Origin of the sequence: Ruminococcus sp. YRD2003, assembly GCA_900109435.1 — a bacterium.
GTDB classification, from domain to species: domain Bacteria; phylum Bacillota; class Clostridia; order Oscillospirales; family Ruminococcaceae; genus Ruminococcus; species Ruminococcus flavefaciens_G.
The window spans coordinates 53,095-110,765 of record FNZT01000009.1; the positions used below are offsets into that span (position 1 = coordinate 53,095).

The window sequence follows — 57,671 nt, forward strand, 5'->3', positions numbered from 1 at the left end:
TGTACGGAGCGCTGCTCCTTCTCCGCGTGCCATACCGTTATGGCGTCGAGATGCTGTATGCAGCGGGGAGCCCCCGCGGGCGGCAGGACACTGTTCCTCTTCCCGATTCCGAATTTAAAGACGCGTGTGCGTAAAAAGAAAGAAAAATCAGCATTATTATCATTACCTATGGAGAACAAAAGATGAAAAGGAAACACAAAGGAAGGAAAATCTACAAGACCAAAGAAAAAAATTACTACGGCAAAAGCCCTGTCGGCAAGGCGCTCTCAGCTGCTCTGACCGTGCTGCTCATCGGCGGTATCGGCTTCATCGGCTACAGCGTCGCCGAGCCTATCATCAACTACACTCAGCACAGGGGCGACAAACCCGTTCAGGAGACTACTGCCTCCGATACGACGGGGGAGGACTCTACCGAGGATGCTTCCTCCGCTGAGGGTGAGATAAAGGCTCCCGAGAAGTTTCAGGCGGCAGGTCTCGTGCCGTCGGATATGGTGAGCGCCGCTGCTTTGCAGACTGCGCTCAGTGCCGTGCCTCAGAATGCGGGCGTTGAGTTCGTGGAGGTGCCGCTTAAAGCGAGAGGCGGTAAGATCTATTACGCAACGGACTCGCAGGAGGCTAAGACCTGCGGGGCTGTCAGCTCGGCACTGTCACTCGCGGATATCATCGCGGCTATCGAGCAGTACGGATTCAAGCCCGCTGCGGAGATCAGCGCTTTCTATGACAATCAGCTCCCCGCGAAATACCCGTCGGCAGGCTATGTCACCGCAGATGACGGGTCGCAGTGGGTAGATGATGACCCGAAGAACGGCGGCGTTCCGTGGATCGCTCCTGACTCTGAGGAGGCGCTGAACTATGTCGCGTCTGTTATTGATGACGCGGCTGCGGCGGGATTCGAGAGGATAGTTGTCACCGATATCATGTATCCCTATTTCAGAGATTCCGACCTCGCGCTGCTCGACGAGCAGTACGGCAGGACCGACCGCTTCCTCGCGCTGACTTCGGCGGCTAACCTCTTCTACGAGAGGTCTGTATCGGGCGGGGCTTCGATGTATGTCGGGGTGTCTGCTGCGGATATGCTCAGGGGGAACTGCGACGTTTTGCAGCCGAAGCTGCTGTCTGCAAATACGGTCGTGCTCAATGTCGATGTCGACGAGCTGAAAAAAGGGGTGTCGGACGGCAAGATGCTCTACGAATTCGAGGGCTCGCCTGCCGAAATAACCGATAAATGCCTGAAATTCCTCAGCGACAGGCTGACGGGATTCAATGTGACAGTAAGGATAAGCGGCTCGGGCGCTACCGCCGAGGAGCTTATCGCTGCTAAGGAAAAAACAGCCGCATACGGGTACGCCTCGTTCGTTATCGGCTGATGGGGAGCGGCTCGCGCCGCGGTAAAAACTGACCGAGATTTCGGAGAACGGAGAAAAACTATGGCAGAAAACTTTACGGTATCTTTGCAGAAGATAATCGACGAATACCAGCTCGAAGTGATACACACTCACAAAAATCCCGAGGAGATACTCATAAGCGAGAACGACGTGAACCGTCCAGGATTACAGCTCATGGGGTTCTACGAATACTTCAACCCCGAGCGTATACAGATAATCGGCAAGATGGAGTTTGCGTACCTCTCGACAATCGACGAGAAAACAAGACGCGAACGCCTTCAGCTCCTCTTCGCTCAGAGGCTGCCTGCGCTCATTATCACGCGTGAGCTCCCTTACTTCGCGGAGATGCTCGAGCTCGCGAAGGAGTATGAGGTGCCCCTCCTCAGAAGCAAGGAGAGCACGTCTAACTTTATGTCGGGACTCATCGCTTTCCTCAACCTCAACCTCGCGCCAAGAGTTACCCGCCACGGCGTTCTCATCGAAATATACGGCGAGGGTGTCTTCATCACGGGCGAGAGCGGCGTCGGCAAGAGCGAGACCGCTATCGAGCTCGTAAAGCGCGGACACAGACTTGTTGCCGACGATGCGGTGGAGATACGAAAGGTGTCGAATATCAGCCTCGTGGGCAGCTCGCCCGACAATATCCGCCACTTCCTTGAGCTCCGCGGTATCGGTATCATTAATGCACGCCGCCTCTTCGGTATCGGTGCCGTTAAGATGACCGAGAAGCTCGACCTCGTTGTTGAACTCGAACAGTGGAACTCAGAAAAAGTGTACGACCGAATGGGCGTGGATACGGAGTATGTCAGCCTGCTCGGCGTAAAGATACCGTCTCTGACGATACCCGTCAAGCCCGGACGTAACCTCGCGGTCATTCTTGAGGTCGCGGCTATGAACAACAGACAGAAGAAAATGGGCTACAATGCCGCGCAGGAGCTGCTCCACAGGCTCGGCATGGAATCGGACCCAAAGGAAACTGTCAAAAATTATGAATCATTCTGATTTGGTTTGGTGATAATATGGTCAATATTAGCGAACTCTCAGCCTTCTGCGATAAGCTCGGCTGTAAGATAACGCCCGAATGCTCGCTCAAGGAGTTCACGACTTTCCGCATCGGCGGGCCGTGCAGGGCGCTCATCAGCATAAATTCCGCCCACTCGGCGGCGGAACTTCTGAGATACTTAAAGGCGAACGAGGTGCGCTACGGCGTGCTCGGACGCGGCAGCAACATCATAGTCTCCGATGAGGGCTTCGACGGCGTCATCCTCCTCATCGGCAGCGACTTCGCGGGGATCACCGTCGAGGACGATACCATTAAATGTCAGGCAGGTGCTCTGCTCGCTTCTGCCTGCGTTCACGCTCAGCAGCACGGTCTCACGGGTATGGAGAACCTGTTCGGTATCCCCGGGACTGTCGGCGGCGCGCTCTTCATGAATGCGGGCGCTTACGGCAGCGAGATGAAGGACGTTGTGGCCTCCGCCCAGTATATCGACGAGAACTGCAATATCTGCAATATCTCCGCCGAGGATATGGACCTCTCTTACAGGCACAGCGCTTTCTCACAGAGAAGCTGCATCATCACCTCTGTGACTATGAAGCTCACAAAGGGTGAGCCCGCCGCGATAAAGGCGGCTATGACCGAGTGTATGCAGAAGAGAAGCTCAAAGCAGCCCCTCGAATACCCGAGCGCGGGCAGCACCTTCAAGCGCCCCGAGGGCAGCTATGCCTCCCTCCTCATCGACCAGTGCGGACTGAAGGGGATGAGCCGCGGCGGCGCTCAGGTCAGCGAGAAGCACAGCGGCTTCGTCATCAATAAGGGCGATGCAACGTGCAGCGATGTTCTCGAACTATGCGAGGACATAAAAAAGATAGTTTTTGATAAGACAGGCTTCAGGCTCGAGCTCGAGCCTGTGATACTCAGATAAGCACTTAGGAGCACCATATGGATCTTTTGATTGTTACAGGGATGTCGGGCTCGGGTAAATCGAGCGTTATGGACGTCATGGAGGATATCGGCTATTACTGCATCGACAATATCCCCCCAAAACTTATTCAGCAGTTCGTCGACCTCTGCCGCAAGTCGGATTCGGGTATCGACAGGATAGCTGTTGCCGTCGATATCAGGACAGGCGATATGTTCGCCGAGATATTCCGCGCGTGGCAGGAACTCAAGACAGAGCCAGATGTCACCGTGAGAGTCCTCTTCATCGAGGCGGACGACGAAGTCCTCATCAAGCGCTACAAGGAGACCCGCCGCAAGCACCCGCTCGACGAGAAGTTCAACGGCAACCTCCACGAGGCGATACAGTATGAGCGGAATCAGCTCTCGCAGCTCAGGGAGGTCGCTGACTATTACATAGAAACTTCGGGCTTTTCGGCTGCTCAGCTCAAGGAGCAGGTCAAGTCGATATTCCTCGAGCATTCCTCCGATTCGCTCATTATCAAAGTCATGTCCTTCGGATTCAAGTACGGCGTTTCTACGGAGTCCGACCTTGTGTTCGATGTGAGATGCCTGCCGAATCCTTACTACGTCAAGGAGCTGAAAAATCATACGGGCATCGAGAGCTGCGTGCAGGACTACGTTATGGGCTTTGAACAGTCGCAGAAGCTCTTTGAGAAGCTGACTGACCTGATAGATTTCCTTATCCCGATGTATGTTCAGGAGGGCAAGAGCCAGCTCGTTATCGCTTTCGGCTGCACGGGCGGAAAGCACCGCTCTATCACCTTCGCGGAGTATATGGCGAAGCACCTCGTAAATAAGAATTACAAGGTGCAGAAGTACCACCGCGATATCACCAAAGACCGTAAATTCTGAGTATTGTCCGCATACTTCGGTGTGCGGACATATTTTGAGTGGAGAAAAACTATGTCATTTTCAAACGAAGTCAGAAAAGAGATATGCTCGGATATAACCGACAAGGACAGGCGTTTTGCCTGCCTGTACGGGATGCTGCTCTTCTGCCGCCACCTCGGCTCGGAGCGCATCTCGTTCCAGAGCAAGAGCCGAGTTTCTGCCGATGAGTTCGCGGAGCTGTTCCGCAGAGTGTTCGGCAGAGAGCTCGACTGTCGGCTCTCCGAGAGCACCAGCGGCAAGACCCTCTATATCTACGACATCACCGAGCCCGAACTCATCAGCGAGGTTTTCGCGAAGTACAGATTCTCCGACGGGACACGCGCCTTCGACGATGAGCTCGTTTCAACGTCGAGCCTCGGGGTGTTCACTGCGGGCGTTTTTCTGTCCTGCGGCAGCGTCAATGACCCCGAGAAGGAGTATCACCTCGAATTCAGCGTGCCCTATGAGCCGCTCGCAGAGGTGCTCGTCACACTGCTCGGCGATATAGGTGTGAATGCGCGCACTACGCACAGACGCGGTCAGAACGTAGTCTATATCAAGGGCAGCGAGTCCATCGAGGATACGCTCACCTTCATCGGTGCGCAGCAGTGTACGCTCGAGCTGATGAATGTGAAAATATACAAGGACGTCCGCAACAAGGCCAACCGCATCGCCAACTGCGATACCGCCAACATCGACAAGGTCGTCGCAGCTGCCATGAAACAGCAGGAGGATATCCGCCTCATAGCTTCGACGGTCGGGCTCGACAGCCTCTCCGAAGAGCTGCGGGAGGTCGCGGAGCTGCGCCTCGATAATTCGGGCATGAGCCTCAGTGAGATAGGCGCTTCGCTCTCGGAGCCGATAAGCCGCTCGGGGGTGAACCACCGCTTCAAGAAGCTCGCAAGGTTAGCCGATGAGATAAGAAACGGAGGCAGCTTTGAAAAGTGACAGCTTCGTAAATCTTCACGTTCACACGCAGTACAGCCTCCTCGACGGTGCGTGCCGCATAAGCAGGCTCGTTGAGCGCGTAAAGGAGCTCGGGCAGACTGCCGTCGCCATTACCGACCACGGTAATATGTACGGCGCCGCGGAGTTCTGGAAAACTGCGAAAAATGCAGGGATAAAGCCGATAATCGGCTGCGAGGTCTACGTCGCGCCGAGGACGCGCTTCGACCGCGAGCCTAAGCTCGATGTGCGTCCGTATCATCTTATCCTGCTCTGTGAGAACAACCTTGGCTACCGAAACCTCGTAAAGCTCGTGTCTGCGGGCTTTATCGAGGGGTTCTACAACCGCCCGCGCGTCGACCTCGAGCTCCTGAAAAAATACCACGAGGGGCTCATCTGCCTGTCTGCCTGCCTCATCGGTGAGGTGCCGCGGCTGCTCGCGGACGGGCAGTACACCGCCGCAAAGGCTAAGGCTCTCGAGTACCGCGATATTTTCGGCGAGGGCAACTACTTCATCGAGGTGCAGGACCACGGTATCCGCGAGGAGAAAAGACTCCTGCCGCAGCTGTACAGGCTGTCTGCTGAGACGGGCATACCCCTCGCGGCGACTAACGACTGCCACTACCTCGCGAGGGAGGACGCGGAGCTGCAGAATGTCCTCCTGTGCATTCAGACGGGCAAGCTTCTCGGAGAGCCGACAGGCCTCAATTTCGAGACGGATGAGTTCTTCGTCAAGTCCGCTGACGAGATGGCGGAGCTCTTCCGCGGACATGAGGAGGCGGTCACGAATACTGCCCTCATCGCCGAGCGCTGCAACGTGGATATGGACTTCGACAGTGCAATCAAAATTCCGCATTTCGAGGTGGAGGGAGTGTCCGACAACGACGCTTACCTCCGCGACCTCAGCTTTGAGGGACTGTATAAAAGGTACGGTCAGAATGTGGCGGGGAGCATCGTAAAACGGCTGGAATACGAGCTTTCCGTAATCACCGAGAAGCACTTCACCGACTACTTCCTCATCGTGTGGGACTTCATACGGTTCGCTCGCGAGAACGATATCCCAGTGGGCCCAGGGCGAGGCTCGGGTGCAGGCAGTCTCGTCGCCTACTGCATCGGCATCACGGGCATTGACCCCGTCAAGTTCGACCTCATGTTCGAGCGCTTCCTCAACCCCGAGCGCGTGAGTATGCCCGACTTCGATATCGACTTCTGTATCGAGGGCAGACAGCGCGTTAAAGATTATGTTGTGCAGAAATACGGCGCTGACAAGGTCTCGGAGATAATCGCCTTCGATACGCTCAAGGCTAAGGCTGCGGTTCGCGATATCGCGCGTGTGCTCGGTCTGCCGTATCAGGTGGGGGACAGGGTCGCAAAGCTCATCGACCCCAAAGGCGACCTCAGCTTCTCGCTCCGTGAGAACCCCGATCTGGCGCTGCTGTACCGCTCCGACAGCTCGGTGAAGCGGCTCATCGACCTCGCGCTGAAGCTCGAGGGTATGCCGAGGCATACCTCCACGCACGCGGCGGGCGTCGTGATATCGGCTGTCAGACTCGACGACCTCGTGCCGCTCCAACGCAACGACAACACGATAACCACGCAGTATACCATGGAGTACCTTGAAGCGCTCGGTCTGCTGAAAATGGACTTCCTCGGTCTGCGCAACCTCACGATAATACGCGACGCCGTGCGAGAGATACACCGCAAGCGCCCCGACTTCGATATCAGCCGTATCCCTACCGATGACGCGGCTGTCTACGCGATGCTGTCAAGGGGCGATACTGCGGGCGTTTTCCAGTTCGAGAGCTCGGGTATGACCCAGAAGCTGATAGATCTTCAGCCCGAGAGACTGGAGGACCTCATCGTTGTACTGTCGCTGTACAGACCAGGTCCGATGAAGTCGATACCCGTTTACATCGAAAACAAGAAGAATCCTGCGAATATACGCTATATCCACCCGCTTCTGAAGGATATCCTCGGCGATACCTACGGCGTTATGGTCTATCAGGAACAGGTGATGGAGATATGCCGCAGACTCGCGGGGTACTCCTACGGGCACGCCGATATCGTGCGCCGCGCTATGGCAAAAAAGAAGCACGACGTCATGCTCAGCGAGCGCGAGAGCTTCGTCAGCGGCGCTCGGTCGAACGGCGTCTCTGCCGAGGAGGCAAATGCCATTTTCGACGAGATGGTCAGCTTTGCTTCGTATGCGTTCAATAAATCCCACGCGGCGGCTTATGCCTATCTCGCGTATCAGACAGCCTATCTGAAGTGCCACTTCCGCGGCGTTTATATGGCGGCGCTCATGTCGAGCGTCATGGGCAATACAGGAAAGCTCGCGGAGTATATCAGCGACTGCAAAAGCGCAGGGACGGAGGTGATGTGTCCGCACGTGAACCAAAGTATGCGAGGTTTCACCTACGCCTGCGGCAAGATGTACTTCGGGCTCATCGCTGTCAAGAATATCGGCGGAGGGCTCGCGGACAGGATAATCAGCGACCGCGAGGCGAACGGGGATTTCCGCAGCTTGCAGGATTTCTGCGAGCGTATCGGAGGGCGGGAGCTCAACAGGAAAGCCCTCGAGAACCTCATCAAGGCGGGTGCCTTCGACGGGCTCGGGCTCAACCGCAGACAGATGCTCGACTGCTATGATATGCTCCTCGATATGGCGGGCAGCGGAAACAGGGGCGTCATCGACGGGCAGCTCGACCTGTTCGGTTCTGCGGATACCGAGAGCCTCAATGTTAAGATACCATTCAAGCCCGAATTCGAGCGGAAAAAGCTGCTCGCTATGGAAAAAGAGGCGGCGGGGATGTACCTCAGCGGCGACCCCGTTTCGGAGTATGAGCACCTTGCACTCCTGCTGAGGACGGCTAAGACCTTCGATATTGCGTGCGGCTCCTATAAGGACGGCGATAACGTGCGGATGCTCTGTATCGTGCAGGAGAGAAAGCTCCATGTCACGCGAAACGGCAGCAAAATGAGCTTTCTCGTGCTCTCAGACGATATGGGTGAGCTCGAGGCAGTCGTTTTCCCCGACCTCTTCGCGGCGGCGGGAGCTGTGCTCACCGAGGGGAGTATCCTGTTTATCAGCGGCAGGGTCTCGCAGAAGGACGACAGCTACTCCCTCATCTGCGAGAGCCTTGTCCCAGAGGACGGATTCGCGGGTATGGTCGGCAGGATGAGGCTCTGCATAAAGGTTCGCTCGGACGAGAGCCCCATGGACAGGCTCGCGGGGATATGTGCGAAATATCGCGGCGAGACCGAGGTCTGCTTCTACCTCACCGACGTCAAAAAAACTGTCCGCCCGAAACAGCCGCTGACTCTCGAAGTCACTGCGGACAGCTTCGCGGAGCTCGCAGAGGCTTTTTCGAGAGAGAATATCGGGCTTATCAGGTGATATGACGCGGATGTGTATATTATTTTTTTATATTTGTTGTAATTCTACTTGACAATATCACTGAAAAGCGGTAAAATATATTTGTATGGAATTTAAGCTGCGGACTCTCAGCCCGCGGATATTATACGCAATGTGCGGAATGGAGAATGATTTATGATCAAGACAATCGGCGTACTTACGAGCGGCGGCGACGCTCCCGGTATGAATGCTGCTGTAAGAGCAGTTGTAAGAACAGCTCTCAGCAAGGGCATGGAAGTTTACGGTATCCGCAGAGGTTATGCAGGTCTCATATCCGGCGATATCTTCAAAATGGACGAGAGAAGTGTTTCCGATATAATCCACAGAGGCGGTACTGTCCTCTATACGGCAAGATGTCCCGAATTCAGAACTATGGAAGGCGTCAAGAAGGCTAAGGAAAAGTGCGATGAGCTCGGCATCGAGGGTCTCGTTGTCATCGGCGGCGACGGCTCATTCAGAGGCGCGGCCGATCTCTCTTCTTTAGGCGTGCTCTGTATCGGTATCCCCGGTACTATCGACAACGATATCGCCTGCACAGACTATACTATAGGCTTTGATACCGCTATGAACACCGCTATGGAGCTCGTGGACAAGCTGAGAGATACTTCTCAGTCACATGACCGCTGCTCCGTTGTTGAGGTCATGGGCAGAGGCGCAGGTCACATCGCTGTAAATACAGGTATCGCCTGCGGTGCTACCGATATAATCACCAAGGAAGTTCCCTACGATATCGACGCTATTGCCAAGACTATGCTCGAGAAAAAGGCAAAGGGCAAGAAGAATTTCGTTGTTATCGTTGCCGAGGGCATCGGCCACTCGCAGGAGATAGCTACGATGATACAGGAAAAGACACACATCGAGACAAGAGCTACTATCCTCGGTCACGTTCAGAGAGGCGGAAACCCCACTCTCAGAGACAGAGTTGAGGCTACAAGAATGGGCTACTACGCTGTTGAGCTCCTTGAACAGGGCATCGGCAACCGCGTTGTCGGCATCAAGGACAACAAGCTCGTTGACTATGACATCCAGGAAGCTCTCTCGATGACTAAGGAATACGACGAGAAGCTCCACCACATCGCCGAGCAGATCGCTTTCTGAGTTATACATAAAAAAACCGCCATTCATAAGGGCTGTACGCATACAGAAGCAATACGGGACATATATCGGGGGAAACCTTTCTGAAGAAAGGTTCTCCCCCGAACCCCTTTCCAAAGACTTTTAGTCCAAATTTTGCCCCTATGGGGTACTCTCATTGAAAAGAAAGACTAACTCTTTTCATATCAGGAGAGTACCCCATAGGGGCAAAATTTAAATTGAAAGTTTTAGGAAGGGAGTTTTGCTCACGTTCCTTAACGAACAATTAATATGTATGGTATCTCCGAGGGATATTCTCTCGGAGATTTTCGTTGTTAAAGTATCAGTATATCGCCGTTTTCGCTCATCACTCTGTCGATAGCTATCGCCTTGTCAGCCGAGAATGTGAAGTAAATCTCAATATGATTGCCACAAGTCCTTGAATGCTTGACAGCCTTTTCGTAGACCTCAATGCGCCAAATGAAGGTTTTCAGTATCTCAGGAGTGAGCCTGCGTATCTCCGTGTACTGCTTGGCGTTGTTGATGAACTCCTTGACACGCTTTTCGCGTGCTCTCGTTTCGTCAAGCTGTGAATCAATAGTGCTGAGCTTGGCTTTCAGCTCGGACTGCTCCTTTTCGAAGTTGGCGGAGAGGATATCATAACGCCCGTCGGTAATCTTACCGTTCGACCTGTCCAAATAGAGAAGTTGTATCGCATTGTCGAGCTGAGCTATCTTAGTCTCGTACTCAGTTCGGAGCTTTTCATTCTCCTTGAGCTGCTTTTTCGCTTCAGCTTCTCCGTTAGCCATTGCCATAGCGTAGAACTCATCGGACTTGTCACGTGCGTAGCTGACTACCTGTCTCAGATAGCGCAGCACAATACTATCGAGCACCTTTTCCCTTATATAATGTGCGGTGCAGTCTGTAACTCTGCTCTGATATCCGCCGCACATATAATTATTCTTCTTCGGGTCGAGCGTTCGAGCTCGGTGAAGATACAGTTTAGAGCCGCACTCTGCACAGTAAAGATAGCCAGCGTACTTGTCCGTTTCACCGAACTTGTCCGACTTCTTTCTTCCTTCGTAGTGTTTCTGCACGGTGTCGAACAGCTTTCGGCTGATTATAGCTTCGTGTGTGTTCTCGAATATGAGCATATTCTCAGGCTCGTTCCTAAGTGTCTTTTTCAGCTTGTAGGACTTGGTGTAGGTACTGAAATTGACGGTGTCACCACAGTAGATTCGATTCTTTAACATCTCCCTGACCGTTTTCAGCGACCAGCGGTACGGTGAGCTTGTTTTCTGCTTGCCCGATTTTCGCGCTGCATAAGCACTCGGAGTAAGCACTTCCTCAGCTGTAAGTGTGTCGCATATTTTGCGGACGCCTTTGCCCTCTGCGCTCATTTCAAAGATACGTTTTACTATCGGCGCGGTTTCGGGATTTGGTATCAGCTTCTTGTTTTCATCCTTCATGTAACCATAGGGGGTAGTCGTTCCGACACGCTCTCCGCGTTCACCTTTGGCTCGCTGTACAGCCCTGATTTTCTTACTTGTGTCGCGAGCGTACATATCATTGAACAGGTTTTTTATACCTGACATCTCGTTGATACCATTGGCACTGTCCACGTTGTCAGTAACTGCAATGAAGCGAACATCGTAGGCAGGAAACACCAACTCCATGAGCCTGTCAGTCTCTAAGTGGTCGCGTCCAAGTCTCGACTGGTCTTTCACTATAACAGTTCCGACTATCCCGTTCTCCACATCACTGAGCATATGAACATACTCGGGACGGGTGTTATCGGTGCCGCTGTACCCATCGTCGATGTAGTATTGACAGTTGCGGAAGCCATTCTTTTCGGCGTAGTCTCTCAGCATAAGTCTTTGATTTTCAATTGACAGCGACTCGCCTGCACGCATATCTTCCTGACTGAGACGGCAGTACAGCGCTGTTATCTGTTCCGTGTTTGATCCTCTCATGCAAACCTCCTGTTCCGAACGCATTCGTTCTGGAATCAAACCGAATAGGATACACACACAGTATATCACCACTCGGCTCGAAAGTCCAGAACTTTTTTCAGCTTATTTTCTCACCGTTTATGAGGTGCTTTATCTTATCTGCGACTGTTTCGTGTTCACTTTCCGGAGACATGAACACGAGACTTACTTCAAATTTCTGACCGTCGACAACCATTGTTTTGTCAACAAACTGTATTTCTTCATGTTTATTCTCTTTCATTTGAACTCCTTTCATGTCACACGATTTCCAATTCTTAATTATCGTAAATATACGCTCTGACGCCAGTCACTCCTTCCGAAATATAGCCCTTATCATGGCTCTTTTCAAATTTTGACCCCACACTTTTTCTCCATTTCTCATTTTGCCCCCAATTTTCAATTTCTGCAAGTTCCGATATTTCGGCGGGCACTGCCCGTCCGAGGTGAATTGGCTGGCGTTTTGACGCCAGCCTTTTTCCTGCAAACTGAAAAAGGGGCTCGGGTTCTCCCGTTTTCAGCGGCAGGCGGAATGCCGTTTGCGATGCTTGCCTTCCCAGAAGGGAAGACTTTTTGTCACCGCCGCCACTTTTTCTCTGCCAATAGTATTTGAGTGGTATCCACACACTCGCTCCACGTTGCACGACAATCGCTTTTGTTGGTGGAGGTGTGATAACTACCCAATTTCTGAATTGACAGCAAACAAGGTGCTTTCTGCGCTTGTTTAATTACAACTATCAAGTGATATATACCTTCCTTCTCTGTATTAAGTATATATTATCTTGTATTCTTAATATATAAGCGTATGACGCAGTGACACGGCCCCTATGACAATTCACCTTTCTAAATGCATACTCTAAGATTTTACTATCAAACTACCAAGCGCTGTCAAAGCACGTGATACAGAGCTTTTCCGGCGTTAGCAATTTAATATCGCTGAACTAACAACTATCAGTTTTGCTATCAGCGGAAATGAAGATATATCTGCATTTAGACGCTCTTGGTAGCAAGTTAGCAAATATTATGGTGGAGTTCCTGATGTCAGCATTTTCATCACCTCCTGAGCAAACAAAAAAGCGCACAGCAGTCCGTGACGAACCGCTGTGCGCTTTATATTTAATTTTTGACAAAACAAAAAGGCAGAGCAACGCCTTTGATGTTACTCTGCCTTCTCTTAACTTATATTTGGGCATAGCTATCCGTGCCATGCATATTATTCCAAAAACAAAACTGCATTTCATCTGCAAAAGGGCATAGTTAGCCCGTGAAATGCTGACTATCCCGTCGATAGTCCTGTACCCCCGCGGAGGTACCTTATCATGACTATGCGCCATGACGTTTTCCTCATTCCGAGGCTTCTGATATTCTCCTGCAAGCATACGCCTGCACCCTCCGAAGCCGGGAACACATCAGCCGAAGGTCGGCCTCAACCTTCACATAGCTCTTTGTCTCTCTGCCCTTACGGAGTCAGAGCCGCACGTGCGGATGGGCGCGCAAGCCAGCTGTCATTGCCATAATAGGAGCGGGTGAGGAGCCCCCACGGGCAGTTTCGTGGGTCAGTTCTTATGAGTCGTTACTTCACGGCTCGGTAACCTCACATAACTGCAATCGGGAGTACCCATGTCACTCAGCTAAGTTCTGTCGGTCTTCCTTGACACAACTCGCTGAGTCTCTCCTACCGCCTTCACGTATTAATTATTTATCGCTCGCTCTTTCGAGGTCATGGCGTACGGAAGCTCGCGGCTTGTCGGTTTTTGCCGGCACCGGTCTTGCTGCACACTGATGTGTTGATATTCAATTTTCAAGCTGCTATCCCATTAAGGGACATTATCATAATAGCACAGAACGTAAGTTCTGTCAAGGACTTTCGAGAAACTTTGTTCGATTGCACAAATGTTCGATTTTCGATGGAGGTCCTCAATGTGCATTGCGCACAATATATATAATCCTAATCTTCTAAATGTCAAATAGTCATTAAGCGGGTAGAATCAGCTTCTATAAAAATGCTCCTTGTGCTCAATTAAGCTAACTGTAACAAAACAGGCAGATATTTCTCAGAATGAAAATCTGCCTGTTCTATATTGTGGTTTTATAGAAATGAATATCAAACATCGCGCCGTGCGGTTTATGGTTTGCGGCTTTCAGGCTTCCGTCCTGTGCTGAGATGACCTTCTTTGCAAATGCAAGACCGATACCGAATCCGTTTTTCGTGTATTCGGAAGAACGATAAAAGCGTTCAAAGATGTGCGGCAGTTCCTTTTCGGGGATGCCCTCTCCCGTGTCAGCAATTGTGATATTGGATGAAATATTGCTGCCATTTGCCGTCACAGTGACCGTACCGCCTTCGGGTGTATGTTCGATCGCATTTTTCAGCAGGTTCACGATTGCTTCTGAGGTATAATGCATATCGCCGATGAATTCGGGGTCTTCATTGATTTTTGTCCTGATCTCCACGCCTTTCAGTTCTGCCATTACCGATACCATTTCAACAGACTTTTCTATCAGCTCGCGGCATGAAACCGCGTCCTTTGCAAATTTTACCGCATCCGCATCGATCCGGGAAAGGCTCAACATAGTTTCGATCAGCCATTTCATACGGGCAAGCAGCTCATACAGGTCGCGCAGATACTCAACGCGTTCCGTGTCCGTCAGGTCGGAGGAGCGCATAAGTCCGAGTATCATCATGACGGAAGTAAGCGGTGTGCGCAGCTGGTGAGAGATGTCCTCCAGTGCTTCTTTTGCGAACTGCTTTTCGTTTTTCAACTCTGCATTCTGCTCGCGCAGACGAATCGTCATTTTATGAATTTCCGCAGAAAGCACGCTCAGTTCGCCCTCTTTGTATTCGTCAAACGAGATGAGGTCATCGCTGCGAAGGATACGGTCAATGTTATCGCACAGCTTCATGACCTTGCTGCGCCGCTGAGCAAACAGCAGCTCATAAAAAACAAAGAACACCGCCGAAGTAACTGTCACCATGACTGTGCACGGAATGCTGAAAAACAGGCAGGGGATAACCAGTGCGGCGGTCAGGAGAGCGTGAATGAGCCTGCGCTTTTTATCTCTCATTCATCCACCGCCTTGTAGCCGAGACCTCTGACTGTGACGATGATATGCGGATCCTGTGGTTCTGTTTCGATTTTTTCACGAAGGCGGCGAATATAAACGCTCAGTGTGTTATCGGAAATGAACTCCTTTGTCAGCGACCAAAGCTCCTCCGCGAGCCTGTCACGGGAAAGCAGTTGATTCTTGTTGGAGAAGAATACCAGCAGCAGTCGGTATTCGAGCGCGGACATTGCTATCTCGCTGCCATTTTTTCGGACAATGCCCTTGATCGGGTCTATCGTCACATTGCCGCAACGCAAAAGCGGAGAGGTCTTCTGTGCCCTGCGCATGACATTTTTCATACGTGCAAGCAGCTCCCGTGTGCCAAACGGTTTTCCGATGTAATCATCTGCGCCGATCTCAAAGCCAGCCACAGTACAGGCTTCGTCTGCCGATGCTGTGATGAAAATGACAGGAGTATCGTTCTGCGCCTTTATCGCAGCACAGACTGAGTATCCGTTGCCGTCCTTCAGAGAAATATCGAGCAACACACAGTCATATGCGTTTTCCTCAAACAAGCGCAGGGCGCCCTTCTGCCCATTTGCATAATCTGTGGTATAGCCCTCAGAATTGAGGAATCTCATAAGAAACCTCGCAAGTTGTTCATCGTCTTCTATAAGCAGAATTTTCGGCATTTCCGTCACCTCCGATCATGTTATATTATATCATTAAACTCTTATGAATGCAAGCGGACGGCTGAGGGGAGCCCCCTCGGGCAGTTTCGTAGGATACAGGATATGTGGCGTGACTTTGCGGCACGGCAGCCCACTATTTCTGTTAAGGCAATACCGCGCAAAGATTGTGCTGAAGATGCGCAGTGAGATTTTTCGTCAGATCGTATAGAAAGACCGCGGGCATACTTCCGTATGTCAAGGGCTTTCTGTGCAAGATGATGGAAAATATCCAAGCAGGTTCAGTGCAAAGCCGTCAGGCGGTCTTTGTGCGGTGTTGCCTTAAGTATAGCGAATTTATACCGTCCGCTTCGTGTTATTCTGTTGTCTCTGCAAGGAAGCCGAGTATGGAGTTTGCTATTTGTTCAGGCTCCTGTGCATAGAAAATGCCGTGGTCGCCAGCAACGGATTCCAGCCTGCAATTACCGATCTTATCCATAAAACCTTTCTCTTCTGTTTGGGCTTGTTCTATCTCCCATTCTATCTGTTTCCATTCTGCTCTTGCGGCAGTTTCAGAATCGATGTTAAACGCCTTGCCTTCTGCCTCGTGGTCTGCTTTCATGCGTTCAAGTGAAGCACGGACATCAGCCTCGCAGGTGTAGAGCGTGGAGAAATAAAGCTTCGGGGTGTCGGTCGGGTGAAGTATCTCTCCCATATGCGTTACCTCCTGCTTTTCAAGCATTATTTCCGATGCGAATGCGGCAGTCCAGAAGCGGTTATTGCATAGCTTTGAAAGTCTGAGCTGCTCGTCTGAAAATGTCGCAGCGCCCTGTGTTGCTCCGCCGTCGTAGTTCCTATCGGGAAAGAGTCTGTTCATCCCGAGCCATGTACGCAGCACCAGTCTGCGCATAGCTGTACGTCCTGCATCTTCGGAAGGGAATTCTTCCTCGACAGTATGGGAGAGTCAACCATTTTATATAATTGCTCGTCTGTATGAAAAAATTCGTTACAAATAGATAATAAGATACTGTTGGAACTGTGGGGAAACGTGCACAAAAAAAAAGAAAAAATGGTATATGTGTTTGATTGTAATTACTATTGTTTTGCTCGGATTAAAATGCTATAATTATGATGTATAGGTATCATTAGGAGCAAATCTGCGCTTTTTTTCGGAGTGTGATGACAGTGAACGACGCGGCAGAGACTGCAACATCTATCGAAACGCCCAAAAAGCCGAAGAAAAAGCACTCGGCTGCATATTATGCCGCCGCCTTTTTCGCAAAGATAGGCTGTACCGTGCTCTTCGTGTGGCTGCTGCTCACATTCGTTGCGGGAGTGTTTGTCTGCCACGACAATTCGTCCTTCCCGATGATAAAGGACGGCGACCTGTGTATCACCTACCGCCTCGGTAAGCTTAAACAGGGCGACGAGGTCGTGTACAGGCACGACGGCAAAGTGTGCTTCGGGAGGATAGTCGCCTTCGGGGGAGAGGCTGTCGGCATATCCGACGACTACGTCTCGGTGGACGGCTACCGTGTGTACGAGGATACAGTCTACCCGACAACTGCCGAAAATGCGAAGATAACGTTCCCTTATACTGTACCCGATAACTGCGTTTTTGTGCTGAACGATTTCCGCTCCGACATCACCGACAGCAGAACATACGGCGGTATACCGCTCGATGATGTCAAGGGGAAAGTGGTGTTCGTCCTGCGCAGGCGCGGGATATAAACAAGTTTGACCTTTTTGATGATATAAAGGAGGAAATTTACAATGAAAATCAAACGATCAATTGCGGCACTGGCTTCAATGGCAATGCTCGCGACCGCAGCAGCGGCTGCTGTTCCGATGAGTGCGGGGGCAGATGATAATGAGTATTCGCTCATCAAATCAACGGTAATCAAGACAACAGCATTTTCCGATAACAAGGGTACAGCTTTGACGGAGGATATCAAGCCTGCCGACTCGCTCAAGTTCAGAAAAATAATGGACATACAGGACGAAGCCAATATCCCCGACTGCTCCTTCAAGTTTGCTGTTGCTTCGGGAGAAGCCGTTGATGCTTCTGCTACAACGCTTGCTGTCCTCGCAGGACCCGATCCCGATAAGGTAGTATGGAACGCTTCCACTGTCGAGGATAACGCTTTTGTTGCGAGCACCTCAAACACTGCTGCGTCCGCGTTCTATGAGCTCAAATATAAGGCTAACGACGTTACGCTCGGAGAGGGCGGCTCTGCTACAGGCGCGAAGCTTTCCGTTCCTGATGATAACGTTATAATAACAGACGGTTCTACAACGACATACTGTGCCGAGAAGCAGTTATCGCTCGATTTCAAGGGCTGCGGCTTCACTGAGCCCGGTGTATACCGTTATATCATTTCCGAAACGGAATCTGTCGGACACGGCGTCAAGAACGACCCTAACGTGAGAACCCTTGACGTCTATGTAAACGACGCTTCATACTACACCACCGCAGACGAAGGTACCACCTATACCTATAATAAGAAGCTCAACATAGTAGGATACACCATGTATATCGGCGAGCTTACAGCAGGACCTTCCAATTCGATGACTGCAAGCGATTCTGAGACTCCGTACGCGGGCGAGAACTACACCGACACCATTACACCGAACGGCGTTGAGGTAAGCGGCGCATACAAGACTATCGGTTTCAAGAACGAGTATCCTACATATGGTCTCACCTTCGGCAAGGAGGTCATCGGCAATCAGGGCTCGAAGGATAAGTACTTCAAGTATTCGGTAAAGCTTGAAAACGCACCTGCGGGTACTTATAATGTCATCCTGTCGAAGACTGTGCCTACTGTTCCGAGCAATTCCGCTACAAAGCAGGGCTATATCGGCAAGACAAATCCCAACACGATAACTATCGACGCTACAGGCACGAAGACGGTCGATTTCTACCTTCAGGACGGTCAGTATATCGAAATAGTCGGCATCGCAAAGGGTACGAAATATACCATTGAAGAAGAGGCGGAGGATTATACAAGCATCGAGAAGATATCCGCGGCTAACAGCTCTCTTGACTGGGATACAACAGCAGGATATGATGCGCTCAATGATAACGTGAGCGGAACCTTCAATGAAGTAGACATCCACACAGGCTTCACAAATAAACGCGAGGGTCTCCTCCCCACAGGTATCATCGTATCCGTTGCGGGACCTGCTGTTGTAGGCATCATCGCGCTTCTCGGCATCGCCGTACTTCTCATCAGAGGCAGACGCAGAAGAGCTGAAGAAGAATAAGCCTTGCGGAAATTCTGGATAGGAATGAACGTCCTCTACGAGAGGGTGCTCCTTATCGTGCTTGTGTTCGTACTGCTGATAGTGTCGTGGTGTATGTACGATAATTACTACATCTACTCCCACACGCTCGAGGCGGATATAACCAGATACAAGCCCGGCAGGACCTTCTCCCTCACCGCCGAGGACCCGCAGATTTCGGACGAAATGGTGGCGTGGCTCACCATAGACGGCACGAATATCGACTACCCGATAATGCAGGGGAGCAATAACCTGAAATACCTCAATACCGACCCCTTCGGGAGCTATTCGCTGTCGGGAAGCATATTCCTCGACAGCAGGAACAGTCCCGATATGACCGACAGCTACTCGGTGGTTTACGGTCATCATATGGAGCACGGGAAGATGTTCGGGGCACTGGACGAATTCCTCGACAGTTCCTACCTGACCGAGCATACGGGCGGCTCGCTCATTATCGGAAGCAATGCAGACGATATATACCCGCTCGAGGTGTTCGCAAGTATGAAGGCGAATGCCAACGACGAAAACATCTTTGATTTCAAGTGCGAGGATATAGTCGGATATATCCGCAACAATTCACAGGTCTTCACAAGAGCGGACGACAAGCCTGTGATAGCTCTCTCGACGTGCTCGTCGGGAGATATGATCGAGAGAACGATCGTATTCTGTTATATCATCAAATAGACAGGAAGGAGAGTGAGCATATGAGCACGATACGCAGATGTTTCTGCTGCCTCGCAGTATGCCTGCTCTCCTTTTTCGTTTTTCCCTGCTGTACCGCTTTTGCAGGGACATATGAGAAGGAACACCTTGAGATACCCGTGATGTGTCTCGATGTTGAGGACCTCGAAGACCACATCTACAGGGTGACAATAACTACCGAAGACCCACTTGCCCCCCTTCCGCAGACGGATACGCTTCAGATAAACCAGAACGGAAGAGGACAGTTTGAAATAGACATCGACCAGCCCGGCACGTTTGTGTATAATGTCTTCGAGACCGAGGGCGACGAGGACGATATCGAATATGAGCAGACCGTATACACGGTGACAGTGTACGTGGAGACGAACGCGAATGATGAGCTGCTCTATTCCGTGACGGCGGCTGTCAACGGTATGCCTGTCAAATCCGAGGAGATACAGTTTCAGGATAAGCTGATGGACAACTCCGAAAGGAAGAAGCCGCGCACTACAGCGACGACAGCGCCTGAGACAACAACAGCTGCCGCAGCAAAGACGACGACCACGGCAACGGCTGCGGCGACTACAACAGCGTCTGACGCAGCAACCGTGACCGCTTCGACCACCAAGGCAAATTCCGTTGTCAGCTTTGTCGGCGATGTACTGACAGGCGACAGCTTCCCCGCAAGGCTGCTCTGTATCGTCATAGCCGCGGCGCTGATAATTATGGTCGGCGCGTTTGCGCTGAGAAAGAAGAACGGCGATAACGACTGAGCAGGCTTATAAATACGAATGAAAGGAGATGATACGATGCTTGTGACAAAGAAGCTGATCAGCGGATTTGCTGCTCTTGTAATGGCTGTTTCGGGCACTCTCCCCGCGACCTCCTTGGTCGGCAGAGACGAGAGCACCTCCGTCGCGGACGAGGAAAGTCACGTCCTGAAGCACCAGAGCCTTGAGCTCTGCCCCGATGAGAGCGACTCCGACAAGACCGTCACCCTCGACGGACTTATGCCAAAAAATGCCACGGCTACAGCTGTGGACGTCACCGAGATGATAGCTGATTCGGACATCGTGACATCTCCGTTCTGCGATGACAGCTCCGTTGTTGTCGCATATGACATCACTATCTCCGACGGGGAGGGCGAATTCCAGCCCGACAGCTCGCGCCCGATATACGTCGGGATAACCGACCCGAGTATAACCGAATCCGAGTTTACCGAGCTGTGGCACATCAGCGACGACGGTCAGCGCGAGCAGATAAGCGATTTCACCGTCGAGGACGGTGCTATCAGCTTCTATGCCGAGGGCTTCAGCGTTTATGCGGTGGTCAAAAACGACAAGCTAACCTCAAAAGAATATGGCTGGCAGGTAGTTAAAAGTGTTGAAGACATCAACACAAAAGGTTCGGCAGGATTATATGTTGGTTCTAATTTTAATCGTTTCCTGACAGGTGAAGTAGTGCAAAGTGCGAACACTCGAAACGGTTTGGATACAATCGAAAGCACTTCTGTACCTACTGATAGTATCCCTCTGTTTTATTTTATTCAGAATGAAGATAATCCTGACCAATACAGCATTTACACAATAGAGAACAATGAAACATACTATGTCAGAATGTATGTAAGTGATAAGAAGAATGGACGAGCTGGTCTGAATTTTACCGATGATGAATCTCAAAAAACATGGTTTACTTTTGAAGAAAAAGATGATACGGATTCATTCTATTGTTCAGCAACATTTGCTAATGACACAAACACATATTACTGGAACAAAAATGGAAGGGGTGGTGGAGAAGGTGCATTTGTTGGTTATAATGTGAAAGGTAACGAAAATACTGTCTTTTTGAAACTGTATTATTATGCAGGTGAAATGTCAGATGATCCCTACGAGCTCGACGGCAAGTCCTACGGCTTTATGAACTGCGAGAGCAGCTCCTACGCCTACGCTATGCAGAGCAACTTCAAGGCAAAGCAGATGGAAGCGAAGGTCAATCCGCTAAGTCACGAGGGTATCAACTATATCGCCAAGAACAGCGACATTACTTTCTGGACCTTCCATAAGGCTTCCGAGGACAACTACTACATCTCCACCACCGACAATGACGGCAATGTAAAATACATCAAGGTCACAGGCAGCGGTAGTTCTCAGGTCAGAGAGCTCGTCGATTCCGTTGACGATGCTACTCTGATAAAGGTCATTCCCCAGAGCGGCGGCAACATCGGCAAGATAAAGCTCTGCGCTGACAATAAGTACCTGTATCTGAACGGCACGAGCGATTTTAAGTTTGACACCGATAAGGGCAGCGCCTCGCTTATCAAGCTCGTCGAGAAGGACGAGCAGATCACCGATGACGACTTCAAGGTCTACTCAGCCGAGAAAATAGGCATTTCCGAGGCTGTGAACGGCGAAGAATACATCGTCTATACGCGTGTATGGGACGATACCAAGAAGGCTTACAGATTCTTCGCGGTAGACCACGACGGTACGCTCGTCGAGTGCTACGAGCGCGGCGACGATATTATGTGGATAGGCAGCAGGATCAACACCCTCGAATGGGATTTCACCGAGTATTACGGTCTGGACGGCAAGCCCAACTACTACTACGAGCTGTGCAACACCTACTCGGATATGTATCTGGCTCCGCAGATAGGCGGAGTGGCGCTTTCGGACGGTACTATCGGCATTAACCTCCCAGGCAGACAGGACGGCGAATACTACTCCGATATCCTCGCCTGGGACGAACCGCACTACGCCTATGCGGCGCTTGTCGCAAATAGCGATAATTCCAAGCTCACTACAACTGCAAAGTCTAAGGCGAGCACATTCTACTTTGCTAAGGTGAAGGAACATTCTGCGAGCGAACTGACCGAGGTCGAGACCATCGACAACGACGAGTACGGTATCACTATGAAAATGGTGGACTGGAAGGGCAGCGCCGACAACACCGGAGATGTCCAGAATACGTTTTTGAATACGGATTCAAAATCTCACGGACTGGCAGCTCATTCGGGGCTTTTATCTACAGATCTTGAAAAGGATGCAGACGGAAAATATACATACCCTACAGTATTGAACGGTGTGAACCAATCACTCGGCTTGCTGTATAACGAGACCGATGAAGATAAGATCGAGGACGCGCTCAGAGAAGTCAATCACCTTTTCATTAAGAGTACCTATGAAGCAACAGGCTACTTTGAATTTGACAGCTGTCAGAATTTCGCTACTCTCAAAAAGCAGAATAAGCAATTCAACACGAATACAGTGGATGTTGGTGAAGGCGTAACAAAGGAAGTAACCAATTTTACAGTATACAGACAGCTTGGCACCAATGATTCTTCAGCAAAAACAACGCTTTGCCACGGACAATTCCTGCCTTACAATACGATCAAAGAAGAAAAGTATTCGTCAAATAATCGCTATAATCTTTATTCCGCACTGGCTAATCCTGATAATAAGAGCATTGGTCTGCTTGATGATTCAGACCCGAGAAAGTATGAGAGGCTTCATCTGGTTCAGGAGAGCACAGACTATTTCAACGGCATGGAGCTTGAGGCGAGCTTCGTCCAGACGCCTAACGGCAAGGACAACTGGAATCACGACATCATCTTCGAGTTCACGGGCGACGACGACTTCTGGCTCTACGTTGACGGCGAGCTCGTAATCGACCTCGGCGGTATACATTCCGCTCTTGAAGGAAAGGTCAATTTCGCAACAGGACAGGTCACTGTTAACGGCGTAGAAAAAACACTGAGACAGGTGTTCAAAGAAAACTACGAAACACGCAAACCCGAGGCATCTGCAGCGGATGTAAATGAATTCCTTGCCAAATACTTTGACGATGGAGAGGTCGTATTCAAGGATTACTCGCAGCACAAGATGAAGATATTCTATATGGAGCGCGGCGCAGGTGCGTCGAACCTCCATATGCGATTCAACCTCAGCTATGTTACTCCGGGTCACGTTATCCTCAAGAAGGAAGTCGAGGGCGCAGAAGACCTCGACCTCAGCCTTGTGCAGTATCCCTTCCAGATATACTACAATGACGACAGTCTGCACCCTGATGATTTCCACCTGCTGGGAAATGATGACGCGAATGTAAGCATCACTTACCAGAACTCGACGCAGAAGGTCGAATTCAAGGAGCATTATACTCCACCGGGATGTTCGGACAAGTTTTACAACGTCTTTTTCCTCAACCCCGATCAGGTCGCGGAGATACACTTCCCCTCGAAAACTATCAACTACAAAATAGTAGAATGCGGCTTGAGCAGCATTTATGATTCTGTAAGGATAAAAGGCGAGGAAGGTGTGCTCGCAGCCAACCCGATAAATGCTGCGGAAGGTTCACACGTTGAGCGCTACTATTACGAAACAGATCCGTACGAAGTCGAAAAAAAGCCGAGTATGGTATTCGTAAACAAGTTCAAGGACGGCGCTCTCCGACCTCTCTATTTCACGAAGGTCCTGAAGGACGAGAACGGAAACGAGCTGACGTATGACGCCGAGCACCCGAATGAGGACGATGTGGACAACACCACATTCCAGTTCAGGCTGTATCTGACAAACGGCGTGGATGACGACCTGCGGCTTGCAAATATGGCTAAGTACCGCGTATTGACTCCAAGCGTTAAAGTAGATGCCGAGAACAGCGTCAGATACTATTGCAGCTGGGACGCAGACGCTCAGAGATTCATTCCTACAGAGTATACACCTAAAAAACTGGAGGAAAAGCTGCTCAGCATAAAAACCAATCCCGAATGGACAGCCGAAAAAAAGCAGCAGGAGAAGGAAGCTCTTCTCGATCTGCTAACCTTCGAGACGTCTATAAACGGTACTATCTCGCAGATCCCTGCGGGCTATACCGTTGAGGTGCCGAACCTGACTGCGGGCGTCCGCTTCAAGGTCGTTGAGCGTCCGAATGAGACGGAGCTCGGTTATGGCAAGGTAGAATATCAGGTAGTCGATCAGAGCTACTATTACAATAACGAAGACTTCAATGACGGAACTGTAAATACCGAGGATGCTCCCGAAATGAAGGTCATCAACAAGCGCGGCTACGGTCTTGAGGTGAGAAAGCAGTGGAGCGATTCCGATTTCACCTATGACCACGACCCGATTTACGTGGCTGTATACAAAAAGAGCGGTGAAACCGAAACTCTCCTTCCCGAAACTGTCAGGGAGATATCCCCGAAGAACTCGTTCGTGCGTTATTTCTTCGACGGTATCACCGAAGATGACTTCAACAGCTATGTCGTACACGAGGTTATCCTTTCACGGATAGACGGAGCAGCGTGGAGCACCGATCCTGATGTTGATGATCCCAACAGACCCCGCACCAACGATGACTTCAAGATAACAAATATTGATGAATTCAAGGTCACAAAGGTAGACAACGAGGGTCTGATCAACAAGGCATATACTATGAAGGAAGCGAATAAATACGTTCCCGTACACAATTACAAGGACGAATATACGTACTTCCCGACCTATAATCAGGGTGAACCCGAGTCTGTAAGCGTAGGCTCTGTCGGCAAGAAGCGTAAGGATACCATAAGGAATGACCGCGGTGGCGGTATCATCATAAACCTGTATGATATGGATACTAAGGAACCTCTGCGCGGCGGAGAATTCAGGCTGAAGAAGGATGACGGTACTGAGGACGGTGTTTTTGTAGGTACATTCACCTCTGACAGCGACGGTCAGATAACTATCCTCTATCAGAACGAAAACCTTGAGACAAACGTAAAATATATCCTCGAGCAGACCAAGGCTCCAACGGGATATATCGGCGTGCCTAACCCCGTGGAATTCATCGTGGAAGCGACGGGCAGCGTTGCGACCGATATTCCTGTCACGGGCAATGAAGAAAAGTGGGCGAAGGCTGAGCTGAAGACGAGCAGCGAGGATAACCTCATAGGCTACATCAAGCTCTACAACAAGCCGTTCACTCTTCAGGTGAAGAAGGTGGATTCCTCGTCAGGAGCGGCGCTCAAGGGCGCACATTTCGCGCTGTATAGGTGCGTGAACGGGGTCAAGGACTACACTCCGATGCAGAACTACACGGATATTGTCAGCGGCGAAAACGGTGTCATTGCCGAGATAAGCACAGCTCTCGGACACGGTACCTACTGCCTTGAGGAGCTCAGCGCTCCGACAGGATATGAAAAGCTTACTGCGGATATCAGATTCACGATATCCTCTGAGGGGATCGCTATCGCCGCAGGAAGCGGAGGCACTCTGACAGTTGACGACGATGAAAGCAGCTGTTCGTATCTGATAAAGTTATCGAACAGCAAGAAGGAGTCTTCCATCATATTGCCTACAGGAATCGAGACGCACGGTGCGGCGACAGCTTCGATGCTGTTCCTGCTTGTCACGTTCGGAGCATTCCTGCTGATACGTACTAAGATGCGCAGAAAAGAATAAATAAAAAACTCCCGAAAAGCGGCTTGCTTCTCGGGAGTTTTCTTATATCGGCTTATGCAGTTTTGGAAGTTACGAACTCCTTTAGTGTCGGGATATACCCTCTGCGGTAGATACAAGAGCGTAGTACGCGAGTACGCATGAAGCGTCCTTTGCGTCAACGATGCCGTCGCTGTTGATATCGGCGGCTGTGGTTTCAGCCTCAGTGAGACCGCTTTCCTCGCCTGTTGAAGCCTTCGCATAGGCAACGAGTATCATCGAGGCGTCCTTTGCATCGACCTTGCCGTCATTGTTGACATCGCCGAGGTCGAGGCTTGGTGTGGTCGTGGTCGCAGGTGTATCAGTTGTAGTTGCTGCGGTAGTAGTTGTGGAAGTTGAAGTTGTAGTAGTCTCGGAAGTGGTAGTTGTTGTAGGCTGAGTTGTGGTGGTAGTAGTCTCAGAAGTGGCAGTTGTTGTAGGCTGAGTTGTAGTGGTAGTAGTCTCGGAAGTTGTAGTAGTCGTGGGCTGAGTTGTAGTTGTGGTAGTCTCGGAAGTCGTAGTAGTTGTGGTCTCCGTTGTAGTGGTAGTTGTTGCGGAAGTGGTAGTTGTGGTTGCTGTTGATGATGCGCTTGTTGTTGTAGTTGAGGGAAATGCTCCGCTGTAGGGAAGCGAAGCGATATTGCCGCTCAGATAACAGATAATAGCGTATGAGTCATTTCCATCTATGCCGTCTCCGCGGTTATAGGTATCGGCATTCGCCAGCCCTTGAGGAGTGAGCGTATTTGCCACGCAGTCATTGAGGTAATCGTTGAGAGCGATCACGTCCTTTGTATCGACCTTGCCGTCGCAGTTGACGTCTCCGCAAAGACCTGTTGCTACGGGAGCGGTCGTAGTTGCAGCTGTGGTAGTCTGAGATGCTGAAGTTGTTGTGGGCTCAGCTGTTGTGGAAGTAGTCGTAGTGGTTGTAGGCTTTGCTGTAGTGGCAGTTGTTGTCATGGTTGTGGCAGTAGTAGTAGTAGTTGTTGTTGTTGTTGAAGTTGCAGTCGATTCGGTCACCTGCGGGAACGCTCCGCTGTAGGGAAGCTTGCTGATAATACCGTCTATGAAATAAATGATAGCAGTTACTTCATTGGGGTCTATTCCATCGCCGGTATGATATGCATCTGCGTTCAGTATGCCCTGAGCGGTGAGAGGATGCTCCTTGCTATTGTTGAGGAAGTTGTTGAGCGCTGTTACGTCCCTGTTATCGACCTTGCCGTCGCAGTTAACGTCGCCGTAAAGGGGAGTGTATACCACAGAAGAAGTAGTTGCCACTGATGTGGTAGTTGAAGCAGCCGTGCTCTTTGAAGTTGAAGCGGTACTGCTTACCGCTGTTGTAGTCGTTGAAACGGAAGAAGTCGCTGCCGATGATGTAGTCGTGGTAGTCGCGAGATACTCCGCAGGCTCGGTCATATCTTCAAAGAAGGCACAAATGAAAATGAACTGTTAGAAGCATTATTTGAAGATGTCAATTCATATGAGCGAGTAAAAGATGGCGAATATAGTTTATGGGGAGAAATTGATGATCCTCAGTTTGTTATAAAAGATGAGCTTTATGGAACTGAGCTTCTCCCTGTGTATCAAGACTGGCTGATGTTTAAGCACGTTGCGAAACATTATAATAGATTTTTCGCAATTGACGGTTTTGGAGATTATTCAGGTTTTTTAGAAAGGTTCAAAAGTATTTTATTGGGGTTCTCTGAAGATTTACCTGCAGGAACAAAACTATATAGAACTCGAATACAAACCCCTGAGTTAATGGACTTACCCACAATACAACCATATAAAGAAATGGGACCAGCTCCACCTAAATATGCACAAACTAATAGAATGAGTCCTGCTGGTATTTCATATTTGTATTTAGCTTCCGATAGAGATACAGCATTTTCAGAATGCAGATTATCCAATTGCATAGCGATTGTAGCTGAATTTGAATCAAAGCAAGACTTGCAAGTAATTGATTTTACAAAAGACAATTACTATTATGATTGTGGTAGTATATTTAGTGATGATTACTGTCATGAAGAGATCTTCATGACTCGTTTTTTAAAGGGGTTTGTTGAGGAGTTGTCTCAACCAGTAAATGATAATCAAGATCGTTCCTATGAATATGTTGCAACTCAAATAATCTCTGAATACATTAGGAGTATCGGTCTTGATGGGATATGCTATAAAAGTAGTGTAGCTAACGGAAAAAACTACGCTTTCTTTTATGGTCCAGATCCCAAAGAGGTTCCCGATTTATATCCATACCCATTTAATGATCTATACTATCTTTATGAATTACCAATTTTAGATCCTTATACTGAATTCTTTAACATTACTCAAATTGAGGAAGTTAGATTGGAGAATACAGTCAAAGCAACTACTATTAATTCACGGATAATCTAATTAAAAAACTGCTTAGAAGTCCATTCCAAGCGTTTTTCTTATGAAGCTGAAAATGTGACTTGAACACGCAACCTCTGGTTAGAAAAAGCTAAATCCCGACACGTTTTGGTATCGGGATTTATTGTTCCTATTCAGTTCGATATTGTTCTTTCTCCGTTAAGGAACGTGAGCATTGAGGGAGAACCCTTTTTCAAAAGGGTTTCCCTCAATAGATACCCCGTAATATTTCTATATAGGCACAGCACATATGAATGGCGGCTTTTTATTGTAATGTCAGGGCAGTGTTCATTCAAAGCAGGTGATCATTTTGCGTCCGCTGGCAGGTGGGGCGTAGTTCCACTCGCTCAGATGTCCTGAGTCTATGTAGTAGTGAAGGCTGCTCGCGGGTGTACACTCCTCGCAGACGTCAACGATAACAAGCTTCACTTTCATCTTCTCGGGGATTATTGCCTTTATGTATACGCTCACACTCTCTCCTGCGGTGACTCCTCCGCGGAGCTCAGCAAGACCTGCAAGGTTAGGCGCAAGCTCCACGAATATGCCGTATTCCTCCACGGAGCGCACCACTCCCGAGACTGTCTCTCCCGCCTGAAAGCCCGCGGTGTTTTCCTCCCATGTGCCGAGAAGCTCCTTGTGCGAGAGGCATATCCGCTCGCCGTCGCGGCTGCGGACGACTGCCTTGATGAGCTGCCCCGTGCGGAAGCGGTCGGAGGGGTGGGATATGCGCGAGACCGATATCGCGTCTATCGGTATCAGCGACGGGACTCCGCAGCCGATGTCAACAAAGCAGCCGAATTGCTCGAGATGTGTGACCTTCGCATCTATGATATCGCCTGCGGTGAGCTTGCTCATATGCTCGGTGATGAACTCCTCCTGTGCCGCTGAGCGCGAAAGGACGGCTCTGACACGCCCGTCTGCGTCTGTGGCGACCTCCGTGACCTTGAAGCAGACTATCTTGTTCACTCGCGAGATGAGCGCGATATCACGCGTTTTGCCCTCGCGTATGCCGACTGCTCCCTCGTCGCGGGGGATAATGCCCTCGCCGCACGGGAGCTCGACTATGATGTCGTGGGTGCTGCTGCATACAGCCGCCCGCGCTTCGAGTATGAGCCCCTTTTTCATCGCCTCTCCGAGTCCGTCTGCTGTTGCGATATACCTCTGGTTTTCGGCTGTCCTGTAGAGGCAGCCCTCGGGTCTGTAGTTCATATTTGTACCTCCGTGAGATTTTTTCCTTGTGAGATAATCATATTCACGGAGGCGGGCGTTTATGACTGCGGTGAGTCGATGCGGCTGCCGCCCATTGCCGTGAGTATCGAGCTTATTTCACGGGTGCGGCTGCCGTCGCAGACGATGAATACCTTCGTCCTGCGGCTTCGGCGCGGCTCGGGTATCACGTCGCGCGAGGCAGGGGATTCAAGCACTGCTGTGAGGTAGTTTTGCGCGGTGACTGCGGCGGGCAGTATCGTACAGTTCGTGCCGCGGCTAAGACGCTCGGCTTTGTCGGAGATGCGGTCGTAGATAAAGCTCGTGGAGTAGATTCCGCGCACTGAGCTGCGCACTTTGCCGAGTGCTGCCTCGGCATACTCGGGGGCTTCAAATTCTGCGGTTATCCTCGTTACCATGGGTGACTCCTTTCGGCATAATATTGCTCTCTGACGCGAGATGATACTGTCTGTATATTGCACGGGAGTAATTATTATGCGTATTGTCTGTTTTTAGGTGTGCGTTTTTATTATTTTTCCACAAACCTGAAAAAATATACCCTCAAAATATTGATTTGAGCACGGTTTTAGGGTATAATGTGAAATGTACGATTTTTTCAGGATGACGAAAAAGTATAAAGGATGTGGGACTGTTGGACGTAAGGGTCGGCGATGTACTGACTATGAAAAAACAGCACCCCTGCGGCTCTAACGAGATGCTCGTTTTGCGCTCGGGGATGGACTTCCGCCTGCGCTGCGTCGGCTGCGGAAGAGAGTTTATGGTCCCCAGAAGCAAGATAGAGAAAAGTATAAAAAGAATAAATAGAGAGAACGAGAGATAGACAGCAAACATTACAGTCTTTTGGAAGGATAGATATAATGTTTGAAAAGCTTGCCCTTATGGAGCAGAAATATGAGGAAATAAGCGCACGGCTCTCAGACCCCGAGACTGTCAGCGATAATAAGCTGTATACACAGCTCATGCGCGATTTCAAGAATATGACACCTATCATCGAGAAGTACCGCGAATACAAAAAGGCGGAGAGCTCGAACAATGAAGCAAGAGAGCTCCTCGAGGCGGGCGGCATCGACAGGGAATTCAAGGAGATGGCTCAGGCTGAGCTCGAGGAGAGCAAGGAGGCTATGGAGAAGCTCACACAGGAGCTGAAGGTGCTTCTGCTGCCAAAGGACCCAAACGATGACAAGAACGTCATTATCGAGATAAGAGGCGGCGCAGGCGGCGAGGAGGCTTCACTCTTTGCAAACTCCCTGTACCGTATGTATACCATGTACGCCGAAGCCAAGGGCTGGAAGCAGGAGGTGCTCAGCGCCAATCCTACCGAGCTCGGCGGCTTCAAGGAGATAAGCTTCTCCATTGAGGGCGAGGGGGCGTACTCCCGCCTGAAGTATGAGAGCGGCGTTCACCGCGTACAGCGCGTCCCCGAGACCGAGTCGCAGGGACGTATCCACACCTCTACAGTTACCGTCGCGGTGCTCGTCGAGGCTGACGAGGTCGAGCTCGAGATAAACCCGACCGACCTCAAAATAGACTACTTCCGTGCAAGCGGAGCGGGCGGACAGCATATAAATAAAACGGAGTCCGCCGTGAGGATAACCTACCTGCCGACGAATGTCGTGGTAGAGTGTCAGGACGAGCGCAGTCAGCATAAGAACAAGGACAAGGCAATGAAGATACTCCGCAGCCGCATCTATGAGGCTATGCTGGAGGAACAGGCAGCAAAAGTGGCTTCCGAGAGAAAGATGCAGGTCGGTACGGGCGACCGCTCGGAGCGTATACGCACATATAATTTCCCGCAGGGACGTCTCACCGACCACCGTATCGGTCTTACGATATACAGGCTCGAGGATATGATGAACGGAAACCTCGACGAGGTGTTCGATGCCCTTGCTACGGCAGATCAGGCTGCAAAGCTGGCAAGTCAGGAAGAATAAGCGCATGGATACTCTATTGCTGAAAAATAACATTGATGATATAAGATACGCTGCAACGCTGATAAGAGACGGACAGGTAGTGGGGATACCTACCGAGACCGTTTACGGCCTCGGGGCGGATGCCTCCAACGAGGAGGCTGTCAGAATGGTCTTTGCCGCCAAGGGCAGACCTGCCGACAACCCGCTGATAGTTCATCTTGCCGATTTTTCGGACGCGGTCAAGTACACTTCGGCGATACCCGAGCTCGCACACAAGCTTGCGGAGAGGTTCTGTCCCGGACCGCTCACTATGGTCATGCCCAAAAATGAGCGCATTCCTATGGTGACGTCGGGAGGGCTCGATACCGTGGGCATTCGTGTGCCATCGCATCCCGTTATGCACAGCATTATTGAGCTGTCGGGCTGCGCTGTTGCCGCTCCGTCTGCAAATACGTCGGGCTATCCAAGCCCTACCTCCGCCGAGCACGTAATGCGCGACATGAACGGTAAGATAGCTGCCGTGGTTGACGGCGGACAGTCCGAATTCGGCGTGGAATCGACCGTCATCTCCTTCGACGGCGAGGACGCGGTGAGGATACTGCGCCCCGGTGCTGTCACAAGAGAGATGCTGCTCGAGGTGTGCGGCGAGGTCATCATCGACCCTGCTATCCTCAATGAGGTGGGGGAGGGCGCGAAGGTCGCTTCTCCAGGTATGAAGTACAAGCACTATTCGCCTAAGGCGGATATTATCATGGTGGAGTCGTCGCTCGCGGACTTTGCGGAGCTTGTCGGCGATAACTACGGGGACGGTGTCTATGCTCTCGTTTTCGACGGCGATGAGGAAGGCTTCCCCTACAGGCACCTGACTTACGGTGCGGACAGCTCTATGCAGGCTCACTGGCTCTTTCAGAGGCTCAGGGAGCTCGACGACATCGGTGCGGAAAAAGTTTATGTCCGTGCTCCTTCTACGGACGGAGTCGGACTTGCAGTATATAACCGCCTCATCAGGGCGGCAGGATTCGAGGTGATAAGGATATGAACAGTCTTGAAGGCGTTATGGTGGTCGGGCTGACAGGTCAGACGGGTGCGGGAAAAAGCACCGTTTCACGGGTCTTCGCGGACAACGGGTTCGCGGTGATAAATGCGGACATGATAGCAAGAGCCGTCGTCGAGAAGGGGACGAAGTGCCTCGACGAGATCTCCGATTTCTTCGGGAGCGGCATCCTCAACGAGGACAGGACTCTAAACAGAAAGGCGCTCGCCAAGATAGTTTTCACAGACAAGTGCAAGCTCGATTCGCTCAATACTATTATATATCCTTACATCACGGGTGAGATACTCCGCCAGATAAAGGCACATTCGCTCAGCGGCGAGAAGCTCATACTCCTCGACGCTCCCACGCTCTTCGAGAGCCGTGCGGACGATTTCTGCGAGTTCATCATCTCAGTGGTCGCTTCTCCCGAGATTCGCAAACAGCGTATCATCGAGCGCGACGGGCTCACTCCCGAGCAGGCTGACGAGCGTATGAGCTCTCAGCTCGATGCGGATTTCTTTATTTCCCACTCCGACTACATAATCGAGAACAACGACTCGATGGATAATGTCAGCGGCATTTCAAACGAGGTGTCCGCAAAGATAAGGGATATTTACTACAGCAGGATCAATACTTCCGCTATGGCGGATTGAAAAGGAGATACAGCTATGAAAGATAAAGATAAGGTTTCCAAGGAGCTCAAGGATAAGCTCTTCCTCAAACGCAGGAACGGCTACCGCAGGATAAGCAAGTCCGACGAGAAGGCTTGTATGAGCTTCGCCGAGGATTACAAGAAGTTCCTCGATAATGCCAAGACCGAGCGTGAGGCTGTCGCCGAGGCAGTCGCGCTCCTGAAGAAGAACGGATTCAAGGAGTATAAGTGCGGCATGAAGCTGAAGGCGGGCTCTAAGATCTACCGCGTCAACCGCGGGAAGTCCGTTATCATGTCCGTGATAGGCTCTGCTCCCATTGAGGAGGGCGTAAGGCTCTGTGCGGCGCATATTGATTCCCCGAGACTCGACCTCAAGCAGAACCCGCTCTATGAGGCTGATGAGCTCGCGCTCTTCAAGACCCATTACTACGGCGGTATCAAGAAGTACCAGTGGACGGCTATCCCGCTCGCTCTCCATGGCGTTATCATCAAGGCTGACGGCTCGAAGGTAACGGTCGCTATCGGTGAGGACGAGTCCGACCCCGTCTTCTATGTGACTGACCTTCTCCCGCATCTCGCTGCCGAGCAGATGTCACGCACAGGCGCTAAGCTCGTCAAGGGCGAGGACCTCAACCTCCTCATCGGCTCTGTGCCGTTCCGCGAGGACGAGGGCAGCGAGGCTGTTAAGCTCAATATCCTAAACATTCTTTTCGAGAAGTACGGCATCACCGAGGCTGATTTCATCTCCTCGGAGCTCGAGGCTGTCCCCGCTTTCAAGGCGAGAGATATCGGCTTCGACAGGAGCCTCATCGGCGGATACGGTCACGATGACCGCTGCTGCTCATATCCCGCGCTCAGAGCTTCGGTGGACTGCAAGGCTCCCAAGCATACGGTCGTTACCGTGCTCACCGACAAGGAGGAGACAGGCAGCGACGGTAATACGGGACTGTGCTCGTCGTACCTCGAATACTTCATTCACGACCTCGCCGCTGACCTCGGTGCTGACGGCAGACACGTTCTGTCTGCGTCGGAGTGCCTCTCGGCGGACGTGAACGCTGCCTATGACCCGACATTTCCCGAGGTCACCGAGAAGAACAACTGCGCATATGTCAACAGGGGCGTGTGCATCACCAAGTACACGGGCGCAAGAGGAAAGTCGGGTACGTCGGACGCATCTGCCGAATTTACGGGACGTATCAGGCGCCTTATGGACGGCAGTGACGTCATCTGGCAGACGGGCGAGCTCGGTAAGGTGGATATGGGCGGCGGCGGTACTGTTGCTGCGTATATCGCTAACCTCGACGTCGATACCATTGATATGGGGGTTCCTGTGCTTGCGATGCACGCTCCCTATGAGGCTATCTCCAAGCTCGACCTCTATATGGCTTATAAGGCTTTCGCTGCCTTTATGGCTGACTGAGCAGGCACTCTTTAAGGACTGTATTCATACAGAAGCAATGCGGTGTATTTATTGAGGGAAACCCTTTTGAAAAAGGGTTCTCCCTCAAACTCCCTTCCTAAAACTTTCAATTTAAATTTTGCCCCTATGGGGTACTCTACTGATACGAAAAGAGTAAGTCGTTCTTTTCATTGAGAGTACCCCATAGGGGCAAAATTTGGACTAAAAGTCTTTGGAAAGGGGTTCGGGGGAGAACCTTTCTTCAGAAAGGTTTCCCCCGATATATGTCCCGTAATACTTCCGTATAGGTACAGTTCTTAAAGAGTCCCTCCTTGCTTTGTATGCAGTGCTATACGTACGGTCACTTTATGCTCCTTATCCTGCCGTCTTTGACTATGAATACACGGTCGGAAATATCCATCATCGAGCGGTCGTTATAGGAGTCGGTATAGAAGCAGTCGATGGGCTTGTCGCCGAAGTGCTCCCTGTAGCGCCTGACCTTATTGTCGCCGAAGTTGAAGTAGCTTATCTCAAGCTTTTGCCAGTCTATCTCCGAGCAGATGAGGTTCTTGGTATTGAGGCGGTGCTTTATCGCGTCAATGAGAAAAAACGGTCCTGCGGTGATGATGATGTCTTCCGAGGTTATGCGTCGGAGCATCCGCCTGTCGAGCTTGCGGTGGTTGCGCTGCCAGAAGCTGTCTGTGAGCGAGAGAAGCTCGTTCTTGTCCCTGACAATGAACTTTATCGCGTCGTTTATCCGCTTTTCAAGCGTCTCTTTGCTCGCGAGGCAGAGCTTGTACATCGCGGCGTTCCAGAACAGCGACGGCAGAAAGAGGAGTATCCGTTTATTGTGCCTGAGCATATAAAAGGCGAAGTCGACGGAACTCTCGCCGTGGTATATCGTGTTGTCGAAGTCGAAGACTTTTATCTTCACCACATCCTTTCGTTTTTTCTCCATTATACCAGATTTTTCAATGCAATGCAACAGCCGCCCGAGGCTCTGTGTGTGCAATTATTTGACCGCAATATTTGACCGATTGACCATATATTGCGGGATTCTGCCTCTTTGTTATCTTGCAAAAATGTCATTATATTACTATGAGTCTTTGTACGTACAACAATCTCGTAAAAATATTGTTTAAATAATTCTTGCGGATTGTAAATACATAAAACAGTCGGCTTTAATAACTTTGCTGCCATTTTTTTGGGGTATTTTGAAATTATATATGCAATTAGTCAACGAAATCTTTGGTTTATCCACTCTATATGCATTTAGTGGGTTGTAAAATTGACTGTACATCTTATATAATATTAACATAGTATTAATGTACGAAATAGTGTACGTATATAAGGGGGTATATCATGAAAAAGATAAAGAAAATACTAAACTCGGGATTGAGCCTCGTGCTCGGCGCCTCTCTCGCCGCTGCACCTGTAATGGACAGAGGTCTCATTTCCTCGGTCGGGGGTGCGGACGACGAGGTCGTTTTCTACGTTTCTCCCGACGGCAGCGACAGCGGCGACGGCTCTATAAGCTCGCCTTTCGCTACCATAGCTGCCGCACGTGACGCCGTCAGAAAAGTCAACGGCAATATGTCGGGCGATATCACCGTCTATCTCAGAGGCGGCGATTACCGTCTTACCGAGCCCGTTACATTCGATACCCGCGACTCGGGTACGAACGGTCATTCCGTCAACTATAAGGCGTTTGCGGGCGAGACTCCCGTCATCAACGGCTCTGCACGGGTCACGGGCTGGAGCAAGTTCAACGACAAGCTGTGGTCGGCTCCTCTCGACCGCGACTGCAAGCTCCGTAACCTCTATGTCAACGACCGACGCGCCAATATGGGCAGCGTGAAGGTGCAGTCAAAGGGCGGTTACGGTCAGTACAGCATCAAGGCGGGACAGGCTGACTGGGCATGGGATTCGGGGACTAAGTCCGACGGCTCGTCCTATGCCGAGAACTCTATGCCGAGGATAACCTCGAACTTCGATGACCTTGAGATAATCAACGGCACTACATGGAACGAAAATATTGTGTGTACACGCGATGTCAAGTATGAGAACGGCTCTGTCGTGCTCCTTTATCAGCAGCCTTACGGCTCTATCGCTCAGACCCCCGGCTGGGGTGCGGGCTTCTCTGCCGGCGGTACTCATACCATTTATAATGCGTTCTCTTTCGTGGACGAACCCGGTGAGTTCTACTTCGACAAGACTAAGAAGGTGCTCTACTACTATCCGCGTCAGGGCGACGATATGACGGTCGCAGATGTTGAGGCGCCTGTTGCCGACCAGCTCATCGTGGTCAAGGGCAGCAGCACCTCGGAGCGCGTCGAGAATATCTCCTTCAGCGGCATCACATTCGCCAATACCGACTATCAGCTGACGGATGTGGCGGGCTCGCACGGCAAGACTACCTGTCAGGCGGCTCAGACGTATACCGCTTTTGCTGAGTCGAACTGGCATAATAAAAAGTACGAAATGGTGGATACGCTTCCCGCTGCCGTTCATGTTGAGAGCAGCAAGAACATCAGATTCACCAATAACGTTATCAAGCATACGGGCGCTGACGGTATCTCCATGACGAACGATGTTGTAAACTCGGAGATAAGCTCTAACTACATCACCGATATCACTTCGAGCGGTATCACGATAGGTCATCCTCAGCATATCTACATCGGCGACGCTGCCGCCAACAACCACGAGCGCTTCCCGAAAGGTGTCGAAGGGCTCTGTACGGATATCCTCATCTCGCAGAATATGCTCTATGATATCAGCGTCGTTCACGGTTTCGGCGGCTGCGCTGCTATCACCTGCTACTACACCGACACCGCAAAGGTACTCAGCAACACAATTGAAAAGACCGCGTACAACGGCATCCACATGGGCTGGGGCTGGTGCAACTTCAAGGACAGCGAGACATCGCGCAATAACATGATTTGCTACAACCGCGTTATCAACTGCCTCAACCGTCTCCACGACAGCGGCGGTATCTATACTATCGGTCAGATGCCCGGCACTGTCATCAACGAGAACTACGTTCAGGGTATCCCCGCAGGCGGCCCAGGAGCACCTACATACGGTCTGCACAACGATGAGGGTACTGCTTACATCGAGGAGCTCGACAATGTCCTCGAGATAAGCCCGAACGTTACCTATACTATCAACTGCGAGGATTACGGGCAGAAGCATCACCTCAAGATAAAACGCACTTATGCGACTGTCAGCAAGATGGGCAAGAATCCTCCCAACAGCGAGATAGACCCCATCATCGTTGTCAAGGACAATGTCTGGCCGTTCGAGCAGTATAAGATATGCCTCAACTCGGGCGTTTCCGATGAGAACCGCAAGCTCGTGCCAGGAAGCGTGACTTCCGCTGCGAACTTCGTCTTCCCTGCAAGCTGTGAGACTACCTGCGGCAGCAAGCTGCCGATACGCAAGGGCGACGGTATCGTCTGGATAGCTCCCGACGGAACTACAAACTTCAGCGCAGGTGCAACAATGACAAGAGCCGCGACTAACGCGACCTCAATAAAGACTCCTTCAACAGAAGGGGAGTACCGCATCTACGTCACCGATGCAGGCGGCAAGGTGCTGAGCAAGTCCGACCATATCCTCCGCCTTAAAGGTACAGGCTCTACCGACGATGTTATACAGGCTGAGAGATACAGCTCGCAGAGCGGCATAGAGGTCGAGAGCTGTGAGGAAGGCGGTCAGGACGTCGGCTTCATCGAAAACGGCGATTACATCGTCTTCAAGGGAATCGACTTCAAAGGCGGCGAGGCAAAGTCGGCGGATTTCCGTGTTTCTTCAAACGGCAACGGCGGTACTATCGAGATACGCGTTGGCGGACTTGACGGAACAAAGATAGGCGAAGTCGAAGTACCCGTAACGGGCGGCTGGCAGACATGGAAGACCGTTACAACTGACATCAGCAACATGACCGGCATTCACGACGTATACCTCGTATTCAAGGGCGGCGAAAGCTACCTCTTCAATGTCAACTGGTGGAAGCTGAACTTCCCGGAGGGGCTCGATGACACCGCCTTAAAGGGCGACCTCAACGGTGACAGATGCGTCGATACGTTCGACCTCATACTCATCCGTCAGGCTGCGGAAAAGGGCGACGCCGACTACTTCGACGCTGCCGATATCAACGAGGACGGTGTGATAAATGCTGACGACGTTCAGCTCCATTCGGATTATATACTCGGTAAGATAAAATCATTTTAAGGGAATCGGGAGGTAATTACTATGAACAGAGGAATCGCTATTCTCTTGTCGGGAATGATAGCGGCTATGCCGCTCACGGGCTATGTTACGCCCAAGAGAGCTGAAGCTGCCGTGTCATTCACGCATCAGGAGTGGACGGGAAAAAACGGTACGGAGAAGGTGTTCGCGGTGAACCGTGCGCCTGCTTCCGTGAACTCAATACCGTATCAGGATGCCGCTGCGGCTCAGGCTTCGGTTTGGGATTACAACGCACGCGAGCAGTCGGACTATTTGCAGATGCTCACGGGCGCGAATGAGGACTGGCAGCTCACGGTAAAGCAGAACGACCAGCAGGCTTCGGGACTGCGCAACAGCGGGTTCATGAACGCTAACTACAACCCCAATCCCGCCGACGGCTGGAAGACAGTTCAGCTCCCGAGAAGCTGGACTACACAGGGCTTCGATTTCTCCATATACAGAAACGTGCCTCAGCCATGGCAGGACAGATACGACGGTAACGTCCAGTGTCCGAACGCTCCCACGAACTATAACCCCGTCGGTCTTTACCGCAAGAAGTTCACGCTCGACAGCTCTATGAAGGGCAACGGCAGACGTATCTATATCCAGTTCGACGGCGTTGAGTCCGCGTATTACGTTTACCTCAACGGAAAAGAGGTCGGATACAGTGAGGACACGTTCAGCCCGCACCGCTTTGATATCACCGATTACCTCACAGACGGCGAGAATACGCTCGCGGTGGAGGTACATAAGTTCTGCGACGGTACGTGGTTCGAGGATCAGGATATGATCTACGACGGCGGTATCTTCCGCGACGTTATGCTCGTCAGCACGCCGTCCGTGCAGATAAGCGACTATACCGTGCGCACCGATCTCGACAACTCCTACACCAACGCTGACCTCAAGCTCAGCGTGGACGTATCCAATATCACAGGCTCTTCAAAAATGGGCTGGACTATCGAGGCTGACGCATTCGATGAGGAGGGCAACAATATCCTCAGCGGCGTTTCTGCCCAGATATCAGGCTTGAAGGAGTACAGCAAGGGTACCTTCGAGCTCAGCGCGAATGTCAAGTCGCCTAAGCTATGGTCTGCCGAGACGCCGAATATCTACGCTCTCGTGCTCACACTCAAGGACGACAAGGGCAATGTGCAGGAGATCGTCTCCTCTCAGCTCGGATTCAGAGAGGTCGGATTCACACGCACCGAGGTCGACGGTTCATACAGGGTCACTACCAAGAGCTGGCAGTCTATGACCATAAACGGCAAGAGACTCCTGCTGAAGGGCGTCAACCGCCACGATACCGACCCGTTCTACGGCAAGGCTGTTCCTCAGACAACTATGGAGGAGGATATCCGCCTCATGCAGCAGAATAACGTGAACGCTATCCGTACCTCGCACTACAGCAATGACTCTTACCTCTACTGGCTCGCTAACAAGTACGGTATGTACGTAATGGGCGAGACGAATATGGAGTGTCACGCTCTCCAGAACAACAACAACGATTCAAAGAGAGCACTCTTCTATAACCTCGGTCTCGACAGAACTGAGACCGCGTATCAGCGCCTCAAGAACAACCCGTCCATCATTGCGTGGTCTATCGGCAACGAAATGGGCTATACGGGCGACCCGAACGCTTCGGGCGGTCTCTTCCGCGATATGATCTGGTACTTCAAGAAGCACGACCCGACCCGTCCCGTTCACTCCGAGGGACAGGGCACGGCTATGGGTACCGATATGAACAGCCAGATGTACCCCGGCTCCGGCGGTATTGGCAATAACCGCGGCGACGGAAAGATACCCTATGTTATGTGCGAATATGACCACGCTATGGGTAACTCGGTCGGCGCGCTCAAGGAGTACTGGGACGTCATCAGAAGCTCCGACAGATTGCTCGGCGGCTTCATCTGGGACTGGGTCGACCAGTCAAGAGCCGTTAAGCTCCCCAACGGTGCCTGGGACTACTACTCTCAGCCCTACGCCCGCAAGAACCTCTATCAGGAGGAGAGCAAGGGCAAGTTCTACGGCTACGGCGGCGACTGGGGCGATTCCCCGAACGACGGAAGTTTCTGCGAGAACGGTCTTATCAGTCCCGACAGAAATCCTCAGCCCGAGCTGGCAGAGGTCAAGTATCAGTATCAGAACTTCTGGTTCTCAGCTACGGCGGCTCAGATCGCGAACAAAGAGGTCTCCGTCTACAACGAGAACGACTTCCTCGACCTCAGTGACTTTACTCTGAAATGGGAACTCGTCAAGAACGGTATCGCTGTTGACAGCGGTATCGTTGAGAATGCATCGGCTGCTCCGCAGAAGACAAGTACGCTCTCTATCCCGTTCGAGCTGCCTAAGAAGTACCTCTCGGGCGACGAGTTCTACCTCAATCTCCGTGTCCTCAACAAGAATGAGACTATGTTTCTGCCCGAGGGCTTTGAGGTCTCGTATGAGCAGATACCGCTTGCGACAGGCGGCGGCTCGTCTGTACGTCCTCCCGAGACGACTGATGAGGTCACTATCGTTGATGCGGGCAATTCATACGTTCCTACGGCTAAGAATTTCAACTGCGCTATCGACAAGTCTACGGGTCTTATGAAGACTTATGCTTACAACGGCGAGGTGCTCGTCGATAACGGTCCTACGCCCAACTTCTGGCGAGGCAACGTCGAGAACGATACGGGCTGGGGCGCAAGAGGCGAATTCGACGGCACCTGGCAGAATGCAGCAGGTAAGTTCAGCGTTTCGGGCTTCGAGCAGAAGGACGGCAGCAACGGCAGCAAGATACTCATCGCTCATCTTACACTTCCCAACGCCAAGAATGCAAATGTTGACATCACTTATACTTTTTCACCCGACGGCAGCGTGAAGGTGGATTTCCACGTTGACGCTACACGCACGGGGCTCGGAAACTTCATCAGAGTCGGCTCTATGATGACCCTCCCCGAGGGTGCCGAGAACGTTACTTGGTACGGCAACGGTCCCGTCGAGACCTTCAACGACAGAAAGACCAACGGTATCATGGGCGTTTGGAGCGACACTGTCTCGCATATCTTCTACCCCTATATGAAGGCTGACGATACGGGCAATCTCACCGACGTCAAGTGGATCTCCGTTCAGAACGAGAAAAAAGAGAATTCAGTCCTTATCGCTGCTGAGGGTACAGTGGAGGCAAGCGCGCTGCACTTCACCCCCTATGACCTCCAGAAGGCTGACCACCCCTATAAGCTCTCACCGCGCAAAGAGACTATACTCAGCGTGGACTACGGCTCGATGGGTACCGGCTCGGCTACCTGCGGACAGGCGACTCTCGAACAGTATCGCCTGCCTGCTTCCCGTGCGTACGACTGGAGCTACACTATCATGCCCGTTTCTTCAAAGCTGACTGCTCAGGAGCTCTCGGATACTGCGGCTAAGCTGCGCTCAAACGGTACTTCCATTCAGGACAAGAGCCAGAATAACCTCGTTGTTCCTGTAACAGGCAGCGCAAAGCTCAAGTCGACTGCCGACGGCAATGCGGTATCGGGAGATGTTTCTGTTCCTCAGTGCGACTCTATCGACAAGGCTCTCAGCGGACATAACTCGTTCACAGTGGAATCCAACTTCGTTCCCACAGGAAACCCGCAGTTCAACATGATCGCCAGCAAGGGCGACCACGCATTCGGTCTGAGAACTGAGAACAACAAGGTCTACTTCTTCATCCATGCAGGAGGCGAATGGAGATCTGTTGAGTACACAGGCACAGGCGACCAGTGGCTCGGTAAGAAGCACCAGGTAGCAGGTATTTACGACGCGGAAAATAATATGCTCCGCATCTACTGCGACGGTAAAATAGTTGCAGAGAAGGCAACAGGCACTACAAGCGGTGTCACCACATCCGGCTACAACTTCACTATCGGTAAGTGCCCTGAGACAAATCGCGGCTCTGCTGCTGATTTCTACGAGGTAAGAGTATACAGCAAGGCTCTCAGCGCATCTGAGCTCTCTTCGCAGAATACGGCTTCGCCTGCTTATGGTCCGGACGACAAGTGCGTTCAGCTCTGGCTCGACTTCGACAACATCGCTGTCGCTTCCGACGTGCCCGATGACCCGACTCCGTCTCTTATCGGCGACGCTAACCTCGACGGCAAGGTCACTATCGCTGACGCGACTGCTATCCTCCAGTCACTGGGCAATAAGGATAAGTACGCTCTCAGCGATGAGGCTAAGCTAAATGCTGACTGCTTTAACCCCGGCGACGGCGTTACTGCGGCTGACGCGCTCACTATACAGAAGCTCGACGCAGGTCTTCTCACGAAGCTCCCCGAGACAAAGGAATAAGCGAATATCACCACAAAGCCCGCGGTTAAACGCGGGCTTTGTTATAGTTTATTGTTATATGGTACAAACAACTTAGACTGTTATCATAGGGAAACAATCGCGGTCGGAGCGGTTGTTTGTGTTATAATAAAAAGGATATGTGATGCTTGGCGCTGAATGCCGCTGATTTGGCTTTCGGCGCAGGTATGTATTGTTTCTTTGGCAGTATAAGTATCGGTAGATGTTTCGTCGGGCTGCGCCGAGGCATAAATGTACGGGGCGGTCGTCAGGCTTTGCTTCGCTCGCCTGCCTGCTTCTCAGGGGGACGCTGTCCCCCTCGGGTCACCCCCTGCCGGGGTGAGAGCCTCACCCCGGACCCCCGCGAGTTCCGCTTCGCGGTTTTTATTGATATTTGTTTGCCACATTAATGATAACGTTCCCAAATGAAAGGAAGGATAATATGCTCGAACTAAACAACATCTCCTTCAATATCGACGACAGTGACGGCAAGACCGAGATCATCCGTGATATCTCCCTCGTCGTCCCCGACAATAAGTTCGTCGTTATTACAGGTCCAAACGGCGGCGGAAAATCTACGCTCGCCCGCCTTATCGCAGGTATACACCCGCTCTCTTCCGGACAGATTGTCTTCGACGGCACCGATATCACTGACAAGTCGATCACCGAACGCGCACGCATGGGTATCGGGTTCGCTTTCCAGCAGCCCGTCCGCTTCAAGGGGCTGACTGTGCTCGACCTCCTCAGGATCGCCTCCGGCAGCAGGATAAGCGTGAGTGAGGCGTGTGACTACCTCTCGGAGGTAGGGCTCTGCGCGAAGGAATATATCGACCGCGAGGTCAACTCCTCCCTCTCGGGCGGTGAGCTGAAACGTATCGAGATAGCTACTATCCTCGCACGCGATGTGAAGCTTGCTGTTTTCGACGAGCCCGAGGCAGGTATCGACCTCTGGAGCTTCAACAACCTTATCCGCATTTTCGAGAAAATGCGTCAGAGCAGCAAGAACAGGACTATCCTCGTCATCTCGCATCAGGAGCGTATCCTCAATATCGCTGACGAGATAATCGTGCTCGCGGACGGAAAGATCCTCAAACAGGGCAGCAGGGACGCGATACTCCCCGATATCATCGGCACACAGTACGCTTCGGGCGTGTGCTCGCGTATGGAATAAGGAGGCTCATACTATGAATATTGATACGATTCAGCAGCGGCTGCTCGAGGAGGTAGCTGACCTCCACGACGTTCCCGAGGGCGCTTATAACCTCCGCGCGAACGGAAAGTCAATTGGCAGGAATACTACCGCAAACATAGACATACAGTCCAAGCCCGATGGCAGCGGCATCGATATCCGAATCAAGGACGGTACCACCAACGAGAGCGTTCATATCCCCGTCGTGCTCAGCGAGAGCGGGCTGAAGGAGACTGTATACAACGACTTCTTCATCGGCGAGAATTGCGATGTTCTCATAGTGGCAGGCTGCGGCATAGACAACTGCGGCAATCAGGACTCCCAGCACAACGGTATCCACAGATTCTACGTCGGCAAGAATTCACGAGTGCGCTACGTTGAGAAGCATTACGGCTCGGGCGACGGAAGCGGTAAGCGTATCCTCGACCCCGTTACCGAGGTGTATCAGGAAGAGGGCAGCACCGTCGAAATGGAAATGGCTCAGATAAAGGGCGTCGACTCCACCGAGCGCACTACTCTCGCGGAACTGAAAGAGGGGGCAAAGCTCGTAGTGCGGGAGAGACTTATGACCCACGGCGAGCAGCACGCGCTGAGTGTGTACAAGGTATGCCTCAACGGCGACGGCTCCAGCGCGGACGTCGTTTCACGCTCGGTGGCGAGGGATACCTCCTACCAGAAGTTCGATGCGTGTATCGTCGGCAATGCTGCCTGCTCGGGACATACCGAGTGCGACTCTATCATCATGGACAGCGGGCGTATTCTTGCCGTTCCTTCTCTTGAGGCTAACAACATCGACGCCGCGCTCGTCCACGAGGCTGCGATAGGCAAGATCGCGGGCGACCAGCTCATAAAGTTGATGACTCTCGGTCTTACCGAGGCTGAGGCCGAAGAGCAGATCATCAACGGCTTCCTCAAATAAGTGTCATACTCCGAGTTTTCAGGGCGTGCTCTGAAGCTCGGAGTTTTTTGCTGTCTGTCACATAATCGGCTCGTGTTTCGTTATTATTGATGTGGCAATGAATATCAAAACCGCGAAGCGAAAATCCCCCTCGCCGAGGGGACAGCGTCCCCTCCTGAGAAGCAGGCAGGCGGGCGAAGCTATGCACTGCCGACCGCTCCGTATATCTTCGCCTCGGCGAAGAACGACGAAACATCTGCCGTTATTTATTGCCGAAGTAACAAAAGGAGGTTTACGATATGAAAAAAACAGCAGCAGTTTTTCTCGCGGCAATGACTGTCCTCGCGGGCTGCGGTGAAAGAGGCGTTTCTCGGTCGGAGAGCAGCGTGACCTCGGACAGCTCGTCTGCGGCTGATACGGACAAGCAGGGCGATGACATCGTCCTCACGATAGGCGTAGTCAACGGCGACCCCGGAAACATGAACGCAAACGGTTCGGTCACAAAGAGCTATTTCTGGACGCCGATGCAGGAACTCGTCGACCGCTTCAACTCCGAGGACAACGGCATACGCATCGAGATAAAGAACTATGCCGAAATGGACGAGTTCAAGGATTTCGGGTACGATGACCACGGCATTTTCAATGGCTACAGCGACGACGAGATGAAAACGATAGACTTTCAGGTCGCGCAGGACCTCATCAACAAGAAGGACATCGACATCGTCGGGACAAACACCTTCGCCAACAGCGCCAAGTACGAGATATTCAAGCGCAAGGGCGGCTTCGCTGACCTGTATGAGTTCATGAAGGACGACCCCGAGGTCAACTCCGATACGCTTAACAAGCATATCCTCGAACTCAACGAGCGCGACGGAAAGCTCTATTCGATACCGTTGTGCTACACCGCGCGGACACTGATAGGCGAGTCGCAGTACGTCGGCACAAAGCGGAACTGGAGCATCGACGAGTTCATCGACTGCTGGAACAGAATGCCCGAGGGCTCGACTGTGACATATTCAAACGAAGCCGAAGTCGTGTACTATGATGTGCTGCGGGCGAACACGACTGCCTTCATTGACTACGTCAGCTGCAAGACCCGCTTCGATGACCCCGACTTCCGAAAAATGCTCGAATTCTGCAAGCAGTTCCCCAGCAATATGGGCATTAAAAAGGACGGCGGCATCAACTACACTGACCCTCAGCTCGTCAAGCTCACTCTGCTGACGGGGTACGGCAACGCTATCCTCGAGGAGACTGATTACTCGGATCACTCGCGGAAATACTGCCGCCTGCGCGACGGCAGCCACACACTCGTCGGCTTCCCGACCTCGGACGGAAAGGGCGCTTTCCTCTGCGGAGCGTACGGCGAGTGGTCTATACGCTCCAACATCTCCAAGGAGAAACAGCAAGCGGCATGGACGTTCCTGCGCGAGCTCTACACCGAGGATTTCCAGACCGACAGCTACGCGATACGCCATGAGAGCAATAATCCGCAGACGGGCGAGACCTTCGTGAATTACGTATTTATGCAGGGCTTCCCTGTGAACAACGCCGCACGCAAAAATATCGCGCAGAATCTGCTCGGCGGCAAATACGATGATGCCACAGACATACAGACCATACAGGGCATTGAGGTCACGGAGGAGAATAAGCTCGCTCTCGAGCAGGAGGATATCGACTACATCGACGAGTATATCGACTCCATCGACCGCTGGGAGTTCCCCGATACCGACCGCGAGCTCTTTTGGATAATCGAGGACGAGGTGCTTGCGTACTTCCACGGCGACCAGGACGTCGACACGGTCGTTGACCACGTTCAGGACCGTGCAGGTATCTGGCTGAGCGAGCAGGCATAGCTCCTGCCCGCGCCCTCTATGGTTTTTTTGCGGAAAATACTTGCTTTTTTTTGCGGGATATGCTATAATATTAGCCGACAGTTCGTTTGCGCCATCCTGTCGTTAAACAAAACCACGGGCTACTCCCTATAACGTTTCTGCGCGATAATTCGCGCTTATCGTGATGTTCGGATACGCCTGCGCTTCGTAGGCGTATTTTTTATTGGAGGATATATCATGTACAAGCTGAAAACGTCTGCCGCTTTCGACAGCGCACACTTTCTCGCGGGTTATAACGGGAAATGCGCCAATATACACGGTCATCGCTGGACTATGGAGGTCACGGCAGAGAGCTCCGAGCTCATCGCCGAGGGTGAGAAACGCGGAATGGTCATCGACTTCGGCGACCTCAAAAAAGCTGTGCGTGCTCTCGCTGATAAGCACGACCACGCACTCATTTTCGAGGAGGGGACGCTCAGGACCGTAACTCTGACGGCTCTGGATGAGGAGGGCTTCCGTCTCATTGCTGTGCCGTTCCGCCCGACAGCAGAGAATTTTGCACGGCATTTCTATGAAGTCCTGAAAGCAGAGGGGCTGCCCGTCAGCTCCGTGACCGTTTACGAAACACCCGAAAACTGCGCCATTTACGAGGAGGAAAAGTGATGCTGCCTGTTGTAGAAAAATTTATCAGCATAAACGGCGAGGGCGCCCATGCAGGCGAGCTTGCCGCGTTTATCCGCTTCCGCGGCTGTAACCTCTGCTGCTCTTACTGCGATACCTGCTGGGCGAATACCGAGAATGCCCCCGCGGAGTTTGAGTCCGCCGATGAGCTCGCACGCTGGGTCGCCGAGACGGGTGTCCACAATGTCACACTTACGGGCGGAGAGCCGCTACTCCATAAAGAGGCGGGCGAGCTTGCAGAGCTGCTAATAGAGAAAGGCTGCCGCGTTGAGATAGAAACGAACGGCAGTATCTCCCTCGAAAGGCTCGCTGCTGCGAAATCCCGCCCTGTGTTCACCATGGATTACAAGCTGCCATCGAGCGGTATGGAGGAGTTTATGTGCAAGAATAATTTCAGGCTGCTCGGCTGCCACGATACGGTCAAATTCGTGTCGGGGAGCACCGATGACCTCGAACGCGCCGCCGAGCTCATCAAGGAGTACCGCCTGACTGAGCGCTGCCACGTCTTTATCAGCCCCGTTTTCGGCGAGATAGACCCCGCCGATATCGTCAGCTTCATGGAGGAGCACATGATGAACGGCGTGCGTTTGCAGCTTCAGCTCCATAAGTTTATCTGGGAGCCCACAAGGAGAGGTGTCTGATTTGAATAGGGAAAAGATAGAGTATCACGTCCGCGGACTGCTCGAGGCTATCGGCGAGGACCCCGAGCGCGAAGGTCTGATAGAGACTCCCGCGCGCGTGGCAGGTATGCTTGAGGAAATGCTCGAGGGCATTCGGTACAGCAACCATGACATCGCGCAGATGTTCGGGAAGACGTTCTCTGCCGAGGACAACGGCGCCTCCGAAGCCGTTGTTATGAAGGATATCACCGTTTTCAGCTATTGCGAGCACCACTTCGCGCTGATGTACGATATGCACGTCAATGTCGCCTATATCCCGCACGGAAAAGTGCTCGGGCTCAGCAAGATAGCTCGTATCTGCGATATGGCGTCGAAACGTCTGCAATTGCAGGAGAGGCTCGGCAGGGACATCGCCGAGATTATCTCCGAGGCGGCGGGGACTCCCGATGTCGGCGTGAAGATTGTCGGCTCGCACAGCTGTATGACAGCAAGAGGTATCCGCAATCCCTCCTCGCGCACCGAGACACGCACGTATACGGGCGAGTTCAAGTCGCGCCGCGATTTGCAGGAATTATTGGACTGAGAATCGGACTGTAGGGGACGGCGTCCCCGACGTCCCGCAAATAACGGATTTGTTACACGGGCGAGCGGAACTCGCCCCTACAATTTCAAATTCATCGCCGTCAGGCGATACCATTAGCTAAAGGCTAATGGCTAAGGGCTTTTTTCTAATTTCTAACATTTAAAAGGAGAAAAAATGAAAGCACTCGTTCTTTTCAGCGGAGGCGTGGACAGCTCCACCTGTCTCGGTATCGCTGTCGACAAATACGGAGCTGAAAACGTGCTTGCGCTGTCCATTTACTACGGACAGAAGCACGACAAGGAAATGAAGGCGGCTGAACGTACCGCAGCATATTACGGCGTGGAGCTCCGCACGCTCGACCTCGCGCTCATATTCGCGGATTCGGACTGCACTCTCCTCTCGGGAAACGGCGATATACCGCAGGAAAGCTACGCCGAACAGCTCGCGAAAACGGACGGCAAGCCCGTCTCGACCTATGTGCCGTTCAGGAACGGACTCTTCCTCTCGTCTGCGGCGAGCATCGCGCTCTCCAACGGCTGTGATGTCATCTACTACGGCGCTCACTCCGACGACGCTGCGGGCAACGCCTACCCCGACTGCTCCGATGAGTTCAACAAGGCTATGGACCGCGCTGTCTTCCTCGGAAGCGGTCAGCAGCTCCACATCGAGGCGCCCTTCGTGAACCTTACCAAAGCCGACGTCGTGAAAAAAGGACTGGAGCTGAACGTGCCCTACGAGCTCACATGGAGCTGCTATGAGGGCGGCGACAAGCCATGCGGCGTGTGCGGTACCTGCCGCGACAGGATAGCCGCTTTCGAGGCTAACGGCGTCACCGACCCGCTGATGCTGTAAGGAACGCCGCCTTCGGTGTTCCGCATAATAATGAACAAAAATACGGGCGGTCGAGGACGCCCGCCCCTACAATACAGGAGGTTATATATGACAGGCAGGAACGAAAACGAAAAGGGCAGCATAACCCTTCTCGGCAATCAGAACACCAAATACTCGCAGGATTACTCACCCGAGGTCCTCGAGACCTTCCCCAACAAACACCCCGACCGCGACTACTTCGTCAAGTTCAACTGTCCCGAATTCACGAGCCTTTGCCCGATAACGGGTCAGCCTGACTTCGCGACCATCTATATCAGCTATGTCCCGAATGTGAAAATGGTAGAGAGCAAGTCGCTCAAGCTCTATCTGTTCAGCTTCCGCAACCACGGCGACTTCCACGAGGACTGCGTAAACATTATCATGAACGACCTCATCAAGCTCATGGAGCCGAAGTATATCGAGGTCTGGGGTAAGTTCCTCCCGCGAGGAGGTATCTCCATTGACCCTTACTGCAACTACGGTATGGCGGGCACGAAGTGGGAGCAGGTGGCGTGGGAGAGGCTCTCCAAGCACGATATGTTCCCCGAGGACGTCAACAACCGCTGAAATATGTTATGCAGCAGGATAAGTCCTGCTGTTTTTTACAATATGAATCGTTTCGGCTTTGTTATTGATTCTTATATGGAGAGTGGTATAATACCAATATCCGGTATTTTTCAGGGAGTTTTTCAGATGAAATTCAGTAAAATATTAGTGGCGGCAGTTGCTTTCAGTATTATGTGCTACGGTTTTACGCTTATACATCAACGGGCGGAACAGATCCTATTGAGGTCTATCTCGGATATGAAGACGCGGATGCTCCCGCTGAAAAGTCAGGGGACGACGAATAATTCATGCGTCTTCCCTTTAACAGACAGAAAAGCCATAAAGAAGCTTTCGCTTCTTTATGGCTTTTGTTTTACTTTACATATCCCGAAAGACCCGCTATGCCCTGAGTCTTTATCGCATTGGCGATAAGTCCTGCGATGACGTTCGCGCCGCCTTCCTTGTAGTGCCTCTTGTCGTCCATATGATAGGTCGCTGCCTTATCGTATCCGACGGAATTATAGTGATTTACCGCTATAGCGTTGCAGTCTATAAAGGGGATATTGTATTTCGCTGCAAGCTTCTTGTCGGAATCGGTGTAGTTGGTGTAGCTTACGTTGAACTTGCCGCCCGAATAATCCTTCAGGCTGGGCGTATTCGACATTATTATCGGTGTCGCTCCCTTTGCAAGAGTATCCTTGATGAATGAGGTCATGTACCACTCATACGAGCCCGATGACGGATTATCAACATTTCCGCGGGTAGGTGCGTATCTGTCCGCATTCGTTGAGCCTGCGTCGTTTATCGCGAACTGGATGATCACGAAGTCGCCCTTCTTGAGGTTGTCCGTTATCGCTGCAAATCTGCCCTCGTCGTAGAACTTCTTCGAGCTTCTGCCCGCTACGGCGTGGTTGTATACGGACACGTCATCGGTGAAGTAGTTGCCGAGATAATAGCCCCAGCCCTGTATCGGACCGCCGTTCTGTGCCTGCTTGGAGGCATTGTAATACTGGCAGGTGGAGTCTCCTGCGAGGAAAACTGCGGGCTTGCTGCCGTCTACCGTCTGCTGTCCTGCATTCGGGTCGTAGACCTCTGCGACGGGCTCATCGGTGAGTATGCACTCGATGTAGTCGAAGTTCGGGCCTCCTTCACTGACCGCTGACTCGAACTTGATAGTGTTCTCGCCTGCTTTCAGCGGAAGTACGATGCCTATCTCGCTCCACTCGTCCCATGAGCCTGTGCCGTTGAAGGACTGCTGCCAGTAGGTCTGAGTGTCGCCGTTTACATAGATGTTGGTCTTGCGGTCGGCTGTCGAGCCGTTGGCGAAGCGGACGTGCGTCATATATCTGCCTTCTTCGGCAATGCGCACGCTGAACGTAAGACTGCTTCCGACTACGTTGTTGAGGTTTACATAGCCGACATTCCCAGAGCCGCCCATGGCTGCCTCGGTCTTGGTGTAGCCTGTGTGGTCGCTCTCTGCCCAGCCGTCGTCCCAGAGCTGGTCAACGGCGTAATACTTGGAGGGGAGAGTTGTAGTGGTCGTGGTCGTTGTGGTGGTTGTCGTGGTTGTGGTAGTAGTGGCTGCCGACGCAGTCTCTGGAGCGTCGGTCTCCTGCGATTCGGGCGCGGCGGGAAGCTCCTTCAAGCCTGCGTCTACCTGCTGGAGGAAGAGAGCGTCCATTGCTGTGATGCCCTCAGAGCCGTCAACGTCGCCGTTTATCCTGCCCTGCGGAGTGAGCGCGTATTTGTCCTTGTTGGCGATGGACTGGAGGATCGCTACCGCGTCGGCGACTGAGAACTTGCCGTCGCAGTTGGCATCGCCCATGACGATGCTGCTCACGCTCTTGGTCGTGGTATCGTCAGCCTCTGTAGTTGCTGCCGTTGTTGTGGTGGTCGTGGCAGGCTCGGTAGTGGTCGTGGTGGTCTCGGCGGGCTTTTCCTTTACGAATACTGCGTAGTTCATGCAGTTGTAGGCTGTGCTGTTGGTTCCGAGCACTACCTGCTCACCCTCGGAAAAGTCCTTTGCGTAGATGTTGAACTGCTCGCCGTTGCAGATGAAGCTCTCGCCTGTATTTGTGTAGGAACCGAGCCATGTGGGGGTCTCGACTCTGTTATCGAGTGCAACGTAGACCGTCGCGTCCCTGCTGACCTTGAACTTTGCCTCGTCTGTGGTAAGGTTCTTGGAGTTGCAGGCTGTTCTTATGCCCTCGCTGCCGCTGAGTATGGACGGGAGGGATTCTATCGTGAAGTCTCTGTCGCCGAAGGGCTTCGTTAGGGACTGGTCGTACTGTATGCCCCAAGCCTCGGTATTCTCGCTGTCGAGGACTATGAGGTCCTTGACGAGCCTGCCGCTGACAGGCAGATTGATCGGCTCGATCACCCATTTCTGGCAGTCGTGACCGTTTACCTCCCACTGCTGTACGTTGGCGCCCTCGGTCGTGGATGCGCTGCCGACTTCTACTGCGGACTTGTCGTCCGATACCTTTGTGAGCATAGTGTAGGAGCCGTCGGGATTGCGCTTGAACTTGAACTGCTGACTGTCTTTATGTGCAGGGAGCTGGTCGGTGACAGGTCCGCTGCCGTATACGCCGAGCTCAACGTTCTGTCCGTTGGAGCCGCTGCCGTCCTTGACGTTCAGAAGATATTCTGCGTCCATGATGCGAATGCACGAGTTGACTGCGTAGTATCCGTCATCTGCTGAAGTCAGCCGCCAAGCATACTCGGGCGCGGGGGCGGTCATGCTCTTCTGTACAACATCCATATTCTGCTCGTCAGCAAAGAGGTATTTGCCGCTGTTGACGTTCTTGAAGGAGTAATACACGTTCTCATTCATTTCCGCAGCCGAAGAGCCGCTGAAATCGTACAGCGTGGACATTATCTCGGCGAGCTTCATTGCGCCCTTCTTGCTCTGGTGGAGGTCGTCGCCCGTATTGTCTGCCTTGGTCGCGTAGTATGAGCCCATGCCGTCGAATCCGACGGACAGACCGAACTGCTGCCACGGGGTGAAGAGGTCGATGACCTCGACATTCTCATTGGCTCCGACAGTGTCGAGCTCTCCGCCGAACCAGCGTCCTGGCAGGAGCGGTGAGCGCTGGAGGTCTCCGCGGCGTCCCTGCTGCTTGACGAGCAGGACCGTCATGCCCTTTTTCTTTGCCTTTTGCACCATTGTGGTGACTACATTGCGGTACTCGTCCTTGTTGGAGTAGTTGGTGTCGTTTATACCGATTGAGATTATGTAGATGTCGCCCGACTTGCCGTAATACTCAATGGGCGCGAACTGTCCGCCGTCGTAGAAGCCTTTCGCGTACTGTCCGCTGGTCGCCTGATTGCGTATCTCCCAGTAGTCGGTGTCGACGTAGCTGCCGAGGAACTGTCCCCAGCCGTGCTGAGAGGCATCTCCGACGTTGTAGTAGTTGGCAACGGTGGAGTCGCCGCATATCCAGATGGTCGGCTTCATCTCGCCCGTGGTGTTTATCTGCGTTATCTCAAGCGCGGAAATGGACTGCTCGCGCTTGCTCATTCCTTCGATAGCCTGCACGTTGAGCTGTCCGTCGGTAACGGGGATGCGTATCGTCTCGACGGCGTTGTTGCCCGTGAGGTTCATCATCTGCACCATGCCCTCGATACGGATAGTCGTTCTCGGGGCGTTGCCCGTCGTGACCTTTATCTCGTACAGTCCTTTCGGAAGGTCAACGTTGAAGGTGTTGCCTGTGCCGTAGTCGTTGAACTTGACCGCGTCGGCACCTGCGCCTCTTCCGCCTGCGCTTACGTTGGAGACGTTGTAGGTCTGGGCAAAGCCGTAGCCGCGTCCCGAATTGTAGCCGTCAGCCGCGGATACGCCCGTGTAGCCGCTTGCTGCGCCGCTTCCGCCAAAGTCGAACTTCCAGTTCGCTGACGCTGCATTTGCTGTTACGGCGGTGTTTGCGAGTCCTGCGCCGAGCCCCGCGAATGCCGATAGTGACACTGCCGCCGAGGTCAGAGCGCTGATCAGTTTTTTGTATCTCATGATTATCCCTCCGAAAATACCATTTTACTGCGAAACTTGTGGATACAAGTTTACTAAACTTCCTTGTTTTAATTATATCACCGTATATTCACAAAGTCAACCGAAATAATGTGTACAATTTCATCATTTTTATGACCTTTTCTTGCAGAGACGTTCGTCGGCTGTCATTTTTTCAGACTATCCTGCACAGCTGCAACATTATAATGCATATGGTGCCGACGGAGCAATGCGCAGTTCGGAATCGCGGTAACGCCTTCGGCAATGATTTTTAGCGATAATGGTGTTTTTTCTGTTGGCTTTCGGGACTTGAGACATCACCGTACAAAGTCCGCACGATGCCTTTGTGCCGAATCTGCTCGGGGTGATCCGTCATTTTGCACAGAAATCCCTTGATATATGCGGTATGCCTTGAATTATCAGCCGTTTTGTGGTATCATAATAAATGTGTCATCAATAACCGCCGTCACTGCCTTTGTGCGGTGCTGACCATATAATGCTGATTTTTTGCTGCCGAGCAGACATTGATAAAAACAGGAGGTGAACAGCATGGCTGACAAACTTCATATCGGACACCGCGAGCGTCTGCGTCAGCGGCTCATGACTTACGGTGCTGATGCACTCTGCGAGCATGAACTGCTCGAGCTCATGCTGTTCTATCCTCTCCCGCGTATCAATACCAATGAGATCGCTCATTCGCTCATCAACGAGTTCGGTACACTCAACAATATCCTAAATGCTGACGTTGACGAGCTTACACGCGTAAAGGGCGTAGGTGCGTCCGCTGCGGAGTTCATCCGCCTTGCTGCCGAGATGTGCGGCGATTACGAGGCGAGCGCTCCCGAGTTTGACAGGCTGCCCGACTCCGACAGCCTTTGCAGCTTCTTCCACGGCTATTTCGGCGAAGGGACGGACGGGCTCTGCCTCATCGTCTGCCTGAGCAGTGACCTCGGTATTACGGGCAAGGTGAGCTTCACTGCTCACTGTCTCGCGAACGGCAGGTCGGAGCTTCGCCGTATCGCTTCCATTATACTGCGCGGGAACTGCACGCGGATCGCTCTCGGTATATCTCATCCCGATCGTGCTCCCGTTCCCGACCGCGATGATTTTGCGCTGCTCCGCACACTCAGCGAAAAGCTCGGTGCGATCGGCGTTGCGGTCGAGGACTGCGTCATCTGCGGCAAAGAGTCCGCCTTCTCAATGAAGAGGAGCGGCGCCTTCTCATTCGGGGAGGTGACGACGTGAACGAGCTTAAAAACGAGCTCCGCGCCCGCTGCCTCAGTGAGGGGGCAGACTCCCTTTCCGAGCGCGAGAAGCTCATTCTGCTCCTCGGTTACTCCGAACGCGGGGACGTTTTTGAAGCGGCGGACAGAGTTGCCGCGGCATACGGCTCCTTCCGCAGTGCCGCTGATTCAGACCCCGATTTCCTCAAAAAGGAGTGCCGTATCTCTGACGCGAGCGCTGCTCTGCTCATGCTGTTCCCGCAGCTCAGCCGCAGATGTGCTGTCACGAGCTGCGGCAATATCCGCCTCGATTCAGCCGATGCCGCAAAAAGATTCTTTTCCGCTCAGCTCCGCTCTGTGCGCGGTGAGACCCTCATCGCTGCCGTGACCGACGAGCGCTTCCGCATAATCAGTGCGGAGCGCATGGGGACGGGGACAAGCTCTGCGGTGGCGATATCCAACCGCAGGATAGCTGACCTCGCGCTCCGATGCAATGCCGCTTATGTTTTCATCGCTCACAACCATACGGCAGGGGCTCCGTTTGCCTCGCAAAATGACAAAAGCGCCACCCTCAAACTCGGGACGGCGCTTATCGCTCTCGATGTTTTGCTCGTTGACCATATCATCACGGGCGCGGACGGCTCGGCGCTGTCTATGCGCGAGAGCTCGCGTGCGGAATTCTTTCCCGCAGTGGACGGGTACAGGTTTACCCGCCGATGATCACCACGGGTGTATCGTCACTGCCTGACTGCCCATTTCACGGTAGCGGGCTTCGGCTGTCTCGCGCGGATAGAGCGTGTATGCGCCGCGCTGCGGGTCGTGGAAGCAGAAGTTCTCCTCGTCGTAGCCCACAAGCAGAAAGCAGTGCTCGTTGGACTTCCACTCCACTGTTTCGTCGGTGCCCTCTATCTCCCATATATTCGCTTCGGAGGCGACAAGCGGCTCCATATCCACACTTGCCCAGATGATGACGGGTTCGCCGCAGTCTATGTACTCCATGCACAGGTCTTTCAGCGATATGCCGCTGATGTCTACCGCGTCGAATAGCTCGTGCTCAAGGTATCTCCGCAGGCAGGAGCGTATCGCTCCGCTGAAACAGCCGTAGCCGTACGGAGTGTGCGGGTCGCCGATGAATTCCTTGTTCGGGTCGCCGCTGAACATCACAGTGCCGCGCTCGGCGTCTTCGTAGGTGTCGACCCGCGCTGTGGTTATATAGCCCTGCTCTATGAGCTCGTCTGCTGTGATGTTGAAGCCGTAGTACGCCAGAAGCATGGACGTACATACAAGCTCGCAGCCCGCGGGTGCTCCGTCCTGCGAGATGTACGGAGCCTCTATGCATCTGACTCCTTCGGGGGGAGTTCCCGACGAGGCGGGGACCGACGTTCCTTCTGCCGCGGGAACGGTCTCGGCAGGCTCTGTCTCCGATGGCGTATCGGAGGAGGGGGCGGGCTCTTCGGGAGCGGAGGCAGGTTCCGTTTCGGTGTCGGCATGGAGGGACGGTATGTCGGGCAAGCCCGTGAATACGTATGTCTGCGCGGAGGTCTCTTCCTCGTTCCCGTACTCGGAGGAAAGCTCCTCATCTGCGAGACTGCACGAGGTCAGCGTGAGGGCTGCGAGAAGTGCTGCTGCTATTCTTTTCATATCCGTCCTCCTTTCTGCGGCGGAATGCAAAATATTTGCAAAAAATGTACGTTTCCCTTTGACATCTGCTCGCGTGACTGTTAAAATGATACTGTAGGGAAGTCGTCTGATGATGGATCTGCGTTACTATGGCGCCGCCTTAATGACTGTCCATACTATTATTCAACATTTTTTCGGAAATGTCAAGCCTTTTTCCGAAAAATCGCATTGTGAGGCTATATATGATAAATATACTTATTATCGAGGACGATGAAAATATCGCTAAAATGATCACCGCTGCGCTCAGTATGGTCGATTACAAGGGCACCTGCCGCTATGACGGACGCTCGGGTGCCGAGGAGGCTCTCAGGGGCGGTTATGACCTTATCCTGCTCGATATCATGCTCCCCGAGATGAACGGCTTCGAGGTCATGGAGGCTATAAAGGGCTGCGGTATCCCCGTTATCTTCCTCACCGCCATGCAGGAGGTCTCCGACAAGGTCAAGGGACTGCGCCTCGGGGCGGAGGACTATATCGTCAAGCCGTTTGAGGCACTGGAGCTGCTCGCGCGCATTGATGTTGTGCTGCGGCGTTCAAATAAGGTCCGTGATACTATCACTTACGGCGATATCACCGTAAGCATCGACAGGCACGAGATAACCCTCCGCGGTGAGCACGTTCAGCTCACACCAAAGGA

Annotated in this window: 44 protein-coding genes (1 of these 44 running past the window's edge); 31 read left to right on the forward strand and 13 right to left on the reverse strand. The window is 52.2% G+C overall.

Annotated features, from left to right (window positions below; translation table 11 throughout):
• Positions 1 to 182 precede the first annotated feature (182 nt).
• The 7 genes from BMX22_RS08395 (at position 183) to pfkA (ending at position 9,676) form a co-directional block, all read left to right on the forward strand.
• Positions 183 to 1,367 carry a putative glycoside hydrolase gene (locus tag BMX22_RS08395; protein WP_074742027.1) on the forward strand — a complete coding sequence of 395 codons (1,185 nt, stop codon included), beginning with the start codon at positions 183 to 185 and terminating at the stop codon, positions 1,365 to 1,367.
• 60 nt (positions 1,368 to 1,427) lie between these two features.
• Positions 1,428 to 2,387 carry an HPr(Ser) kinase/phosphatase gene (gene hprK / locus BMX22_RS08400; protein WP_074742028.1) on the forward strand — a complete coding sequence of 320 codons (960 nt, stop codon included), beginning with the start codon at positions 1,428 to 1,430 and terminating at the stop codon, positions 2,385 to 2,387.
• Between the two features lie 17 nt (positions 2,388 to 2,404).
• Positions 2,405 to 3,310 (forward strand): UDP-N-acetylmuramate dehydrogenase, encoded by a 906-nt coding sequence (gene murB / locus BMX22_RS08405; protein WP_074742029.1) that lies wholly within the window; start codon positions 2,405 to 2,407, stop codon positions 3,308 to 3,310.
• Positions 3,311 to 3,327: 17 nt separating this feature from the next.
• Positions 3,328 to 4,200, forward strand: a complete 873-nt coding sequence (gene rapZ / locus BMX22_RS08410; protein ID WP_074742030.1) for an RNase adapter RapZ — start codon at positions 3,328 to 3,330, stop codon at positions 4,198 to 4,200.
• Between the two features lie 51 nt (positions 4,201 to 4,251).
• Complete coding sequence (whiA, locus tag BMX22_RS08415; RefSeq protein WP_074742031.1) at positions 4,252 to 5,166, forward strand: DNA-binding protein WhiA; 915 nt, start codon at positions 4,252 to 4,254, stop codon at positions 5,164 to 5,166.
• Positions 5,156 to 8,560: a DNA polymerase III subunit alpha gene (locus tag BMX22_RS08420; RefSeq protein WP_074742032.1), complete on the forward strand. Its 3,405-nt coding sequence runs from the start codon at positions 5,156 to 5,158 to the stop codon at positions 8,558 to 8,560. Before whiA ends, BMX22_RS08420 begins: the two co-directional genes overlap by 11 nt.
• 153 nt (positions 8,561 to 8,713) lie before the next feature.
• Positions 8,714 to 9,676 carry a 6-phosphofructokinase gene (gene pfkA, locus BMX22_RS08425; RefSeq protein WP_074742033.1) on the forward strand — a complete coding sequence of 321 codons (963 nt, stop codon included), beginning with the start codon at positions 8,714 to 8,716 and terminating at the stop codon, positions 9,674 to 9,676.
• A 311-nt stretch (positions 9,677 to 9,987) separates the two neighbouring features.
• Here pfkA and BMX22_RS08430 read toward each other — a convergent pair whose 3' ends face one another.
• From BMX22_RS08430 to BMX22_RS08455, 7 genes are all read right to left on the reverse strand, one after another.
• Entirely contained in the window at positions 9,988 to 11,625 is a 1,638-nt protein-coding gene (locus tag BMX22_RS08430; protein ID WP_074742034.1) for a recombinase family protein, read from the reverse strand.
• A gap of 97 nt (positions 11,626 to 11,722) precedes the next feature.
• Positions 11,723 to 11,884 carry a hypothetical protein gene (locus BMX22_RS16445; protein WP_177172996.1) on the reverse strand — a complete coding sequence of 54 codons (162 nt, stop codon included), beginning with the start codon at positions 11,882 to 11,884 and terminating at the stop codon, positions 11,723 to 11,725.
• A 34-nt stretch (positions 11,885 to 11,918) separates the two neighbouring features.
• A complete protein-coding gene (locus tag BMX22_RS08435) occupies positions 11,919 to 12,266 on the reverse strand; it encodes a hypothetical protein (protein ID WP_074742035.1) in 348 nt (115 codons plus the stop codon).
• A 315-nt stretch (positions 12,267 to 12,581) separates the two neighbouring features.
• Positions 12,582 to 13,019, reverse strand: a complete 438-nt coding sequence (locus BMX22_RS08440; RefSeq protein WP_074742036.1) for a hypothetical protein — start codon at positions 13,017 to 13,019, stop codon at positions 12,582 to 12,584.
• A 697-nt stretch (positions 13,020 to 13,716) separates the two neighbouring features.
• On the reverse strand, positions 13,717 to 14,706 hold the full coding sequence (locus BMX22_RS08445) for a sensor histidine kinase (protein WP_074742037.1): 990 nt from the start codon (positions 14,704 to 14,706) through the stop codon (positions 13,717 to 13,719).
• Entirely contained in the window at positions 14,703 to 15,377 is a 675-nt protein-coding gene (locus BMX22_RS08450; RefSeq protein WP_074742038.1) for a response regulator transcription factor, read from the reverse strand. The genes BMX22_RS08445 and BMX22_RS08450 overlap by 4 nt, the downstream gene beginning before the upstream one ends.
• A gap of 352 nt (positions 15,378 to 15,729) precedes the next feature.
• Positions 15,730 to 16,263 carry a hypothetical protein gene (locus BMX22_RS08455; RefSeq protein ID WP_074742039.1) on the reverse strand — a complete coding sequence of 178 codons (534 nt, stop codon included), beginning with the start codon at positions 16,261 to 16,263 and terminating at the stop codon, positions 15,730 to 15,732.
• Between the two features lie 269 nt (positions 16,264 to 16,532).
• Between BMX22_RS08455 and lepB the strand changes: the two genes are divergently transcribed.
• From lepB to BMX22_RS08480, 5 genes are read left to right on the forward strand one after another with little or no spacing between them, the layout of a single operon-like run.
• Positions 16,533 to 17,084 carry a signal peptidase I gene (gene lepB / locus BMX22_RS08460; RefSeq protein ID WP_074742040.1) on the forward strand — a complete coding sequence of 184 codons (552 nt, stop codon included), beginning with the start codon at positions 16,533 to 16,535 and terminating at the stop codon, positions 17,082 to 17,084.
• Positions 17,085 to 17,126: 42 nt separating this feature from the next.
• Positions 17,127 to 18,617, forward strand: a complete 1,491-nt coding sequence (locus tag BMX22_RS08465) for a DUF7601 domain-containing protein (protein WP_074742041.1) — start codon at positions 17,127 to 17,129, stop codon at positions 18,615 to 18,617.
• A 3-nt stretch (positions 18,618 to 18,620) separates the two neighbouring features.
• Complete coding sequence (locus tag BMX22_RS08470) at positions 18,621 to 19,319, forward strand: class B sortase (protein ID WP_143055501.1); 699 nt, start codon at positions 18,621 to 18,623, stop codon at positions 19,317 to 19,319.
• Positions 19,320 to 19,339: 20 nt separating this feature from the next.
• The gene (locus BMX22_RS08475; protein ID WP_074742043.1) at positions 19,340 to 20,089 is read left to right on the forward strand and encodes a Spy0128 family protein; all 750 of its coding nucleotides are present in this window, start codon (positions 19,340 to 19,342) and stop codon (positions 20,087 to 20,089) included.
• 36 nt (positions 20,090 to 20,125) lie between these two features.
• Positions 20,126 to 25,744, forward strand: coding sequence for a SpaA isopeptide-forming pilin-related protein (locus tag BMX22_RS08480; protein ID WP_074742044.1), 5,619 nt, complete (start codon positions 20,126 to 20,128; stop codon positions 25,742 to 25,744).
• Positions 25,745 to 25,825: 81 nt separating this feature from the next.
• Here the strand turns inward: BMX22_RS08480 and BMX22_RS16450 are convergent, their stop codons facing one another.
• Positions 25,826 to 27,172 (reverse strand): dockerin type I domain-containing protein, encoded by a 1,347-nt coding sequence (locus tag BMX22_RS16450; RefSeq protein WP_074742045.1) that lies wholly within the window; start codon positions 27,170 to 27,172, stop codon positions 25,826 to 25,828.
• 180 nt (positions 27,173 to 27,352) lie between these two features.
• Between BMX22_RS16450 and BMX22_RS08490 the strand changes: the two genes are divergently transcribed.
• Positions 27,353 to 28,150, forward strand: a complete 798-nt coding sequence (locus BMX22_RS08490; protein WP_143055503.1) for an RES family NAD+ phosphorylase — start codon at positions 27,353 to 27,355, stop codon at positions 28,148 to 28,150.
• Positions 28,151 to 28,435: 285 nt separating this feature from the next.
• Here the strand turns inward: BMX22_RS08490 and BMX22_RS08495 are convergent, their stop codons facing one another.
• Positions 28,436 to 29,356, reverse strand: coding sequence for a S1 RNA-binding domain-containing protein (locus tag BMX22_RS08495; RefSeq protein ID WP_074742047.1), 921 nt, complete (start codon positions 29,354 to 29,356; stop codon positions 28,436 to 28,438).
• Between the two features lie 59 nt (positions 29,357 to 29,415).
• Complete coding sequence (locus BMX22_RS08500; protein WP_074742048.1) at positions 29,416 to 29,772, reverse strand: hypothetical protein; 357 nt, start codon at positions 29,770 to 29,772, stop codon at positions 29,416 to 29,418.
• A 233-nt stretch (positions 29,773 to 30,005) separates the two neighbouring features.
• Here BMX22_RS08500 and BMX22_RS08505 point away from each other — a divergent pair, with 233 nt between their 5' ends.
• Genes BMX22_RS08505 through BMX22_RS08525 form a run of 5 tightly spaced genes read left to right on the forward strand, consistent with a single transcriptional unit; the run spans position 30,006 to position 34,389 of the window.
• Positions 30,006 to 30,194, forward strand: coding sequence for a DUF951 domain-containing protein (locus BMX22_RS08505; protein ID WP_074742049.1), 189 nt, complete (start codon positions 30,006 to 30,008; stop codon positions 30,192 to 30,194).
• A 37-nt stretch (positions 30,195 to 30,231) separates the two neighbouring features.
• Positions 30,232 to 31,305, forward strand: a complete 1,074-nt coding sequence (prfA, locus tag BMX22_RS08510) for a peptide chain release factor 1 (RefSeq protein ID WP_074742050.1) — start codon at positions 30,232 to 30,234, stop codon at positions 31,303 to 31,305.
• A gap of 4 nt (positions 31,306 to 31,309) precedes the next feature.
• The gene (locus BMX22_RS08515) at positions 31,310 to 32,323 is read left to right on the forward strand and encodes an L-threonylcarbamoyladenylate synthase (protein WP_074742051.1); all 1,014 of its coding nucleotides are present in this window, start codon (positions 31,310 to 31,312) and stop codon (positions 32,321 to 32,323) included.
• Positions 32,320 to 32,970 carry a dephospho-CoA kinase gene (gene coaE, locus BMX22_RS08520; protein WP_074742052.1) on the forward strand — a complete coding sequence of 217 codons (651 nt, stop codon included), beginning with the start codon at positions 32,320 to 32,322 and terminating at the stop codon, positions 32,968 to 32,970. Before BMX22_RS08515 ends, coaE begins: the two co-directional genes overlap by 4 nt.
• 15 nt (positions 32,971 to 32,985) lie before the next feature.
• Complete coding sequence (locus BMX22_RS08525; RefSeq protein WP_074742053.1) at positions 32,986 to 34,389, forward strand: aminopeptidase; 1,404 nt, start codon at positions 32,986 to 32,988, stop codon at positions 34,387 to 34,389.
• A gap of 340 nt (positions 34,390 to 34,729) precedes the next feature.
• Here BMX22_RS08525 and BMX22_RS08530 read toward each other — a convergent pair whose 3' ends face one another.
• A complete protein-coding gene (locus tag BMX22_RS08530) occupies positions 34,730 to 35,326 on the reverse strand; it encodes a haloacid dehalogenase-like hydrolase (RefSeq protein ID WP_318259717.1) in 597 nt (198 codons plus the stop codon).
• A gap of 404 nt (positions 35,327 to 35,730) precedes the next feature.
• On the opposite strand from BMX22_RS08530, the gene BMX22_RS08535 reads away from it, so the two are divergent.
• The 10 genes from BMX22_RS08535 (at position 35,731) to queF (ending at position 50,149) form a co-directional block, all read left to right on the forward strand.
• On the forward strand, positions 35,731 to 38,601 hold the full coding sequence (locus BMX22_RS08535; RefSeq protein WP_074742054.1) for a carbohydrate-binding protein: 2,871 nt from the start codon (positions 35,731 to 35,733) through the stop codon (positions 38,599 to 38,601).
• 21 nt (positions 38,602 to 38,622) lie between these two features.
• On the forward strand, positions 38,623 to 42,909 hold the full coding sequence (locus tag BMX22_RS08540) for a glycoside hydrolase family 2 TIM barrel-domain containing protein (protein ID WP_074742055.1): 4,287 nt from the start codon (positions 38,623 to 38,625) through the stop codon (positions 42,907 to 42,909).
• A gap of 439 nt (positions 42,910 to 43,348) precedes the next feature.
• Entirely contained in the window at positions 43,349 to 44,077 is a 729-nt protein-coding gene (locus BMX22_RS08545; RefSeq protein WP_074742056.1) for an ABC transporter ATP-binding protein, read from the forward strand.
• Between the two features lie 19 nt (positions 44,078 to 44,096).
• Positions 44,097 to 45,014, forward strand: coding sequence for a SufB/SufD family protein (locus tag BMX22_RS08550; protein WP_413777960.1), 918 nt, complete (start codon positions 44,097 to 44,099; stop codon positions 45,012 to 45,014).
• A 278-nt stretch (positions 45,015 to 45,292) separates the two neighbouring features.
• Positions 45,293 to 46,849: a hypothetical protein gene (locus BMX22_RS08555; RefSeq protein ID WP_074742058.1), complete on the forward strand. Its 1,557-nt coding sequence runs from the start codon at positions 45,293 to 45,295 to the stop codon at positions 46,847 to 46,849.
• A 216-nt stretch (positions 46,850 to 47,065) separates the two neighbouring features.
• Positions 47,066 to 47,491 carry a 6-carboxytetrahydropterin synthase QueD gene (gene queD / locus BMX22_RS08560; protein ID WP_074742059.1) on the forward strand — a complete coding sequence of 142 codons (426 nt, stop codon included), beginning with the start codon at positions 47,066 to 47,068 and terminating at the stop codon, positions 47,489 to 47,491.
• Positions 47,488 to 48,150 (forward strand): putative 7-carboxy-7-deazaguanine synthase QueE, encoded by a 663-nt coding sequence (gene queE, locus BMX22_RS08565; protein ID WP_413777958.1) that lies wholly within the window; start codon positions 47,488 to 47,490, stop codon positions 48,148 to 48,150. The genes queD and queE overlap by 4 nt, the downstream gene beginning before the upstream one ends.
• A gap of 1 nt (position 48,151) precedes the next feature.
• Positions 48,152 to 48,712 carry a GTP cyclohydrolase I gene (gene folE, locus BMX22_RS08570; protein ID WP_074742060.1) on the forward strand — a complete coding sequence of 187 codons (561 nt, stop codon included), beginning with the start codon at positions 48,152 to 48,154 and terminating at the stop codon, positions 48,710 to 48,712.
• A 174-nt stretch (positions 48,713 to 48,886) separates the two neighbouring features.
• The gene (queC, locus tag BMX22_RS08575) at positions 48,887 to 49,564 is read left to right on the forward strand and encodes a 7-cyano-7-deazaguanine synthase QueC (RefSeq protein ID WP_074742061.1); all 678 of its coding nucleotides are present in this window, start codon (positions 48,887 to 48,889) and stop codon (positions 49,562 to 49,564) included.
• Positions 49,565 to 49,651: 87 nt separating this feature from the next.
• The gene (queF, locus tag BMX22_RS08580) at positions 49,652 to 50,149 is read left to right on the forward strand and encodes a preQ(1) synthase (protein ID WP_074742062.1); all 498 of its coding nucleotides are present in this window, start codon (positions 49,652 to 49,654) and stop codon (positions 50,147 to 50,149) included.
• Between the two features lie 352 nt (positions 50,150 to 50,501).
• On the opposite strand, the gene BMX22_RS16860 is transcribed toward queF, so the two are convergent.
• Entirely contained in the window at positions 50,502 to 54,134 is a 3,633-nt protein-coding gene (locus tag BMX22_RS16860) for a GDSL-type esterase/lipase family protein (RefSeq protein WP_074742063.1), read from the reverse strand.
• Positions 54,135 to 54,680: 546 nt separating this feature from the next.
• Between BMX22_RS16860 and BMX22_RS08590 the strand changes: the two genes are divergently transcribed.
• Complete coding sequence (locus tag BMX22_RS08590; RefSeq protein ID WP_074742064.1) at positions 54,681 to 55,376, forward strand: UPF0758 domain-containing protein; 696 nt, start codon at positions 54,681 to 54,683, stop codon at positions 55,374 to 55,376.
• Entirely contained in the window at positions 55,373 to 56,074 is a 702-nt protein-coding gene (locus tag BMX22_RS08595; RefSeq protein ID WP_074742065.1) for a JAB domain-containing protein, read from the forward strand. Before BMX22_RS08590 ends, BMX22_RS08595 begins: the two co-directional genes overlap by 4 nt.
• Here the strand turns inward: BMX22_RS08595 and BMX22_RS08600 are convergent, their stop codons facing one another.
• Positions 56,075 to 56,995, reverse strand: a complete 921-nt coding sequence (locus tag BMX22_RS08600) for a C39 family peptidase (protein ID WP_074742066.1) — start codon at positions 56,993 to 56,995, stop codon at positions 56,075 to 56,077.
• A 221-nt stretch (positions 56,996 to 57,216) separates the two neighbouring features.
• On the opposite strand from BMX22_RS08600, the gene BMX22_RS08605 reads away from it, so the two are divergent.
• Positions 57,217 to 57,671, forward strand: partial view of a response regulator transcription factor gene (locus tag BMX22_RS08605; protein WP_074742067.1) — the 5' portion only. It continues 211 nt past the right edge of the window; 455 of the gene's 666 nt are visible here — the first part of the coding sequence; the start codon lies at positions 57,217 to 57,219; its stop codon lies off the right edge, out of view.

Coding starts and splice junctions, on each gene's coding strand:
- BMX22_RS08455 (WP_074742039.1), bottom strand. CDS start 16,263: ATGCGCAGACTGGTGCTGCGTACATGGCTCGGGATGAACAGACTCTTT.
- murB (WP_074742029.1), top strand. CDS start 2,405: ATGGTCAATATTAGCGAACTCTCAGCCTTCTGCGATAAGCTCGGCTGT.
- BMX22_RS08495 (WP_074742047.1), bottom strand. CDS start 29,356: ATGAACTACAGACCCGAGGGCTGCCTCTACAGGACAGCCGAAAACCAG.
- BMX22_RS08490 (WP_143055503.1), top strand. CDS start 27,353: ATGTTTAAGCACGTTGCGAAACATTATAATAGATTTTTCGCAATTGAC.
- BMX22_RS16860 (WP_074742063.1), bottom strand. CDS start 54,134: ATGAGATACAAAAAACTGATCAGCGCTCTGACCTCGGCGGCAGTGTCA.
- BMX22_RS08395 (WP_074742027.1), top strand. CDS start 183: ATGAAAAGGAAACACAAAGGAAGGAAAATCTACAAGACCAAAGAAAAA.
- BMX22_RS16450 (WP_074742045.1), bottom strand. CDS start 27,172: ATGACCGAGCCTGCGGAGTATCTCGCGACTACCACGACTACATCATCG.
- hprK (WP_074742028.1), top strand. CDS start 1,428: ATGGCAGAAAACTTTACGGTATCTTTGCAGAAGATAATCGACGAATAC.
- BMX22_RS08430 (WP_074742034.1), bottom strand. CDS start 11,625: ATGAGAGGATCAAACACGGAACAGATAACAGCGCTGTACTGCCGTCTC.
- lepB (WP_074742040.1), top strand. CDS start 16,533: ATGACAGTGAACGACGCGGCAGAGACTGCAACATCTATCGAAACGCCC.
- queF (WP_074742062.1), top strand. CDS start 49,652: ATGACAGGCAGGAACGAAAACGAAAAGGGCAGCATAACCCTTCTCGGC.
- whiA (WP_074742031.1), top strand. CDS start 4,252: ATGTCATTTTCAAACGAAGTCAGAAAAGAGATATGCTCGGATATAACC.
- coaE (WP_074742052.1), top strand. CDS start 32,320: ATGAACAGTCTTGAAGGCGTTATGGTGGTCGGGCTGACAGGTCAGACG.
- BMX22_RS08545 (WP_074742056.1), top strand. CDS start 43,349: ATGCTCGAACTAAACAACATCTCCTTCAATATCGACGACAGTGACGGC.
- BMX22_RS08555 (WP_074742058.1), top strand. CDS start 45,293: ATGAAAAAAACAGCAGCAGTTTTTCTCGCGGCAATGACTGTCCTCGCG.
- queC (WP_074742061.1), top strand. CDS start 48,887: ATGAAAGCACTCGTTCTTTTCAGCGGAGGCGTGGACAGCTCCACCTGT.
- BMX22_RS08535 (WP_074742054.1), top strand. CDS start 35,731: ATGAAAAAGATAAAGAAAATACTAAACTCGGGATTGAGCCTCGTGCTC.
- BMX22_RS08590 (WP_074742064.1), top strand. CDS start 54,681: ATGGCTGACAAACTTCATATCGGACACCGCGAGCGTCTGCGTCAGCGG.
- rapZ (WP_074742030.1), top strand. CDS start 3,328: ATGGATCTTTTGATTGTTACAGGGATGTCGGGCTCGGGTAAATCGAGC.
- BMX22_RS08525 (WP_074742053.1), top strand. CDS start 32,986: ATGAAAGATAAAGATAAGGTTTCCAAGGAGCTCAAGGATAAGCTCTTC.
- BMX22_RS08530 (WP_318259717.1), bottom strand. CDS start 35,326: ATGGAGAAAAAACGAAAGGATGTGGTGAAGATAAAAGTCTTCGACTTC.
- pfkA (WP_074742033.1), top strand. CDS start 8,714: ATGATCAAGACAATCGGCGTACTTACGAGCGGCGGCGACGCTCCCGGT.
- BMX22_RS08540 (WP_074742055.1), top strand. CDS start 38,623: ATGAACAGAGGAATCGCTATTCTCTTGTCGGGAATGATAGCGGCTATG.
- BMX22_RS08500 (WP_074742048.1), bottom strand. CDS start 29,772: ATGGTAACGAGGATAACCGCAGAATTTGAAGCCCCCGAGTATGCCGAG.
- BMX22_RS08515 (WP_074742051.1), top strand. CDS start 31,310: ATGGATACTCTATTGCTGAAAAATAACATTGATGATATAAGATACGCT.
- BMX22_RS08465 (WP_074742041.1), top strand. CDS start 17,127: ATGAAAATCAAACGATCAATTGCGGCACTGGCTTCAATGGCAATGCTC.
- BMX22_RS08445 (WP_074742037.1), bottom strand. CDS start 14,706: ATGAGAGATAAAAAGCGCAGGCTCATTCACGCTCTCCTGACCGCCGCA.
- prfA (WP_074742050.1), top strand. CDS start 30,232: ATGTTTGAAAAGCTTGCCCTTATGGAGCAGAAATATGAGGAAATAAGC.
- BMX22_RS08600 (WP_074742066.1), bottom strand. CDS start 56,995: ATGAAAAGAATAGCAGCAGCACTTCTCGCAGCCCTCACGCTGACCTCG.
- BMX22_RS16445 (WP_177172996.1), bottom strand. CDS start 11,884: ATGAAAGAGAATAAACATGAAGAAATACAGTTTGTTGACAAAACAATG.
- BMX22_RS08440 (WP_074742036.1), bottom strand. CDS start 13,019: ATGCTTGCAGGAGAATATCAGAAGCCTCGGAATGAGGAAAACGTCATG.
- BMX22_RS08480 (WP_074742044.1), top strand. CDS start 20,126: ATGCTTGTGACAAAGAAGCTGATCAGCGGATTTGCTGCTCTTGTAATG.
- BMX22_RS08475 (WP_074742043.1), top strand. CDS start 19,340: ATGAGCACGATACGCAGATGTTTCTGCTGCCTCGCAGTATGCCTGCTC.
- BMX22_RS08450 (WP_074742038.1), bottom strand. CDS start 15,377: ATGCCGAAAATTCTGCTTATAGAAGACGATGAACAACTTGCGAGGTTT.
- queD (WP_074742059.1), top strand. CDS start 47,066: ATGTACAAGCTGAAAACGTCTGCCGCTTTCGACAGCGCACACTTTCTC.